This is a genomic window from Lysinibacillus sp. NPDC093688 (genome assembly GCF_050280145.1).
GTDB lineage: Bacteria > Bacillota > Bacilli > Bacillales_A > Planococcaceae > Lysinibacillus > Lysinibacillus xylanilyticus_B.
On record NZ_JBNNUX010000010.1, the window covers coordinates 57672 to 115342 of the forward strand.

A 57671-nucleotide genomic window follows, 5' to 3' on the forward strand; every position below is an offset into this window, starting at 1 on the left:
TCTTCTCCAAGCTGAGCCATTTTTGCTAAATCAGGCTTAAATTTACCTGTCGCTGATTGATCGAACTTAAACTCACCCGTATGAACAATTGCTCCTTCAGATGTATGGAACACTACCCCTAACGAATCGGGAATACTATGTGTTGTATGGAAGAATGTCACATACGTTGAGTTAAAATTCATACGACTACGGTTCGTAACCTCAAAGAATTTTACCTGATGTGGTGCAGGCAATTCCTTTAAATGTTCCTTTGCAAGTGCAATTGTTAATTTTGATCCGTACACTGGCGCTTTCACTTTTTGTAATACATAAGCAATTGAGCCAATTGCATCTTCATGACCATGTGTTAAGAAAATTCCTTTCACACGCTCTTTATTTTCTTCTAAATACGTAATATCTGGAATTACAATATCAATGCCCAGCATTTCGTCTTCTGGGAACATCAACCCGCTATCCACTACAAAAAGCTCTTCGTCAATTTCTACTACGTACATTGCTTTCCCAATTTCGCCCACGCCACCAAGTGGGATGATACGAATTAATTCATTTTTCTTTTTTGTCAATTTACTTCCTCCTAAAAAATATCCCGAACAGCAACCACTTAAGATTTATTATACGGTTTGCAAAGCTTTTGCACAAATTAAAAATGCATCTTTCATGATAGAAACAGAAATTTATTGTTAATTTTATTACTAATAGATGGAAAGTAGGTGTGTTGATTAACCATTTTTATCTACTCTAATTAATTAGAGTGCTCTGATTTCCGCTACGGGCTACTCGCTTTCCTGCGGGCGAGCGTCGAGCCGCTTCCTCCGCTGCGCTCCGTGCAGGGTCTCGTCTGTCTCGCTTTCCCGCGGGAGTCGAGTAGCCCTACGCTACAATCAGTTAAAAATGGGCATATATTAGCAAAATAGCAACAAAACATCCGTTTATCGTTCAATAATAAACCTATTTTTTCCTAATCAACATACCTGAGATGGAAGGTAGAATGAAGATGTGGCATCGCGAAAGGTCTTATTTTTTATCTTTTTTAAAGCGAGGAAAAATTTCGGAAGTGGTAATATATCGCCAATTCATTCTTGTAATGTTTTTCTTGCACTTAAACTGATTCAACTTCCAATATCCGGATAGTGGAGAGTACGGTCTTATATATTTCTTACAAAAGAAAAAAGACCATAAACAAACTATAAAATCTCTAGTTTGTTTACGGTCTGAGGATTTACTATTCATTAGTCTCAATTACAAATTAACTAAAGGTACTTACTTCTCTAAAGCTTCTCGCTTTTTCTTGATACGTATCCCAAATTCGGTCAAAGTTTGCTTTTTCTTCATCTGTCATTTCCATCATTGGCAGACGAACATTAAGTGTATCAAAGCCTAATTTGGTCATCGCGTATTTTACAGGCGATGGGTTTGGCTGTGCAAACAGCGCACGTACAAGTGGTAATAATGCTCGGTGAATTTTGGCTGCTAGCTCGTGATTTCCTTCTTCAAACGCTTTAATCATTAATTGCATATCATTCCCAACAACATGGGCAGCAACTGAAATAATTCCTGCTCCGCCGATTGCTAGTAGTGGAAGTGTTAAACCATCATCCCCACTATACACTAAGAAATCATCATCTGAATCAACATTCTCAATAACATCGCCCATTTGATCTAAATTGCCACTTGCTTCTTTTATCCATGCAATATTAGAAATTTTACTTAAAGCAACAGAAGTTTCATAGGCAACATTGACGCCTGTACGTCCTGGCACGTTATAAAGCATGACAGGTAAACTTGTTTCTTTTGCAATCGTTTCAAAATGCGCAAAAATACCGCGTTGATTTGGCTTATTATAATATGGTGCTACAAGCATGATACCGTCTGCACCATTTTCTTCAGCCTTGTGCGTCATTGCTATAGAGTAAGCAGTTTCGTTATCTCCTGTACCTGCAATAACCGGTACACGACCTGCCACTTTTTCTACTGTAAAGCGTACAACTTCAATTTTTTCTTCTGTGGACATAGTTGGGTTTTCAGAGGTTGTGCCACATGCGACAATACAATCTGTACCATTATTAATCAAATGATTAATAATACGTTCTAGTTCTGGATAATTAATCGTGCCATCTTCTTTGAACGGCGTAATCATCGCCGTCCCAATTCGACCTAAATTCATCCTTACACCCCTCTTATAGTAAGTTATCCTCTAGCATTGCTTCAGCAATTTGAATAGAGTTTAATGCAGCGCCTTTCAAAAGATTGTCAGAAACGATCCATAAGTGGAATCCTTTTTTATTGTCTAAATCTTGACGGATACGCCCTACAAAAGTAGCATTTTCCCCTTCTGCATAGATAGGCATTGGGTAAGTTTGTGTTGCTATATCATCTTGTAATACGACACCAGGCGCATTGCGTAATACTTCAAAAATCTCCTGTACCGTTGCTTCTTTTTCTACTTCAAGATAAACAGATTCAGAGTGTCCCGAAACGACTGGTACGCGAACACAAGTTGCGGCTACTTTTAGCTCTGGTGCATGCATAATTTTCTTCGTTTCATTAATCATTTTCATTTCTTCATATGTAAAGCCATTGTCTGTAAATTTATCAATTTGTGGAATGACATTACGAGCGATTGGATAATGACGTTTGTCGCTACCAGAAGGTAAAATATTTGCTTCTACATCCTTACCTGCATCCCAATTTGCACTTTGTGCCTTTAATTCCTGAATAGCAGAAATACCTGCACCTGAAACCGCTTGATATGTTGATACAATAATTTTTGTTAAACCGAATGCATGACGAATAGGTTCAAGTGCAGCCATCATTTGAATCGTAGAGCAGTTTGGATTTGCAATAATCCCCTTATGCTTAGCAAGATCACCACGATTTACTTCAGGAACAACTAATGGTACCTCTGGATCCATGCGGAAATGGCTCGTGTTATCGATCACTACTGCACCGCGTTTTGCCGCTTCTGGCGCTAGCACCGCTGATACCGAACCACCAGCCGAGAATAAAGCGACATTGACGCCTTCAAAAGCTTCAGGTGTCGCTTCTTCAATTGTATATGTCTTCCCATTAAATTCGATTGGTTTTCCTGCTGAACGTGCCGAAGCTAAAAACTTAATATCTCCAATTGGAAACTCTCGTTTAATTAGTTGTTCCATCATTTTTGTGCCTACTGCCCCTGTTGCTCCAACTACAGCAACTGTTAACTGCTTTGTCATCTGTCATCGACTCTCCTTGAATACAAGTTACATAATGTGTGCTATTGTATCACAAAAATACTGAAAATTGTGTGTAATTTACGAATTATTTTAAATATTGTACCAACAGTGGCTGTAATTGCTTTTTCTCCGTAATCGCTTCATGAACAGTCGCGACCATTTGATCAAAATCAGCAATCAAGGAATTGGGTTTTGAATGTGGTGAGTCCTGCCCGAATGGAATAAAATAAATGTTTTTAGCGTTTAGCAGCCTCATTATATTCATACCATTTAAGCCGAGAGCATCATTTGTTGATATACCTAGAACAACAGGCGAACCGTTACGCAATGTTGCCTTCGCAGCCATCAATACCGCACTATCTGTTGCTGCATTTGCAAATTTACTGATACTATTCCCTGTCATCGGCGCTATAACCATCGCATCCAATGGATTGGATGGTCCAAATGGTTCTGCCTCTTTAATAGAAGAAATAACCTTTTCTCCAGTTATTTCCTCTATTTTCGCAATCCACTCCTCCCCAGTACCAAAACGCGTAGCTGCATGTAAAACGGAGTGTGTAATAATTGGAATAACTGTTGCTCCTGCATCTTTAAAGTTTTGGATTTTAGGTACTACGTCCTCATACGTACAGTGGGAGGCCGTAATACCTAAACCAATTCGTTTCCCCGTTAGCAATCTTCTTCCTCCTCTATTGCCTTGCACAATATTGTCGCTGCATCATGTGCAAAGTATTTCCCAGGTAATGATGGCAATAGCACATACGTTTGTAATTGTTCAGCATCTATATCTAAACAGCCAGGCTCTGAAGCCAAATCATATAGTACAACCGGGACATGTTCTTGGAATGATTCAGTAATCCACTTAGCGGGAATCGTATTGATAAATATCCCATCATTAATTGACCATTGGCGGTCATCTAAATTCGTAGCTTTATAACCATATGCCTTTGCTTCACTCACTTGTACAACTGAACGCGCTACTATATGGATATTAGCGCCCATCTTGACGAGTAAAGATGCGAGCATTTTGGCTGTGCGCCCAAATCCTGCGATAGTAAAGTTTTGTCCGTAAATACATTTTTGCTCGAGTCCGTAAAACGTGGCGATAAATCCCTCCGCTGTTAATCTTGCATTTTGCCAAATAAATGATTCTTGTTGTAAATAGCAATTTGTTTCATTTCTCTCAAGCAATTGCTTCCAATGCATAGTTAAACGCCCTGTATAAAACTTAACTTGAGATATCCCATAAAGCTGTTCCACTTCAATTTTTAGCGGAAGAATAGGAAGAATAATTCTATTTGGTTGGAATTCTAATACAAGCTTATTTAACTCTTCATTCCAAACTGATGTTCTTTTATAAAATACAGTTCTCGATGGGCTTCTTAGCATGGTAGCTAATTCCTTTAACCTTAGATCCTCACCGATAACAAGCCATTTTTCATTTTCCAAAAGCTCACCTCACTGTAAAAATTCTGACTGTACTGTCGTTGTTTTGTTAAATAAAATCCGATCTTCGCCAATTAGTATAATTTCATGCCAAGGTATCATTTCACTAACTTTCACTTTCTTTTTTTGGAATGGCAATTTATCTTTCACAATCTCAAAACCATGAATCTTTCCTGTTTGCACATCTAATAGACATTCCGTATGTGCCAATATGCCAAAGTGTACGCCACCCTCAACTTGAATTAACTCTTTATCCACCATCTCTGATAGTAGCATGCCTCATCTCCCTCCTTGAACCGTTACCCCAATATATGCCGAGTTTTTGCAATTCGTGACCCTTACCCAAAGTATGAATATGTGCATTTACCAGCACATCTGTAAATAGTGTATATATACAGATGTGTGAGGCGAGGGATTTGTGCATATCCCTTTGAGCAATGCCAGTGAAAAAACCATTTACGAGCAAATCAACAGCTTAAGGAACCAACGCTAGCAAATAAATCACTGGCAAGTGACACACGACCATCTATTCGTGCACTTGCTTTTAGCGTTATGACAGCGAAGTTGGCTTATGCTGATTTAAAGCGAGATGGATTTATCAAAAAGGTAGCTTAGACAGGAAGCTTTGTTACAGAAAGAAATCAAGATTTTCTACGCGAGGAATTATTACGTCAAGTTAAAAAAGCAAATGCAGTAAGCAGTTAGAACGGCCAAAACTGCGGGGCTGACAAAAGAGGAAGTATAGGAGTTACTTACATTGAACAACTAAATGAATACTATTGAGATTCATGCTTTACAAAAAAGCTTTGAAGGGTTTTCTCTTCATGATGTATTTCAGTACCTCAAGGCACAATCATGATTTTACTGTGCTGGGAAGTTTACAGATACATACTAAAAAAGAATACTGCGAAATTTTGCTATTCGGCAAGGATGTTGTCGAACATGAATGATCGATAAAAAACGACATCGGTGTGGTTTTTGACGATTTACATGTATCCGAAACACTTAATGCGACGCAACTCGACAAATTCATGAGAAAGGGTGTAAAACGTGGGATTCAGGCTATTATTTTGAGTGATTAGCAAATTTAAAATTCCAGTGAGGAAGAAGGTAAGAGAATTTCCCCATGGAATGAGGTTGTAGCTGTCTATTGCATTAGCCCTGCCATATTATCCAAAGCTGTTAATTATAGTTGAACCCACGAGCGGGCTAGATCCGATAATTCGTGATGAAATTCTCGATTTATTTTTAACGTTTATGCAGGATGAAACACATAGCATTCTATTTTCTTCTCATATTACACGCGATTTAGAAAAGACTGATGACTATATTACATTCATTCATACTGGAGAAATTTTATTTAATGAAAGAAAGGATGTGCTGGTCTAAGTACAGCATATTAAAAGGACATAATGAGGAAGTAAGCGAAATACCAGAGGATAAAAATAGCGTAATGGATCAAAAATAGGTTGCCCATTTAGGGCAACCTATTTTTAAGCTTCCGGACCAATAATTGAAATGGCTGGCTCAGCTTTCAAGATTTTTGCTATTAAGCGATCGAGCGATTCCATTGATACGGCATCAATGGACGCTAATACTTCGTCTACTGAACGATGTCTGCGATGCACTAACTCACTCGTACCGTTACGATTCATACGAGAGCCTGTCCCCTCTAGACCGAGTACAAAACTACCCTTCAGCTGCTCCTTCGCATTCACAAGTTCTTCCTCTGTCACACCACCTGCTACGATATCAAGTAATGTCGCATCAATTGTATGTTGGAGCTGTGATAATTGCTGACGACTTGTACTACCATAAATCGTAAATGCACCAACATCTGCATAACAGGATTGATAAGAAAATATTGAATATGCTAAACCACGTTCTTCGCGTACTTCTTGGAACAAACGAGAGCTCATATTACCACCAATAATATTATTAAGTGCAATAAAGCTATACATATCTGGATCTTTCACACCAATTGCTGGATAAGAAATGGCTAAATGTGCTTGCTCCGTATCGCGAGTTTTTGAAATCTCTCCTGGATAAAAATGAGGATTCGAAAGCACAGGCTCAACCACAAGTGGAGATGGCTGATAATGGCCAAATAAATCTTCAATTGTTTGGATGAGCTTTGCAGAAATATTTCCCGCTATTGAAATAACAACTGATTCTGGACCATAATGTTTAGCCATATAGTTACGTATCATATCTGTTGTAAATGTTTTTAAAGTAGCCGCAGTTCCTAGTATTGGACGACCGAGTGCATCGTTTGGATACATGACTTCCCATAGCTTTTCATGAACATCATCATCAGGTGCGTCTTCACTCATTAGTATTTCCTCTAGTACAACTTGTCTTTCCTTCTCTAACTCTTCCTTTGCAAACGTAGAATTAAAGAACATATCCGCTAATATTGTCACGGCAAGCTCTGCATGATGATCTAAAATCTTTGCATAATAACAAGTGTTTTCCTTGGATGTAAAGGCATTTAACTCGCCACCAATTCGGTCAAATTCTTCAGCAATTTGGCGAGCTGTTCGAGTTTTTGTCCCTTTAAAAAGCATATGTTCGATAAAATGTGTAATACCATTTTCCTCAGGTAGCTCATAACGAGATCCTGCATTAACAAAAATGCCTAGCGCAACGGATCTTACATGATCGATTTGCTCAGACACAATACGCACACCATTCTGACATGTATGTACTTGTACCAAAAAATCTCCCCCAATTTATCTCTAGTTCTACATCAAAGGTATAATGTGGGATCATCACCAAAACGTGTGGTTGATTTCCGTTCCGACTGGGCGCTTTCCTGGGGGCGTCCGATGAGCCGCTTCACTCGCGTTGCTCGCTCCAGGGTCTCATCTGTGACGCTAATCCCCAAGGAGTCGCCCAGTCTCCACTCCAATCAACTTATTTACATAGTATACGTTTTACCAAAAGTCATCCATGACTTTTGGTGATGAACCATAATGTAGAGCTTCCCCCAAAATACCCCTTATAGAACCATTTTCCTTATAGTTGATTTAAAAAAGGCTGCGCATAATACGCAGCCTTTTCTACAATTTATTATTTATCTTGCTCAGCGCGTTCTTTTTCCTCTTGGATAACTACTTTACGAGATAAATTCACACGACCTTGCTTGTCAATTTCAATAACTTTTACAAGTAATTGATCGCCAAGTTTTAAGACATCTTCAACTTGTTTTGTACGTTCCTCTTGAATTTCAGAGATGTGAAGTAAGCCATCTTTACCAGGGAATATTTCACAGAACGCACCGAATTTTTCAATACGTTTAACTGTTGATAAGTAATACTCTCCAACTTTTGCTTCACGTACGATATCTTCGATAATTTGTTTTGCACGAGCGTTCATTTCTTCATCTGCAGAAGAGATGTAAATTGTACCATCTTGCTCCGTATCAATTTTTACGCCAGTTTCTTCAATAATTTTGTTAATTTGTTTACCACCAGGTCCGATGACATCGCGAATTTTATCAGGATTAATCTTCACGATAACAATTTTCGGTGCAAATTTAGATAATTTTTCACGTGGGTCTGCAAGTGTAGCAATCATTGATTCTAAAATGTGCATACGGCCAATTTTAGCTTGTGTTAATGCTTCTTCTAAAATATTACGTGATAAACCATCAATTTTAATGTCCATTTGAAGTGCTGTTACACCTTTAGCTGTACCTGCAACTTTAAAGTCCATATCTCCAAGGTGGTCTTCCATACCTTGAATATCCGTTAAAATAGAGTAGTGTTCTCCTTTTTTAATAAGACCCATTGCAATACCTGCTACAGGTGCCTTTAATGGAACACCAGCATCCATCATCGCTAACGTTGAAGCACAGATAGAAGCTTGAGATGTAGAACCGTTTGATTCAAGTACTTCCGATACACAACGGATTGTATATGGGAATACAGATTCATCTGGAATAACCGCATCAAGAGCACGCTCTCCTAATGCACCATGCCCGATTTCACGACGACCTGGTCCACGAATTGGGCCAGTTTCCCCTACAGAGAATTGAGGGAAGTTATAGTGATGCATAAAGCGTTTTGATTCTTCTACACCTAAACCGTCGATAATTTGTACATCCCCAAGTGCACCTAATGTACAAATAGAAAGGGCTTGTGTTTGTCCACGCGTAAATAATGCTGAACCGTGTGTACGTTGCAATATGCCTGTTTCAGAAGAAAGTGGACGGATTTCGTCTAACTTACGACCATCTGGACGCACTTTATCTTCTGTAATCTGACGACGTACTTCGTCTTTAACCATTTTATCTAGAATTGTATAAACTTGCTTCATTGTTACATCATCAGCTTCTTGCTCTTCATAAGAAGCAATAACACGGTCTTTTACCGCTTTAATAGCCTCATCACGTGCATGTTTTTCAGCAGTTTGAATAGCATCATGCATGTCAGTCTCACAAGCTGCTTTTATATCTGCTTGAATCGCTTCATCAATTTCAAATAATGTTATAGATAATTTTTCTTTTCCTACTTCTGCAACGATTTGCTCTTGGAAAGCAATAATTTTTTGGATTTCTTCATGACCGAACATAATGGCTTCTAGCATTATTTCCTCTGGTACTTCTAGTGCACCTGCTTCAACCATGTTGATAGCATCCTTGTTACCTGCTACAGATAAATGGACTGTTGATTGATTAGATTGTTCCACTGTTGGGTTCACGATAAATTTACCGTCGATATATCCAACTTGTACACCTGCAATCGGTCCGTCGAATGGAATATCTGAAATAGCTAACGCTATTGATGAACCAAGCATTGCAGCCATTTCAGACGTGCAATCCGGATCATTAGACATGACCATCGAAATCACTTGTACTTCATTACGGAAACCGTCTGGGAACATCGGACGAATCGGACGGTCGATTAAACGGCTTGCTAGTATTGCTTTTTCAGATGGACGTCCTTCACGTTTAATAAAGCCACCAGGAATTTTACCTGCTGCGTATAAACGTTCTTCGTAGTTTACTGTTAATGGGAAGAAATCAAGTGGTTTCGGTGATTTTGACATTGTTGCTGTTGAAAGTACAGATGTATCTCCATAGCGTACTAAAACGGCCCCATTTGCTTGTTTTGCTAACTGTCCGACTTCGATTACAAGCGGACGGCCAGCCCATTCATAGGAATAGACTTTCTTTTCGTTCATTCAATGAACCCCTCTCTATTATAAAAACACTTACTTCGTCTGTATGTACTAATAGTAAGTGTACCAAAAATGCTTGTTCTATGCTAAATATTTCATCAAATAATCATACATTTAAATTCAGTTATTGCCAATTTATTTAGGATTTATTTCTGTATTCGATTGAAACAAAGTTTTTTTGCTTGAAATTCGTGTCATATATGCTTTTTTCGCAATAGTAAAGTTAATGTCTTCTTAATGTTTATAAACATAAAGAAAAAGCGGGATTAATCCCGCTTTTAGATCGACAATTAGCGACGTAAGCCTAAACGAGTGATTAGTTCACGGTAACGTTGTACGTCAGTTTCACGAAGATATTTTAATAGGTGACGACGACGACCTACCATTTTAAGAAGACCACGCTCAGAGTGGAAATCTTTTTTGTGTGTACGTAAGTGAGTATTTAGAGCGTTGATTTCCGCTGTTAATACTGCAACTTGTACTTCTGGAGAACCAGTGTCACTTTCGTGAGTACGGTACTCAGCAATAATTTCGTTTTTACGTTCATTTGTAATAGCCATTTGTATGGACCTCCTAAATAATTGTTAATCGCCATTAGCACAGTAAACGTTGGAGTCATCGATATACCGAGCTAAGGTTAAGCATATTATGCACTTATGAATGTTACCATAAATCAAAAGGTCAAGCAAGCGTTAACGTAAGCCTATTCAAATGCTAACGCATATTTAATTTGCATTAACCCGATAAAATATGGTTCATCACCATAAAGTGGGGTTGATTTCCGTTCCAGCTGGGCGCTTTCCTGGGGGCGTCCGATGAGCCGCTTGGGCCAACACGATGTTGGTCACGAAGGTGTTATCACAGGATGTGATGCTCTTAGCCTTCGTTCCCCTATCTGCTCGCTCCAGGGTCTCGGGCCAACATGATGTTGGTCACGAAGGCGTTATCACAGGATGTGATGATTTTAGCCTTCGTTCCTCTATTGCTGATCCCCAAGGAGTCGCCCAGCCTCCACTCCAATCAACTTATATTCATGGTATACGTTTTAACTTTTGGTAATAACCTTAAAATATTCAATTGCTTCTTGTTTATCTTTTTCGATTTGTGCTTTCAAAGCTTCGATACCATCGAATTTTCGTTCACTTCTTATACGTTTATACCAAGCGACATGCACTTCTTCACCGTAAATATTTTTTTCGAAGTTTAATATATGGACTTCGATGGATAATTGCTTGTCATTTGGATCTTTAAATGTTGGTTTATAGCCTACATTACATACACCATCATACCAGTTATTTTGTACAAGTAATCGAACCGCATACACACCGCTTGCTGGGATATAAGTCCCCTCTAACGCTTGGACATTAGCAGTTGGGAAACCGATTGTGCGTCCTCGCTTATCACCATGTACAACGATACCCGTAATTTCAAATGGTCGTCCTAGGAGCGATCTTGCTGCTTCCATATCTCCCTCTTGCAAAAGCTTACGGATACGTGTAGAGCTAATTTTTTCGATATCGTCGATTTTCTTTTCAACAACTGTTACGCCGTAATCTCCATTACTCAATGCACGCATATCTTCCATTTTACCTTTACCGAATGCACCAAAAGAATAATCAAAGCCAGCTGTAACATGTTGAATGTTCAACCCACGAATAAATGTATCAATAAATGCATCAGGTGAAAGCTTTGCAAAATCAGATGTGAAATGTACAACAAATGCTGTATCAACACCCTGTTCTTCAAATAGCTGCAATTTTTGCTGTAATAACGTTATATAAAATACTTTTTCGTTACGACCGCCTAGCACTAAAGAAGGATGTGGATCGAATGTCATAACAGCCGTTGGAATTTGACGCTTGTCTCCTTCTTCCTTCGCTGCCTTAATAACTGCCTGATGCCCTCTATGTACACCATCAAAAAAGCCCAGTGCCAATGAATACGGTTGCACGCTTTCTCTTTGCTGTAGCTGGTGTGGGTATTTTAAATGAATGACCTCCATACAAAAAATCCTCCTACTCTATCGTCGGAAACATCTTATGTGGCTTCATAAACCCTTCCTTTGTAGGATGGGCTTGATAGACCGCAATTGCTTTCCCACTGATTCCAAAAACAATTTTATCATGTATCTTTAATAATGCATCTGCGGGAAGCACTTGTCCATTGAAAATTTCTTTTTCATTAGCAGAAGTTATTTCAATAAATGGATAATCTGTCAATGCATACTCAACTGGTAAAATACATGTATCGATTTGTTCAGCTTCCATCAGCTCAGCTACCTGTGCCAACGTAAAGCAATTTTCTTGTGTAAACGTACCTGAGGCTGTGCGTACGAGCTCTTTCATATGCGCAGGATAGCCAAGCGCCTCTCCGATTTGCACAGCTAGTGTTCGAATATACGTCCCTTTACTACACGCTATCCGTACTGGGAATGTAATTTCTTGTCCTTCATAAATTTCAACATCATCTAGTAGCTCTAATGCATAAATAGTTACTTGACGTGTCGGTCTTTCTACAATTTCGCCTTTTCGAGCATATTCATAGAGACGTTTACCATTTACTTTGACAGCTGAAAACATTGGTGGCGTTTGTTGAATGACACCTGTTAGCGAGGCTAAAACTTCTTGCAATTGAGTACGTGTGAACTTTTTATCCGTAGGATCTTGCTCAACTGTTTCTCCTTCTGCATCCTCAGTTGTCGTTGTACGGCCAATTGAAATAACGGCTTCATAGGTTTTTCCTGTATCCGTTAAATACTCTGCGATACGTGTTGCTTGACCAATACAAATCGGGAGAACTCCCTCAACACCTGGATCAAGTGTGCCTGTATGTCCAACTTTTTTGGTACGTAAAATTTTTCGTAATTTAAAGACGCAATCATGACTTGTCATGCCGCGTTCCTTCCAAAGCGGTAAAATACCGTTCATAAACTTCCTCCTAAAATCAAATCAATTCATTTTTAGCAATTTTGATGTTCGTTACATTTTCATCACTTTTAGGATCATCACCAAAACGTGTGGTTGATTTCCGTTCCGACTGGGCGCTTTCCTGAGGGCGTCGGGGCAACAGGATGTTGGTCACGAAGGCGTTATCACAGGACGTGATGCTTTTAGCCTTCGTTCCCCTCCCGCTTCGCTTCGCTGCAGGGTCTCGGGCCAACAGATGTTTTCTGCGCGAAAGCGTAGTGCTAACGTAGCGGCAGCAGAGGGTTTTGTTTGTGCGAAAGCGCAGCGACAGCAAAAGGTTTTGGACTGTGCGAAAGCGAAGCGGCAGCAACAACAGCACCGATGTTGGTCACGAAGGCGTTATCACATGATGTGATGCTCTTAGCCTTCGTTCCTCTATCGCTAATCCCCAAGGAGTCGCCCAGTCTCCACTCCAATCAACTTATTTGCATAGTATATGTTTTAACAATTGTCATCCACGGCTTTTGGGGATGAACCCACTTTTAAGATAGAAGTGGATGCCTGACACACCTACCGAAAAAACTGGCGTGCAGTCGCCAAAACATATAGGTAAGCTCCGCACGAAAGCTTAATAAAGATGATAGAGCCAAAAAGTGTTACATTCCTTATAAATATAAAAAGCCTGCCTGCATGAACATGCATATGGCAGACTTTTTTAAGTTAAGCTTATTCTTCGTGTAAACCACGTAGCAATGTATCAATACGGTTCCCATATTCAATCGATGAATCGAATTCAAAAATTAGTTCTGGTGTACGACGTAAACGGATTCGAGAACCGATTTCTGAGCGAATAAAGCCAGAAGCCTTTAATAAGGCTTTTAGTGTGTCCTCTTTTTCACGTTCATTGCCTAGAGTTGTAATATAAATTGTCGCTTGCTGTAAATCACCTGTCACCTCAACACCAGTAACAGTAACGAAACCAACACGCGGATCTTTAATTTTACGTCCAATAATCTCGCCAAGCTCTTTTTTCATTTGCTCAGCGACACGGTTTGAGCGTAGAGACATAGTTTGTCACCTCAATTTCGATGTACAGAAAGTTGTGTCCTCACTTACACATCTATTTTCATGCAAGGTTGGTAAATCAAACAACACAACTTCTAATGTTACTTATAGATAGTCTCGCCACACATTAAGCTGTTCCCAAGATGGATTTGACTGTAAGTAGTGGAGCGCGTGATTAATTTCACGCTCGGCTGCTTCTTTTGAAGAAGAAACAGCAACAAGCGCTAATTTCGTGCGTTGCCATACATTTTGATGGTCAATTTCCGCGATGGATACATTAAATTTTTGTTTCGTGCGGGTAATCATACGCTGTAAGACAGCACGTTTTTCCTTCAACGAATGGGCAGTTTGAATAATGAATTCAACCTCTGCGTAAACAATCATTAAGCACGTTTAACTTCTTCCATAATATAGGCTTCGATAATGTCGCCTTCTTTAATATCGTTGAAGTTTGTAATTGTAATACCACATTCGTAACCACGGGCAACTTCTTTTACTTCATCTTTGAAACGTTTAAGTGTATCTAATTCACCTTCAAAAATTACTACGTTATCGCGAATCACACGTACGCCTGAATCACGAGTTACTTTACCTTCTGTTACGTATGAACCAGCAATTGTACCAACTTTTGATACTTTAATTGTTTGTCGAACTTCTGCTTGACCAATAATTTTTTCTACGAATTCTGGATCAAGCATACCTTTCATTGCTTGTTCAATTTCTTCGATTACTTTATAGATAATGCGGTGTAGACGAATATCTACGCCTTCTTCTTCTGCTGCACGTTTTGCATTGACATCTGGACGAACGTTGAAGCCGATAACAATTGCATTAGAAGCCGCAGCAAGAGAAATATCTGATTCTGTAATCGCTCCAGCGCCAGTGTGAATAATTTTCACGTTTACGCCTTCAACATCAATTTTCATTAATGATGCAGCCATAGCTTCTACAGTACCTTGAACGTCAGCTTTAACAATTAAGTTAAGCTCCTTCATTTCGCCTTGACTCATTTGTTCGAATAAGTTATCAAGCGTTACGCGTTGTTTTTCTGAACGTTGTGCTTGAATCGCTGTCATTGCACGAGTTTCTCCAACTTGACGTGCTGTTTTTTCGTCTTCAAAGACAACGAAACGGTCGCCAGCTTGTGGTACATCGTTTAAACCTGTGAGTTCAACTGGCGTTGATGGTCCAGCTTCTTTCACACGACGGCCTTTGTCATTCACCATAGCACGTACACGTCCATAAGTATGGCCGACAACAATTGGGTCCCCTACTTTTAATGTTCCATCTTGTACTAAAAGCGTTGCAACAGAGCCTCGACCTTTATCTAGCTGTGCTTCAATTACTGTACCAAGTGCTAAGCGATTAGGGCTCGCTTTTAATTCTCCAACTTCAGCAACAAGTAAAATCATTTCAAGTAATGTGTCAATGCCTTCACCTTTTAATGCAGAGATTGGTACGAAAATAGTTTCGCCACCCCAAGCTTCAGGAACTAGGCCATGCTCTGTTAACTCTTGCATCACACGGTCTGGGTTAGCTGAAGGTTTATCCATTTTATTGACTGCAACAATAATTGGTACTTCTGCTGCTTTTGCGTGGTTAATTGCTTCTACTGTTTGTGGCATAACGCCATCATCCGCAGCTACTACTAAAATCGTTAAGTCCGTTACTTTTGCACCGCGCGCACGCATAGTTGTAAACGCAGCGTGTCCTGGTGTATCAAGGAACGTAATTTTTTTGTCGCCTTCAGTTACTTGATAAGCACCGATATGCTGAGTAATACCTCCAGCCTCTCCAGCTGTAACTTTAGTATTGCGAATAGAGTCTAACAATGTAGTTTTACCATGGTCAACGTGACCCATAATTGTTACTACAGGAGGACGTTCTGATAAGTCCGCCTCGTTAATTTCTTCTGTTTGTTCGAAGTGTGTTTCTAAATCCGTAATATCTACACGAATTTCTTCTTCAACTTCTACACCATAGTCTGCGCAAAGTAATTCAATTGCATCCTTATCTAATTCTTGGTTAATTGTTGCCATTACACCAAGCATAAATAATTTTTTAATAATTTCTGATGGCTCACGGTGTAATTTTTTTGCTAATTCCGCTACAGAAAGTGATTCAACAAAAGTAATTTTTTCTGGTAATTCCTTTTGTTTCACTGGTAGAGTTGGTTGATGTGTTTTTGGATGGCGACGTTTCCCGCCATGGATTCCTGGTCTTGGACGTTGGTTGTAACCACCGCCACCTCTGCGATTATTATTATTATTATTATTATTATTATTATTATTATTTTGTGTCATATTTTTATTTTGATTACCTTTTATATTCTTAGATTTTTCGTTAGACGAATTTGAGTTTTGACGCGTTTGTTGCTGATTACTTGTTTTAGGCTTAGAAGTAGCAGATTGTTGCTTTTGCCCTTCTTGCTTTTTCACCGGTTGCTGTTGTTTTTGCGATACATTTTGAGTAGGTTGCTTCACATCTTTACTATTTTTAAATGTTTGGTTTAACTTTATCACTGTGTCTTTTTCTAACATTGACATATGATTTGTTACGCTCTCATTTAATTTATTTAGTGCTTCAATAACCTCTTTACTCGTTTTATTCACTTGTTTCGCATATTCATGAACTCTGATTTTGGTCATCTGCTCACCCCCGATTATTTTTCGTTGAGTAGACTAGACAATTTGCTTGCAAAACCTTTATCGGTAATAGCTAAAGCCACTCGGGCCTCCTTACCTGTAGCATGTCCTAGATCATAACGATCACCAATTACATGATACTCAACGTTGTAGTACGTGCATTTATCTTGAATTTTTTTGCTAGAGTTTTTAGAAGCGTCGTTTGCAAGCAGTACTATCTTAGCATTACCATTGCGGACTTCCTTTACTACTAACTCTTCTCCTGAAATCACTTTACGGGCTCTTGCCGCTATTCCAAGCAAATTATGCACTGCTTGATTGATCATAATATAGACTCCCTACGAATCATCAAAATAAGTTCATCGTAGATTTCTTCAGGGATTTTTACATCAAGTTGATGCCCTAAAACATTTTTCTTACGGGCGATTTCAATCGCTTCCTCCGATTTAGAAACATAGGCACCACGTCCGGGTTTTTTCCCGGAAACATCTACACTTACTTCGCCCTCTTTCGAACGAACGACACGAATCATTTCTTTCTTTGTTAGCATTTCTCCAGTAGCTACACATTTTCGAAGAGGTACTTTTTTATTAATAGCCATAAGAATCACCTTTCCTCTCTGAAGCTTGTCGTAAGAGGTGGACTAGCCGTGCACTACATTGGTTATATACTTGCATTTTAAATTAATACCGTACTATTTTCCATTGTAGGCTCTTCCATTATTCAGTCGGCGCAGCCCAACGCCTACTGAATAATGGTAGTTAACTAGTCACACGGGCTTTCTTACTTATTCTTCGTCGTCTTGATATAAATCAACTGTCACATCATCAAAATCACTTTCTTCATCCTCAGCAGGTATGAAAGTGCTTGTAGCAGATGGATAAATACCTAACTCACGAGCATCTGTTTCACTCTTAATATCAATTTTCCAGCCAGTTAACTTGGCAGCTAAACGAGCATTTTGACCACGTTTACCAATTGCTAATGATAATTGATAGTCTGGAACAACAACTGTAGTAGATTTTTCTTCTTCATTTACTTGAACATCTAACACCTTTGATGGGCTAAGAGCATTTGCTACAAACACAACTGGATCTTCTGACCATTCAACGATATCGATTTTTTCACCGTTCAATTCATTTACAATTGTTTGCACACGAGCGCCTTTTGCCCCTACACACGAACCTACTGGATCTACTTCTTCGTTATGTGCATGAACAGAGATCTTAGAACGGTCACCTGCTTCACGAGCAATTGACTTAATTTCTACGATACCTTCGTAGATTTCAGGTACTTCCATTTCAAATAAGCGGCGTAATAAACCAGGATGTGTACGTGAAACAATTACTTGTGGTCCGCGTGTTGTACGTTCAACCTTTGTAATATAGACCTTGATGCGATCGTGTGGATGATATTTTTCACCTTGAATTTGTTCGTTTTGTGGTAATGCAGCTTCTACTTTTCCTAGACCTACGTAAATATTACGTGCATCTAGACGCTCAACTACACCAGTTACGATATCATCTTCACGGTCTACATATTGCTCGTAAATAAGGCCACGTTCTGCTTCGCGCACACGTTGTGTAACAACTTGTTTCGCTGTCTGTGCAGCAATACGACCAAAGTTTCGAGGTGTCACTTCCTGTTCCACGATATCTTCTAATTGATATGCAGGGTTGATTGCCTTAGCATCTTCTTCAGAGATTTGTAAACGATCATCTTCTACTTCTTCAACAACATCTTTGCGTGAAAAGACACGAATAGAGCCCTTATCTAAATTTAAGTCCACACGAACATTTTGTGCTTGATTGAAGTTGCGTTTGTAAGCTGTAACTAATGCCGCTTCTATTGCTTCAATTAACACATCTCTTGAAATTCCTTTTTGTTCTTCTAGCGCATTTAGCGCATCTAACAAATCACTACTCATTTTATTTTCACTCCTAAATATGCATTATGCTTAAAAATCGATGGCTAGTCGTGCCAATGCGATTTTATCTTGTTCAATTGTTACTGTAATTTTACGCGTTTTAATGCGTACTTCCATCACTAATGTATGTTCATCATATGACGTTAAGTAGCCTTGGAATTCCTTCATGTCCTTGATGGGCTCATAGGTTTTAACATAAATAAATTTGCCAATCGCTTTTTCAAAATCAGTGTCTTTTTTTAATGGACGTTCTGCTCCAGGTGAAGAAACTTCTAAATAATAGTTTTGTGTAATTGGATCATTTTCATCCAATAGCAAACTTAGTCGTTCACTAACTTGAGCACATTGTTCAATGTCAATTCCACCTTCAGGTGTATCTACATAAACACGTAAAAACCAGTTACGTCCTTCTTTTACGAACTCGACATCTACAAGCTCAAGATTCAACTCTTCAACAATCGGTTTAGCGAGCTCTTCAATTAAAGATGGTACTTTGCTCATTGTTTCCTCCTGCATCTATCAAATTCTGGCGTAATAAAACAGAAATTCCACCAGTAGCTTTGGTGAAATTTAACGGTCTTACCTGCTGTTAGTCAAAAATTTGTTTTGCTACGGCATAACAACAGAAAAGAGCGGGAAGGTCCCACTCTTTTGCTGGAAAAATATCAACAAATTATTACCATAAGGATAGCATAGTTTACAGCACAATGCAAATTTCCTTTTTCTAGACATCTAATCAATTATGCCTCGGCATAATTGTTGCTGTCGCTTCGCTTTCGCACAGAAAACATTTGTTGCTGTCGCTTTGCTTTCGCTACAGATAAACAATGCGTCTGGAATCGGCTTTGTGCTTAAATTAGGCCCATCTCTACAACGTGGGGTTGATTTCCGTTCCGACTGGGCACTTTCCTGGAGTCGCCTAGCCTTATCTTCAATCAACTTATATACATGGTATACATTTTAACAAATGTCATCCCAAACTTCTAAGCCTTAATTTGAACATAAGGCAGAGAAGTTATGCGTGAGATTGATGAAGATGCCTTCAAATTAACTTTCTAAATTTTAGAAAAGTGATAACTGATTGGCATCAGGCATTCCTTCTAAACAACCCAATTGATCCATGTATTCTATTAATGTTTTGGATACTCGACCTCGTTGCTGTAAATCTTCCTTCGATAAAAATTCTCCGTCCTTACGTGCTGCCACAATTTGGTTAGCAACGTTTGTACCAAGACCAGGAATCGCATCGAATGGTGGAATTAAAGAGTTCCCATCAATGATAAATTCACTAGCCTGTGAACGATATAAGTCCACCTTCTGGAAGTTTATACCACGCTCACACATTTCAAGTGCTAATTCCATCACAGTTAATAGGTTTTTCTCTTTTGTTGAAGCATCTAAACCCTTCAGATTGATTTCATCAATTTTTGTACGAATCATTTGCGGGCCCTGTACCATGGCAATTAAATCAAAATCATCTGCACGTACTGTGAAATACGCTGCGTAATAAAGAATTGGGAAATGTACTTTAAACCATGCAATACGAACTGCCATTAACACGTAAGCGGCAGCATGGGCTTTCGGGAACATGTATTTTATCTTTTTACATGATTCGATATACCAGCCTGGTACTTTATTCGCCAGCATTTCCGCTTCAAATTCTTCAGATAATCCTTTCCCTTTACGCACGGATTCCATAATTTTAAACGCCAGTGACGGTTCTAGATCTTGATAAATTAAATACACCATAATATCGTCACGACAGCCAATTACTTCTTTCAGCACACATGTACCGTTGTGAATTAACTCTTGCGCGTTACCAAGCCATACGTCTGTTCCGTGTGATAGTCCTGAAATTTGCACGAGCTCCGAGAATGTTGATGGCTTTGTATCTTCAAGCATTTGGCGTACAAAACGGGTACCGAACTCAGGAATGCCGAGTGTTCCTGTCTTACAGCCAATTTGTTTTTCTGTTACGCCTAAAGTTTCTGGAGAACTAAAGATTTTCATAACGACTGGATCATCTGTTGGAATGGTTTTTGGATCTATCCCTGATAAATCCTGCAACATCCGAATCACAGTCGGATCATCGTGCCCAAGTATATCAAGCTTTAAAATATTATCGTGAATGGAATGGAAATCAAAGTGCGTTGTACGCCATTCTGAATCCTGTGCATCCGCAGGGAATTGCACTGGTGAGAAATCAAAAATATCCATATAATCTGGTACTACGATAATTCCTCCAGGGTGCTGTCCTGTAGTACGTTTTACGCCTGTACAGCCTTGGACTAACCGATCTACCTCGGCACCGCGGAAATGTAGGTTATTATCATTAGCATAGCCCTTTACGTAGCCATACGCTGTTTTCTCTGCGACTGTACCGATTGTTCCTGCACGATATACATAATCCTCACCGAATAATACCTTCGTATAATTATGGGCTTGTGGTTGATATTCCCCGGAGAAATTCAAATCGATATCGGGTACCTTATCTCCTTTAAAGCCAAGGAACGTTTCGAACGGGATATCTTGCCCATCCTTTTTAAACGGTGTTCCACATTCTGTACAATCTTTATTTGGTAAGTCGAAGCCTGAGCTTACTGAACCATCATTAAAAAACTCAGAATGCTTACAATTTGGACAAACATAATGAGGTGGCAATGGATTTACTTCAGTAATCTCCATAAAGGTCGCCACTAATGAAGATCCAACTGAACCACGGGAACCTACTAAATAGCCATCAGCTAACGATTTTTTCACAAGCTTCGCAGAAATTAAGTAAATTACTCCGAAACCATGGCCTAAAATTGACTTTAATTCCTTTTCAATTCGGGCCTTCACGATTTCTGGTAGCTCTTCTCCGTATATAAGATGAGCCATTTCATAGGTTAAATTTGTAACCTCATCATCTGAGCCTTCGATTTTTGGTGTGTATAAATCATCTTTAATTGGCTTAACATCACCAATCATATCTGCGACTTTTTGAGAGTTGGTAACAACTACTTCCTTCGCAAGATCCGGTCCTAAAAAATCAAATTCTTCAAGCATTTCATCCGTCGTTCTGAAATGAACTTCAGGCAGCTTTGATCTATTTAATATGTTGGCACCACCTTGAGAGCCAATTAGTATTTGTCTAAACATTCCATCTGTCGGATCTAAGTAATGGACATTACCGGTTGCTACAACGGGTTTATCCATTTTCTTCCCTAGCTTTACGAGCTTGCGAATAATATCTTCAAGTGTCCATTCATCACGTACGACATTGCGCTCAATTAACGGTGCATACACGGCCTTTGGTTGAACTTCAATATAATCATAGAATCTCGCAATTTGCTCGGCTTCCTCTGGGGATTTATTCATCATCGTCTCAAATAATTCACCATTATTACAACCTGATCCGATTAATAACCCTTCTCTATATTGCTCTAAGACCGCTCGTGTGACACGAGGAACACGATAGAACGTTTTTGTATGGGAGTGGGTGACTAATTTAAATAAATTTTTTAGTCCAGCATTATCTACCGCTAATATCGTACAATGCATTGGTCGTCCCTTTTTATAGGCATCCCCGCCACCAACATGCTTATTAAAGTCGTCGTGATATTTAATACCTAATTCATCTGCCTCTTTTAACAGCTGTAAAAGTAAGAAGCCGGTTGCTTCTGTATCATAAATAGCTCGGTGATGCTGAGTTAAATCGATATTGAATTTTTTACAAAGTGTATTTAGTCGATGGTTTTTCATCGTTGGATAAAGTAATCGAGCTAGCTCCAATGTATCAATAACTGGATGAATTGTTCCATCTAGTCCATATTTTTTATAGCCTGTGTATAAAAAGCCAATATCAAATGATGCATTATGGGCTACTACTATGCCATCTCCGATAAATGCATGGAACTCCTTAATGACTTGCTCCACTTCTGGTGCATTTCGTACCATATCATCTGTAATGCCTGTCAGTTCAATGGTCGTCGCTGAAAGCGGGTGATGGGGATTGGCAAAGCTTTCGTATTTGTCGATTACCTGCCCATCTTTAATTTTCACCGCGGCAAGCTCAATGATCGTATCGTAAGCAGTAGATAGACCTGTCGTCTCTACGTCAAACACGACATAGGTATCATCATCTAATAATCGGTGCTCAGCTGCATAAGCAATCGGCACACCATCATCTACTAAATTAGCCTCCAAGCCATAAATAACTTTAATACCATGTTTTTTCCCTGCTGCATAAGCCTCGGGGAAGGATTGCACAACAGCATGGTCAGTAATAGCCACGGCTGGATGACCCCACTTTGCAGCCTGCGCAACAAGTCTATCAACTGGTGTCACAGCGTCCATTGTGCTCATTGGTGTATGCAAATGCAATTCAGCTCGTTTTTCTCCCTCTGGCGCCTTATCCTGTCGTGTTTCTTTTCTGATTTCATTGATATCATTTGCCATAACGATTAAATCACGAATGAATGTGTCAGTTTGTACGGAGCCTCGGACTTTTACCCACATACCCTTTTTCAAATGTTGCATAAGTTCCGCATCATCATTATCACGTGAGAACATTTTTACAACGATAGAATCCGTATAGTCGGTAATTTTAATTTGCAATAAAGAACGACCGCTTTTCAGCACTTTAACTTCTGCATCAAATACAAAGCCTTCAATGATCACACGACGTTCTTCCTCAACAATGCGTTTAATTTCCATTGTTTCATCATCTTTAATTAACATACCAAGCTGGAATGGTCGATCACCAAGGTTGGCAAGAGCCGGATTTTCTTTCTTCTCCTTCTCACGTTTTTGGTAATCTTCTATTGCTTGCTGAGCTAAAGCTGCTTCTTCTAAGCGCCTCTGCTCCATGAAAGCCTCCTGTGCCGCAATCATTTCTTCTGTTTGATCTTGAAGCACGAAATCTAGCACAATATGCGGAAAGCCGAACTGACTATAGCTTGCAGAAAGCTTTTCTGCATACTTTGTTTTCAGCATCATAAATTCCATTTCCTGCATGCAGGATAACGTAATTTTTTGCCCATTCCACATAGGGACTTGCGATACTAGGCAATTTTTTAAAGTTGGCGCCATATCATCGATTTGCTCTACTACTGTTAACCAATATTGTTGGACAAGCTCCTCCGTCACATTTTTCTCTACCGTATCAAAAGTTGTGTGGATTTCAGCGATAGCTGAAAATTTCTCAGCTAAACGAGTACGAAAAAGTTGGTATAGTGAAAAAGGAAGTATATCTCGTAATTTAATGGCGAAATTCCATAGCCTGTTCTTTTTGTGTACAGTTAGTCGTGATAATTCACCTTCCTCAAAAAAGGACATATACACATCTTCTGTTAATTCTAGTTGTTGCAAGAGCGTTTGAAACCTTGCTCTTGCTTCTTGTTGCTGTTCCAATCTATTGACACCTACTTTCAGAAAGAGACAGTCTTACATGCCCCATTTTTATTTCCTCACCAACATTTACGATTTGAAGGAACAAATGCGCTAAAGCGCTCGTTTACATCCGACAAGCGCTGGAGAGCCCGAAGCAAAAATAAGCGATCTACCCACTTTTGCCCGAGGGATCGAAGCGACCTCGGGGATGTAGCGCTTTAGCCTAGACGGAAAAAAATTCGCACCCTTTCCACGGGCGACCGTCAAGCTTCACAAATCCTAAACATCTATGAATTCATGCTTGGCTCGCTGTCCCCGAGAAGTGGCGCGAATTTTTTATCTATTTAATACCATTTGGGACAGCCTAAAGGAAAATCAATTATGCCTCGGCATAATTGCGTCCGGAATCGGCTTTGTGCTTAGGCCTGCACGAGGGCCGACACGATGTCGGTCATTTCGGTAATGCCACAGGACGTGGCGTTTTTACCGATGCAGGTCAGTTAGCCGTTATCGCATGGATGCGATGATTTTAGGCTAACATCCCCTAAGAACTTCCTTTCCGATTCCGTGACATCCGCCGGAGGCTTTAGGCCAACACGATGTTGGTCACTCAGTCGTTGCCACAGGACGTGGCGTTCTTAGACTGAGTTCCTCTATTTCAGCGGGTGTTTGGACACCCACTGAAAAGTAGCTTAAACCCGCATTCATCTCACCACTATAGAGGTGGGAGACTTCCGATGAAAGAAGTTAATGTTTGCGGAAAAATTCATTTAAGCGATCAATGACCTCTTCTTTTTTCCATTCGAACGTTTCACCCGTTTGACGGAATTTAACCTCAACCATACCTTCAGTTGCTTTTTTACCTACTGTTACACGGACAGGTAAGCCAATTAAGTCAGCATCTGCGAATTTAACCCCTGCACGCTCTGCACGATCATCTAATAGCACATCATAACGGTATGATTTCAATAAGCCATATAGCTCATCAGCTAAGGCAACCTGTGTTTCATCCTTTGTATTAACCGGTACAACATGGATATCATAAGGAGCTAATTGTGTTGGCCAAACAAAACCATTTTCATCTTGGAAATGCTCTGCAACAGCAGCTAAAATACGTGATACACCAATACCATAGCATCCCATAATAAATGGCTGTGCCTTACCTTGCTCGTCTAAGAAAGTACCATTCATTTTTTCAGAGTAAGTTGTTCCTAATTTGAAAATATGACCAACCTCGATACCTTCTGCAAATTTAACAATACCTTGTCCATCTGGAGATGGATCACCCTCTTGAATAAAACGAATATCTAAGTATTCATTCACTGCAAAATCACGCTCTGGATTAACATTTACTAAATGGAACCCATCCTCATTTGCACCAGCTACACCGTTACGAATCGATTTAATAGCATTGTCAGCTACTACTTTTACGTCTACTGGTAATTTAACAGGACCGATTGAACCAACTCCACAGCCTAATAAATTGCGGATTGCCTCTTCACTAGCAAGTTCAACAGAACCAGCATCAAGTGCATTTTTCAGTTTAATATCATTAATTTCGTGATCTCCACGAGCAAGTACAACAACTAATTCACCGTCTACGTCAAATACTAATGACTTGATGACATTCGAAGGGTCAACACTTAAGAAAGCGGATACTTCTTCGATCGTTTTCTGATCTGGTGTCGCCACTTTTTCAAGGTCCTTTAATGCTGCATCTGATGGTTGATAGTCTACAAGAACTTCTGCCATTTCAATGTTCGCAGCATAGTCAGATGTATCAGAGTATGCAATTGTATCTTCCCCAATTTCAGAAAGCACCATAAATTCATGTGTACCTTTCCCGCCAATTGAGCCTGCATCTGCAATAACTGCACGATAGTTTAAACCAAGACGAGAGAAAATTTTTGAATACGCACGATACATATCATCATATGTTTCATCTAAACTTTCACGCGATGCATGGAAAGAGTATGCATCTTTCATAATAAACTCTCTGCCTCGTAGTAAACCAAAGCGAGGACGCTTTTCATCACGGAATTTAGTTTGAATTTGATAAAGTGTTAGCGGTAATTTTTTATAAGATTTAATTTCATCACGTACTAAAGTTGTAATCACTTCTTCATGTGTTGGCCCTAATGCGAAATCACGATTATGACGGTCCTTTATACGCATTAATTCTGGACCATATTTTTCCCAGCGGCCTGACTCCTGCCATAGTTCTGCAGATTGTAATGAAGGCATTAAAAGCTCAACTGAATTGATTGCTTCCATTTCTTCACGAACAATATTCTCTATTTTTGTTAACACACGTTTTGCAAGCGGTAAATACGAGTATACCCCACTTGTATTTTGACGAATAAACCCTGCACGCAGTAATTGCTTATGTGATTTTACCTCTGCATCAGCAGGTACTTCACGTAGCGTTGGGATAAATGTTTTACTTTGCTTCATTCAGTGTTCCACCTTTTTTAATAAATAAGTTTTATACTCTAATTAGCATAAACAAATTTAGCTTTGAACGCAATGTTTCAAAAAAATTGCGCTCAAAGCTATGTTTTCAATCACTTGTCACCTTGGCGTAATTGCAACAGTCGCCTAGGCTTCTTCTAAATATGTTTTACTTGAAAAACTTAACTTCACTTCATTTATTTAGATCAATTATGCCTCGGCATAATTGCGTCCGGAATCGACTTTGTGCTTAGGCCTGCACGAGGGCCGACACGATGTCGGTCATTTCGGTAATGCCACAGGATGTGGCGTTTTTACCGATGCAGGTCAGTTAGCCGTTATCGCATGAATGCGATGATTTTAGGCTAACATCCCCTAAGCACTCCTTTTCGATTCCGTGACATCCGCCGGAGGCTTTAGGCCAACAAGACGTTGGTCACTCAGTCGTTGCCACAGGACGTGGCGTTCTTAGACTGAGTTCCTATATTTCAGCGGATGTTTGGCATCTGCTGAAATAAGTTAAAAGAAAAATCGTTGTATATCGTTCCATGTAACTACGACCATTAAGATCATTAATAGTACGATACCTACAAAATGAACAAGACCCTCTTTTTGACGATCGATTGGTTTACCTCTCACTGCTTCGAAGCCGAAGAACAATAGACGACCACCGTCAAGTGCTGGAAGCGGTAATAAATTCATAATTCCAAGGTTAATACTTAACATTGCAGCCCAATTCATTAAATTGATGAATCCATATTGTGCTACCTGCTCTGTCGCTTTATAAATGCCCACTGGACCTGATAAAGCATCTATCGAGAATTTACCAGTAATTAACATACCAAGCAATTCAAATATTCGAGCAGTCATAGTATAAGTTTCTTGAGCGCCATAAACAATAGCCTTTAACGGATTAAATTCACGTGGGCTCTCATACTTAACCCCTATTTGACCAAATTTTTCGCCATTTTGTTCTATTTCTTTTACCGTCATATTTAAGTTAACTTGCTGACCATTTCGTTCAACTGTAACAGTAATATCTTCACCTGGATGATCTTGTACAATGGCAGCTAGATCTTGCCACTTTTCAACTGCTTGTCCGCCAATATTAACTACTCTATCACCTGCAAGCATTCCTGCTTGTGCAGCTGGATCATTTTCCACTACTTCTGTTATGATTGGCTCATACGTAGGCACACCATGAATTAATCCAATCAGTAAATAAATAACAAAAGCTAATATAAAGTTAAATAACGGACCTGCAAAGATTGTCATAGCACGTTGTCCGACTGTTTTAGCGTTAAATTGACGATCATATGGTGCGATTAACGTTTCTTTACCGTTTTCTATTAGAATACAATCTCTTGCAACACTATAACGAACTAATTTTTCTTCTTCATCATAGCCTTCTACAAACAATTCCTTTTCTAAATCGGCACGCTCAACTTCTAAAAATAATAAATCTGGTAATTGCTTATTATTTTGATTAAAGATAATTTTCTTTACAACATTATCTTCATCTACAATAAGCCCTACTCGGTAACCCGGCTGTAGTTCGGTGCCATCCATGTCCTCACCAGCCATACGAACATAACCACCAATCGGCAATAAACGGATTGTATAGGTTGTTTCACCGTGTGTTTTTCCATAAATTTTTGGTCCCATACCGATTGCAAATTCTCGAACCATAATTCCTGCTCGTTTCGCAAACAAGAAGTGACCAAATTCATGAAAGAATACAAGTAGGCCAAATATCAAAATAAATGCAATAGCTGTTTGCATAATACCCCACCTTTAAAAGCGAATAGTTAACGATATCTTCTCATTTTATTTTACCATGTCTAACACTGTTTTTCTTGTTTCACTGTCTACATGCAAAATTGTTTGCAAATCTGGCACTACTATATTGTTATGTGCTTGCATTACACGCTCAATCGTTTCGTCAATTTCAAGGAATGTTATTTTCCCTTGTAAAAATGCCGCAACTGCCGCTTCATTCGCTGCATTCATCGCTGTTAAAATGGTACCGCCTGTGCGCCCAGCCTCATACGCTAGACGTAATGCTGGATAACGTTCAAAATCCATTTCTTTAAAATGCAGCTGACCAATTTGTGCTAAATTAAGTCGTTGTCCATTATGCAGTGGCATACGATCTGGATAGCTTAATGCATATTGGATGGGTACACGCATGTCCGGAGTACCTAGCTGTGCAATGACACTAGTATCATGATACTCAACTAGGGAGTGAATAATACTTTCTCTATGCAAAAGTACATCTATTTTATCATAGGGCATATCAAATAAGACATGTGCTTCAATAACTTCTAGTCCTTTGTTCATCATTGTAGCTGAATCTATTGTAATTTTCGCACCCATTGACCAGTTCGGATGGTTTAGTGCATCTGCAACCGTAACATGCTTCAATTCCTCGCGTGTTTTATCACGGAAGCTACCACCAGAAGCTGTAATAATTAATCGTTCAATATTTTTCGGACTCTCACCATTCATCGATTGGAAAATTGCAGAATGCTCACTATCGACCGGTAAAATTGTTGCATTGTATTTCTTAGCCTCTGCCATTACTAAATGTCCAGCAGTTACAAGCGTTTCTTTATTGGCAATGGCAATTGTTTTGCCCATGCGAATTGCTGCTAATGTCGATTCTAGTCCAACACTTCCAAGAACCGCGTTTACAAGCACTGTCGAATCAGGATGTGTAGCAACTTCTACAAGCCCTTTTGCACCAAACGAAAAGTGTACTTGTGGATATTCTTTAGCGAGCATAATTGCATCTTCTTCTAATTGAACAGATACAAGCTCCGGCTTTAAAGTTTCAATCATTTCACGAGTTTTTTCGATATTTTTTCCTGAAGAAAACGCCACTAAATGAAAAGCATCGCGTTGTTCTTTTAAAATATCATAGGTTTGCCAACCGATTGAACCAGTTGCACCAAGTAAACTAATTTTTTTCACAACAAATTGTCCCCTTTTTCTTTCTCAGCAAATGATATAGCACGTTTATTACCCACTCTGTTTAGAGGAAAATGCTATTATTATGGCCCATCATCATAACGTAGAGTTGATTTCGGTTCTGACTGAGCGCTTTTTTAGAGGCGTCCGATGAGCCACTAGTTGTTTTTAGTTACCAAAAAAATGCAAAAAATGTAGTAAAGGCACGACGAATAGTAGACTATCAAAGCGGTCTAAAATACCGCCATGCCCAGGTAAAATTTTGCCTGAATCTTTTACGTCAAAATGACGCTTTATAGCCGATTCCACTAAATCGCCCATTTGACCAATAATTGACGCTAAGATCGTGATGAAAATAAGTGAGACATAACCATTCGCAAATGGATAAATTACCTGCATACCAACAGCAAAGATTACTGCAATAACAATGCCACCTACAAAACCTTCTACGGTTTTCTTCGGTGAAATTTCAGGCCATAGCTTATTTTTACCTAATTTTCGTCCAACAAAATATGCACCTGAGTCAGTTGTCCAAACTATTAGTAAACAATATACGACAAACTCTAGACCATAGCTTCGTGTTTCAATTAAGTAATGGAAGCCTAATCCGACATAAAACGCACCTAATAAAATAAAAGCAACTTCATCGAATGTAATTTTATTTTTTACAAGGACTACGTAAATAAGCAATAGCATCATTAAACCATACACAACCATTAAATCGGAGGAATAGCCAATTGCTTCTACTACCTTACTTGACCAGTCCTTTGGTATAACAAGTAATATTAATGTTAGTAGCCCTAAAAAACCTGGCACTGAAAAAAGTGAAATACCTTTCATTTTTAGTATTTCATAAAAGCCGACAACAGCCATTGCAAGCACAAGAATTGTAAATGGCACTTTTCCATAAATAACAAATGGAATAAATAGCGCTGCTGCAATTATTGCTGTGATAATTCGTTGTTTCAAGTTGTTCCTTCTCCCTTCAACCCACCGTAACGGCGATTACGTTTCTGGTAGTTTTCCACCGCTTCCAGTAAGTTTTCCTCGCTAAAATCTGGCCACAATGTATTTGTAAACCAAAATTCTGTATAAGCGAGCTGCCATAACATAAAGTTGCTTAATCGTACTTCACCGCTTGTACGAATTAATAAATCTGGCTCAGGTAGATGAGCCGTCATTAAATGAGATGTCAAGCATTCTTCTGTTATGTCTTGCATCGTTAATTGACCATCTTGCACCTTTTGAAGCATTGTTTTCATGGCATTAACCATTTCCGAACGACTTCCATAATTCAGAGCAAAATTTAAAATTAATCCTGTATTATGTTTCGTTTCTTCCATCGCCTCAAACAACGCTTTTTGCGTATGTGCAGGTAACAAAGATGGATCTCCTATCATTTCAACACGTACATTGCGTTCCATCATTTCAGGTAAAAAGGAACCTAAAAATTCCACAGGTAAACGCATTAGAAAATCGACCTCAGGTTTTGGTCGCTTCCAATTTTCTGTAGAGAACGCATACACCGTTAAAACTTTAATACCTAGATCTGATGCAAATCTAGTTACCTTTCGTACAGTCTTCATGCCTTCGTGGTGCCCAGCAACACGTGGCATGGCACGTTTCTTCGCCCAACGTCCATTTCCGTCCATAATAATCGCTACATGGGCAGGAATCGGCTCGTTTTTAGCAAGGGCAACACGTTCCTCCAATGATTGTGAATCCATATTTATTTGTTTACCTAATAGCTTTTTGAACATGCTAACTCCCCCACTACAACTATTCGGACGTATACTAACCTATCATAACAAACAAAAGCGCTTTTTGTCTTTTTTCTCCCTCTAAATTGACTATGTACGAACTATCTTATTTTAGAACTACACTCATTTTAGGATGATCACCGTAACGTTGAGTCAATTTTCGTTTGACTAAGTACAGACGAAATGGAAACCACTTATCTCACGACATACATTGTACTAAAAAATACCATCCCAACAAGGGCTATTCAATTTAAGGTTAAAAAAGGATGTTTCCCTTATTTCGTTAATCTTCAATCATGTACTCCGCTTAAAAAACAGTTCTTCTTAATCTTAAAAGAAAGCAAAATTAGATGAAAGGTATTTCCCTAAAACAATTAAAATTGAATGTAGAAGACTTTACTAAACCTTTTACATCATCATTTAAAGTAAAGAGAAAAGACGTCCTGATATTTATAGGACGCCTTCATCTCATCAAAAAGTTCCATCATAGATATGCAAGCGAATTGCTTACACATCTAAAATTTCCTTTTCTTTCTCTTTCGTTACTTGATCTACTTTAACAATGAATTCATCTGTTAATTTTTGAATATCTTCACCGTAGCCACGTAGACCATCTTCTGTGATTTCGCCAGCTTTTTCAAGTTTTTTCAGATCATCATTAGCATCGCGACGAACATTACGTACAGCGATTTTTGCATCCTCTGCTTCTTTTTTCACTTGCTTCACAAGATCTTTACGACGCTCTTCTGTTAAAGCCGGGATCATTAAACGAATGACAGATCCGTCATTTGTTGGTGTAATACCAATATCTGATTTCATAATCGCTTTTTCGATTTCACCTAAGATTGTTTTATCGTAAGGTGTAATAACTAATAAACGCGCTTCTGGTACCGAAACACCTCCAAGCTGATTAATCGGTGTTGGTGCACCATAATAATCAACCGTAATGCGATCTAATAGAGAAGCATTTGCACGACCTGCACGGATTGAAGCTAGTTCACGTGAAAAAGCGGCAATTGTTTTGTTCATTTTGTCTTTAGCTTGTTCTAAAACTTGTTTAGCCATTATACATTCCTCCTAACAACTGTTCCAATTTTCTCGCCTTGTACGGCACGTTTAATATTACCTGGTTCCGTAATTGAGAAGACAATTAACGGAATATCGTTATCCATACATAAAGTAGAAGCTGTTGAATCCATTACTTGTAAGCCCTGTTGAATAACGTCTAAGTATGTGAGTGTATCATATTTAACGGCAGTTGCATCTACTTTCGGATCTGCAGAATAAACACCATCTACATTATTTTTCGCCATTAAAATCGCATCTGCGTCGATTTCAGCCGCTCGTAACGCAGCTGTAGTATCCGTAGAGAAGAATGGGTTACCTGTACCTGCTGCAAAAATTACTACACGTTTTTTCTCTAGATGACGAACTGCTTTACGGCGAATATACGGCTCTGCTACTTGTGTCATTACAATTGAAGATTGTACACGTGTTTCAATTCCTAATTTCTCCAGTGCATCTTGTAACGCTAAAGAGTTCATAACCGTTGCTAGCATACCCATATAGTCGGCTGCTGCTCGATCCATTCCCATTTCGCTACCGATTTTTCCACGCCATATATTACCGCCACCTACAACAACAGCAACTTCTACATCAAGATCTACTACTTCTTTAACTTCTTCTGCAACAGACTTGATTATTTTTGGTGATAAACCGAAGCCCGCTTCTCCAGCTAACGCTTCACCACTTAATTTTATAACTACTCGTTTATATTGCGGTACACTCATTGTAAACCTCCGTCAGACTTTATTTAAAACATCTCTATTCCCTTTTCCATTATAGTATAAATAACAATAATTTATAGTTATGAATAAGGCAAAATAGAAAATTATGTGCTAATTACCATAAAGTTGGTTGATTTTCTTTCCGGCCGGGCGCTTTCCTGGAGGCGTCCAACTTCCACTCCAATCAACTTATAATCAATTTCGCCTTGGCGTAATTGCGTCCGGATTTTGAATTGTGCCTGCACAATTCATTCCTTTGAAAATCCGTGACATCCGCCGGAGGCTTTATCTTTATTCAGTAGGTTTTTGGACACCCATTGAAAAGGAACCATATCCGCATCCATCTCACCACCTCCAGAGGTGGGAGTCTTCTACTGAATGAAGATAAATAGCATACGGTTTAACAAATGTTATCCGCAACTTTTGGTGATGAGACAATTATATCTTTTTTTCGCTAATTTCGGAAAAATAGGGAACACGTTATGTTGTGTTCCCCATTTTTTTCTAGAAAATCTAGATATTATTTGATTAGGATCAAATGCAAGCTAAATTAATTACCTTTAACTTGGCTCATTACTTCTTCAGCAAAGTTATCTTCACGTTTTTCGATACCTTCACCTACAGCATAACGTACGAAGCCATTTACTGTACCGCCAGTTGAAGCAACGAAAGCACGTACTTTTTGATCTGAGTTTTTAACGAATGTTTGGTCAAGTAAGCAAACATCTTCGAAGTATTTGCCAAGACGACCTTCAACCATTTTCGCTACGATGTTTTCTGGTTTACCTTCGTTAAGAGCTTGTTCAGTTAATACTTTACGCTCACGTTCAACTTCTTCAGCAGAAACTTCATCACGAGAAACATAAGTAGGGTTAATAGCTGCGATATGCATAGCAACATCTTTAGCAGCAGAAGCATCTGTAGAACCTTCTAAAGTAACTAATACACCGATGCGGCCGCCCATGTGTAAGTAAGAACCGAATGCATCTGCATCAGTTTTTGTTTTCACTTCGAAACGACGAAGAGTAATTTTTTCACCGATTGTTGCAATTGCTGTTGAAATTTGGTCAACAACTTTTACACCTTCTGCATTTGCAAGCTCTAATGCAGCTTCAATTGATGCAGGTTTAGCAGCAAGTAATTGTTCAGCTAGAGAAGCAACTAATACTTGGAATTTATCGTTTTTAGAAACGAAGTCAGTTTCAGCATTTACTTCAAGGATAATTGCTTCGTTACCTTGTTCTAAGATGTAAGTTGTACCTTCTGCAGCGATGCGGTCAGCTTTTTTAGCAGCTGAAGAAAGACCTTTTTCACGTAGGAAATCGATTGCAGCATCTAAATCGCCATCAGTTTGTACTAATGCTTTTTTACAATCCATCATTCCAGCGCCAGTTTTTTCACGTAATTCTTTTACTAATTGTGCAGTAATGTTTGCCATTTAGTGTTTCCTCCTCAAATTGGTTGTACAAATTTTAGTGATAGGTTCTAAAAAAGGTGATAAGGGTCCTGAGCCACTTATCACCTTTTTGTAAACGTGAATTACTCAGCAGCAGCTTCTACAGCTGGAGCTTCTTCTTCACCTTGTTTTGACTCGATTAAAGCGTCAGCCATTTTAGCAGTTAAAAGTTTAACAGCGCGAATAGCATCATCATTAGCAGGGATTACGTAGTCGATTTCATCTGGATCACAGTTTGTATCAACAATACCTACTAGAGGGATGTTTAATTTAATAGCTTCTGCAACAGCAATGCGTTCTTTACGTGGGTCAACCACGAACATTACGTCTGGAAGAGCGTGCATATCACGGATACCGCCTAAGAATTTGACTAGACGTTCGTGTTCTTTTTTAAGTTGGATTACTTCTTTTTTAGGAAGAACTTCAAAAGTTCCGTCTTCTTCCATTTTTTCGATTGCTTTCATACGTGCAACACGTTTTTGAATAGTACCGAAGTTTGTAAGAGTACCACCTAACCAACGTTGGTTGATGTAGTAGTTGCCTGAACGTTCAGCTTCATCTTTGATCGCTTCTTGTGCTTGTTTTTTCGTACCAACGAAAAGAACTTTACCACCGTCTTGACCAACTTGACGCATGAAGTCATAAGCTTCCTCTAATTTTTTAACAGTTTTTTGTAAGTCGATGATGTAGATCCCGTTACGCTCAACGAAGATATATTTCTTCATTTTTGGGTTCCAACGACGAGTTTGGTGACCGAAATGTACACCAGCTTCAAGTAATTGTTTCATAGAAATTACTGACATGTGTGTTTCCTCCTAGTATGTTTGGTTTTTATCCTCCGCATTTATCATTTGCAACAAGCTACCCTAAGCTTAGAGCACCACTTACTACATCAAAATGCGTGTGTATTAATAACACCATTTGCAACTATATCATAGCTTTACTCCATTCGCAACTGTTTTTAGTTATGAAATTTCAATAAAAGCTCGATTTCTGTTTTTCCCTTTTGAAGTTGTTTTGCAATTTCTTCTGATGTTTTACCTTGTTTCGCTAATTCAATAGCTTGCTGTTCCAATGTTAACGGTTTAGCTTCTTCCTTTTCGGTTGTCTCAGTTGGTTGTCGGGCCGAATGTACCACCTTAGCTTCAGCTTTAACTCCAGTTTGCTGCTGACGTGAATAAGCATTGGCTACGATATTTTTGGGCACATAAATACGCGGTTCATGATCTAGACTAATAGAACCTTCTACTGTGCTTTCTTCTTTTGTCAGAGAAGGCGGTTGCTCCTGCTCCTGTTGTCTCGCAATCTGTTCTTCCTTTTTCACAGCATTCGTTTGAGTTTCAGGCTTTGAAACTCTTTGCAGCTCTTGAATGAGGCGATCATTTTCATCTTTCATCTCAGCTAAATAGACACTGATGGTGTCATCCATTTCACGCATTAAGCGTTCCTGTTTTTTTTCTAAGTCCTTAAATTTTGCTAGTTTCGTATTTAATATAATAAGGAAATAAAATGAAATTAGCTGTAAAATAAATAGAACCGCAATTAGTATGATTGTCATAGTAAACTCCTATCCACTAAAATCCACGAAATTCCCTTTAAACGGATGCTGCGCCTGCGTTTCTCGCTTCTCGTTATCCTTATTTTTCCTTTTTCGAGTACCTTTTATATACTCGCCCTCTGCTTCTTCATCTTCACTAATCCCATCCATACCCTCTGAAGTATTCACAATTTTTTGCTTGCGTTCTACTTCTTTTTTTAACGCTTCATTTGCATGTGCTTGCTGAGCCAAAGTTTGTTGTTGTGCCTGATCAGCCATTTTTCCTGCTTCAAATGTTTTGGGAATAGCTATTTGTAGTTCGACACCCTTTAAACTCATAAGACCCCTCCTTCAACGATATGTATATAAGGATTATTATGCATTAATCATTTCATTTGATAATAATTTCCGTAGCTTTAATAACGCCTTAGAGTGGATTTGTGAAATGCGTGATGTAGATAATTCAAGCATCTCTCCAATTTCTGTTAGTGTTAATTCCTCAGTATAAAATAAACTAAGCACTAGCTGCTCCTTGTCATTAAGCTTTTGGATATTTTCCGCTAAATCCCCAAGCAGTTCGGACTTAATGACAGCCTGCTCAGGTGTCTTAGTCGTATCATCACGAATAACAAATGACTTTCCATCAGTCTCCTCTTGATCTTGCTGCTCATTAATGGAAAGAACATTTGAAAAGAAATGCTCCTGTACAGTTTGGTAAACTTCCTCAACAGGTAAAGCCATATGTTCCGCAAGATCCTCAGGTGTTACATGACGCATATATTTTTGTTCTAACTGCTCAATCTGTGCATCTAACTTTTTCGCCTTTTCACGTGCTGAACGTGGCAACCAATCTTCCTTACGTAAACCATCAATAATGGCTCCTCTTACTCTAAAAGAAGCATATGTATCAAATTTTAAGTCTCTATTAATATCAAATTTATTCAACGCGTCAAACAGACCTAGCATACCTAAGCTCATTAAATCGTCTCGCGATACACTCTTTGGTAAGCTCGCACCAATGCGTTGCACATGATAAGTTACTAGCGAAATATATTTTTTTATAAGCAAATCACCAGCATCTGGATCACGTTCATTTATCCAGCGGTTCCACAGCTTTTGTTCATCGTTCAGAATTGGTTGTGTCATGTAATCCACCTCTCTAAGAAAAACGCATTTACGCGCCTGTTTGCCACTGTCTTATATTACCTTGATGTTTTATCAATACAAAAAGCATTTGTAGCTGTCGTTTCACTTCCGCTACGAAAACACTTGCTTAAATATAAATTCGTTGAGAGCAACAAAGCGTTACTAGCCATGAGCCCCTAACATAAAAATCCATCTAATTCTTTCCTATATTATAACAAGAATCGACTATAATTTCATTTGTTTCTCCTACTCTATCACAGATTCTTTACATTTATGTGTCGGGCATTTTTAAGTTTGGATATAGTCAAGACTCGTTAAGACACTCTAAAATTAAGAATTTGCAAAAGAATCAAGTTAACTATAAAAAAGAGCCGCTACGCGCGACTCCCTTTTTAAGCATTATTTAATTGTTGATCAGCCTCACGATTCATCATCGATCGTACAGCCTGAGCAATTTCTTCCGAGTTTTCATCTTGAAACTCAACGGTTGAGTTAGCCGTCGGTGTTTCTTGATTTTCTTCCTCTGGATTGTCAGATTCGTTTTCTTCATGCTCACCTTCAACGACTTCTCCATCGCCCTCTGGTGTGAATAAAACGTAGGCAATTAAAAATCTTACAATATACATGACGAAGAACATAATTATTCCCGCCACAAATGACCCTATGATAATACGTAGTGGTGTATAGGGTTTTTGAAATGTACTAAAGAAATATATAGAAAAGGCAAATAACGCTCCCCATAGGTTATAAAAAATAGAACCAAACATTATATTTCGCTCACTCCTTGGTTAACCGTTCGAATATGTAATGTCGACGTCGCAGGATTAAATTCAATTGTTCTACCACTATTGCCGCCTGTGTCTTCGGCAACTAAACGAATTCCATGACGCTTCAGCTCATGCTTTACAGCTTCTACATTACGTGGGCCGATGCGCATAGAGTCTTTATCTGAAGTGAATTGAAACATTTGCGCACCACCCGCAATTTTTGCCTTTAGCTTGAATTTTTGCACGCCTTCTAACTTTAATAAGTCAATCATTGCCGCAATGCCTGTGTCAGCAAATTTAGCCACATTTATTGACTCTTGTCTACCTAAACTCGAATCTGGCAACATCACATGTATTAAACCAGCCATTTTTTTTGATTCATCATATAAAATAACACCTACACAAGACCCAAGACCTGATGTTCTTATCGTATTTGGTAACTTTACTACATCCATTTGTGCAATTCCGACTTTTATAACTTGCCCATCATTACTGTTTAGCATCATCTATGAAACTCCTAATGCTTTAAAAATAGCATCAAATGAGTCTGGATCTGGTAATAAGAAGAAATGACCTCTTACTGTTTCTTGATCCTCTACACCGTCTTCAAAAATGGATGTGTTTATGACAATAACATTATCGCTAACGTGTGATAATTCAATCAAGCCAATACTAATGATGGCACCAAACATGTCTACACTTAGTCCTGGCACAGTTGGATAAATTTTCAAACTCGTAAAGTCAGATAATGCCGATAAATAAGAGCCGGATAAAATATTACCCATTTCCTGCATAGCTGATAAGCCTAACTCTGAAACAGGTTGTTTTTTAAAGTCGAATGTTTCATCAAATATGAGACGACGGATAAAACGATTTGCTTGTTCAATTGGTAGGATAAAGAACATACTACCTTCAGCATCACCTTCAATGCGTAGATAGATGCCCACTACGACATTTTCAGATCCTCCTACAAGCTCCATCATGTCATTAAATGACACCATTTCAACCTTTGGTACTCGCATATCAATTTTTTTACTAAGTAAATTGGAAAGTGCTGTCGCAGCATGCGCAGCACCTATATTACCAATTTCCTTTAATACGTCTAAATGTAGTGATGTAATCTTTTGATTATATGTCATTATCGATCCCTACTTTAGTGGATTTAATACTTTCTCTAAATGCAATAAAATTAATAATCGTTTATCTATTTTTGCTACTCCTGAAATAAACTCTTCTTCAAGTGAACCTACTACTTCGGGCTGTGGTTCAATTGAGTCAGCTGGGATATCTAACACATCATTTGCAGAGTCAACGACGAAACCTACTTCCATATCTTCTAATGAAATAATGATTATGCGTGTTGTTTCTTCATGCTCAGAGATCGGTAAGTCAAATCGTTCACGTAAATCAACAATTGGCGTTACGACACCGCGTAGGTTAATAACACCTTTTACGTATTTTTCCGTTTTCGGTACACGTGTAATATGCATTAGTTTTTCAATTCCTTGTACATGTGACACCGGAATCGCATATTCTTTATCTGCTAGTTGAAAAACAATTACTTTAATACTTTCTTGTTCCACTGCGTTTGTCATTGTTTACACCTCTCTTATTCATTCACCTTATTTAATAAGTGCGTTACAATCCACAATTAAGGCTACTTTCCCGTTACCTAAAATTGTTGCACCTGAAATTGCAAAGATATTCGTTAAGTAATTTCCTAATGATTTCAGCACAATTTCTTGTTGGCCAATGAATGAATCCACAACTAAACCAGCAAGCTTCTCACCTTTTCGAACGATGACCACTGAATGGAATTCGTCAGCCTGAGGTTCTTTGCGAGGTACCTCAAAGATTTCTTCTAAGAATACTAGTGGTACTACTTTGCCACGGAAGTCGATTACTTTTTGATTATGCGCATTCATAATTTCTGATGAACGGATAATTGAAGTTTCAATAATTGATGAAAGTGGAATTGCATAAATTTCTTTTTCGATTTCTACTAGCATGACAGAAATAATCGATAATGTCAGTGGTAATTGAATCGAGAATACTGAGCCTACATCTTGTGTAGATTCAATTGAAATATTTCCACCCAATGATTCGATTGTTGTTTTAACAACATCTAATCCAACACCTCGTCCTGATACGTCAGAAATAACATCTGCCGTTGAGAACCCTGAGGCCAAAATAAGCTCATTAATTTGCTTATCTGACATCGAATATGATTGTTCTTGTGTAACGATACCTTTAGAAATGGCTTTCGCTAGTACTTTTTCACGGTTAATACCTGCTCCATCATCTTCAATTTCAATGAAGACATAGTTACCACTATGGTAAGCACGCAATACAACTGTTCCTTCTTCTGGTTTACCTTTTGCAAGGCGAGCTGTAGGATTTTCTATACCGTGGTCAACAGAGTTACGAATTAAATGAACAAGTGGATCCCCAATTTCATCGATTACTGTACGATCTAGTTCTGTTTCAGCACCAATAATTTCAAGGTTAATTTTCTTGTTTAGATCACGAGATAACTGACGAATCATTTTCGGGAAGCGATTGAATACTGTTTCAACCGGAACCATACGCATCGTTAAAATAATCGTTTGTAAGTCACCCATGACGCGGCTCATGCGCTCTACTGTTTCATTTAACTCTCCATGGTTAACTTCTGTTGCAATAGACTGTAGTCGTCCTCGATCGATAACAAGCTCTTCAAATAAGTTCATTAAAATATCAAGTCGCTCGATATTAACTCGAATTGTTTTATTACCAACAGGCGCATGACTTTTATCAGCTTTAGCAGGAGCAGCTGCTTTTGCAGGTGTAGGAGCTGCAGTATTTGTTTTAGGTGCAGTAGCAGGTTGAGCCTCCACTTCTACCGTTGCTGTTGCTGCAACTTCTTGAACTCCTTGTTCTTTTACACTATATTGCTTTTGTTCGGTAGCTGTGACAATCACTTCTTCAACTTCAGAAACTTTCATAATCTTTTTCTGCATATCTTCAGCAGATTCTTTTGTCACGAAAGCTACATAAAATTGTTGATCGAACTGTTCGTCTTCAAGCTTTTCTACAGATGGACTTGATTTAATAACATCCCCATCTTTTTCCAAAATCTCAAACACCATAAATACTCGTGCCGCTTTTAAAAGACAGTCCTCACGTAGTTTTACTGAAATTTCAAATGCATTGAAACCTTGTTCAGCAGATTGTGAAATAACTGTTTGTTCAAAGCCGTCATACTCTAACACACTTGCTGCAGCAGGAGCTGGCGTCTCAATAGTTGTGACAATCACTTCTTCAATTTCTGAAACTTTCATAATCTTTTTCTGCATATCTTCAGCAGATTCTTTTGTCACGAAAGCAACGTAAAATTGTTGATCGAACTGCTCATCATCAAGCTTATCTACAGATGGATTTGATTTAATAACATCCCCATCTTTTTCTAAAATCCCAAACACCAAAAATGCACGTGCCGCTTTTAACAGACAGTCTTCACGTAATCGCACTGAGATTTCAAATGCATTGAAACCTTGTTCAACAGATTGTGTAATAACTGTTTGTTCAAAGCTGTCATACTCTAAAACACTTGTTACAGAAGTAACTGGTGTCTCAGTAGTTGCTACTACTTCAGAAATCGCGTATTCACCTAATTCAATAAGCTTTAACTGCGCTACAGTTGAGGATACATCACGCTTTCCATCTCCGCCATTCGCAATGTCCATCACCATTTCTTCTAGATGGTCTACAGACTCAAAGACAACATCTAAAATTTCAGGAGTTACATGGATTTTTTCGTTACGGATCGCATCCAACACATTTTCCATTTTATGAGTTAAATCCGCTAAATCTTCAAAGCCCATTGTCGCAGACATACCTTTTAATGTATGCGCAGAGCGGAAAATTTCTCCGACAATCGCCAAATCATCTGGATTTTTTTCTAGTTCTAATAAATGTTCACTACACGCTTGTAAATGGTCTTTACTTTCTTCAATAAACATCTCTAAATATTGATTGACTTCCATAAGAGGACACCCCTTTAAGGCAAATATTTCATTATTGTTTGTGCAATATCATCTACATCTGCTACTTCATCGACAAGCTGCGTTTCTACTGCCGCTTTCGGCATACCATACACTATGCAAGTTTCAGCTGACTCAGCAATTGCCATCACATTCCCAGTACTTTTTAGTGCTTTGAGTCCGTTAGAACCGTCATGGCCCATACCCGTCATAATAACTGCCACTTTATCAAAATCTTTAAATTGGCTCACATCTTCAAACATCACATCTACAGAAGGACGATGTCCAGATCTAGGTGGCTCATTATTATCAAGGACTATGCCAAAGGAGGTACCTACTTTTCTAAGCTTTAAATGATACCCACCAGGTGCAATATACGCAACTCCATTTTGGAGAATATCTCCTTGTTCAGCTTCTCTTACGGTAATCTCACTCAATTGATCTAGACGATTCGCAAGAGATTTCGTAAATCCAGCCGGCATATGTTGGACAATTAAAATGGGTGCTTGAATTGATTTTGGGATTTTTGTAATTACTTCTTGTAAAGCTCTAGGCCCGCCTGTGGAGGTACCTATCAGTACAATTTTCCGACCTACTTTACTCCATTCAACATGTGGCTTTGATAGCTCTGCCCTTGTCGGAAAAACATTAACACAAGGAGTCACTCTGGCTTCACTAAGTGAATTTCTTCTAGTGATACTCGCTTGTAATGTCTGTTCTTGTTGTCTTTTACTACCAGAAGGTTTCTTTAATTTTGAAATAGGTACCAATGATGCTTGTTCAACCTTGTGGACAAGTTCAGTTTGGATTTTATGTAAATCTAGAGAAATTGTTCCGCTCGGCTTTGCGACAAAATCTACTGCCCCAAATTCAATTGCTGTTAAGGCATTTTCTGCTCCTCGTAGAGTTGTACTGGAGAGCATAACAACAGGTACTGGACATTCAGCCATTATTTCTTTTAAAGCATCAAGCCCATTCATTTCAGGCATCTCAATATCCATCGTCACAACTGTTGGCTGCAATGTTTGTATCTTTTTTATCGCATCTTTCCCATTTCGTGCTGTTCCAACTACTTCAACCTTCGAGTTGCCAACAAAAAAGTCACTAATTAGCTTTCTCATAAAAGCGGAATCATCAACAACTAGTAGCTTGCTTTTATGTAAAAAGTCCAATTAATCACGTCCTTTCGAAAAAATATTTCTTAATTTAGTTAAGAATTTACCCGTTGACTGACCATGTGCATGAACTTCTTCCACACGATGTTCCATAAAACGCGCCACTATAAGTTGAAGTGTCTTTGTAATAAGTGCGTCTGGATAGGCAAGTGAAAAAGGCACCTGCTCACGCACAGCCTTACGCACAGCAGAATCTTCAGGTAATGAGCCTAATATCGTAACCTCTTTGTCCAAAAAACGTTCCATGGTATGCTTTAGTCGCTCATTAGTTTCCATTCCTTCTTCTTTACTATAGGCTCGGTTACAGAGTACATAAAATTGCTTGTCCGCATCTCGCATATGAATATATTTCATCATTGAATAAGCGTCTGTTATAGATGTTGGCTCTGCCGTTGATAAAACAATGATTTCATCTATAGAAGTTAATAAATCTAATGACCAATTGGTAGCTCCTGCTCCCATATCGAACAAAATGTAATCAAAGCTCTGTTGAAGTTGCTCAAATGCGTAAACGAGTCGTTCAAACATTTCCTCTGACCATTCTAAGACGCCCGACATACCAGACCCACCTGAAATATACCTTAAATTGTAAGGACCTTCAAATATTACTTCATCTAGTAACTTATTCCCTCCCAAGTAATCTTTTAAACTATAAGAAACATTTTTTCCGATTAAAATATTGATATTGCCCATACCAATATCCATATCAACGATGACAACTTTTTTCCCTTTATTGGCCAATGTAATGGCAAAATTCGTCGTGAAGTTACTTTTACCAACCCCACCTTTGCCGCTTACAACCGCAATTGCCCTACCTAATTCACCCTGCTGTTTCAACATTTTCAAGCGTAATGTTTCAGCTTGGTCTCTCATTTTTCCTCACCTTGAAAAAATAAATTTAGTACTGCTTCTAGATCAGCTTCTTCAATATCTTCTGGTACTTCTTGACCATTCGTATAGTAAGCAAGTCCTTTATTATATTTAATCATTAAATTAATCATTGTGCCAATAGAATTTGTTTCATCAATCTTTGTAAAAATGAATTTTTCAATTGGTAATTGTTTAAATTGCTCGATAATGTTTGCCATGTCTTTTTCTTTTGTTGTCATTGCAAGTACTAAGAAGGACTCTGCTTGATCATCGAATTTTATAAGACGCTGTAAATCGTCTACATATTTTACCTCTTTATAATTGCGGCCTGCTGTATCTATAAACACTATATCTAAATGGGCCAATCGGTGGATTGCTTGTTCAAAATCTGTTGCATTATAGGCAATTTCGACAGGAGCCTGTAACAGTCCAGCATATGTTTTTAATTGCTCGATTGCGGCAATACGGTAAGTATCTGTCGTGATAAATCCTACTTTTTTCTTTTTTTCTAAAACTGCTCTCGCAGCCATTTTAGCAATTGTCGTAGTCTTTCCGACACCTGTTGGTCCTAAAACATTAATATATTTTTTTTCATAGGATATACCTCCGACTGGGAGATCCTCTAGCGCTTTGCGCAATAAGCTTTTCGTAATCATCTTACATTGAGAAAAATTGATGTCTGACGCTTCTTTGACATGCGTAAAAAGCTCATCACCAATCGTTGTGATGAGCTCCTCACTTAGCTCCTGCTGTCTTAAGTATTCAATGAAGGATAAGAGTTCATCTGGATATTGATCTTGGATAGTCTTCTTATGCATGGAATGCATTAAAGATTTTAAATCTGCAATTTCCTTCCTCAAATCTTCAGAAATGCTAACTTCCTCATGTAAGGGCGCATCATTCTGCGGCTGTACTTGGTGTATTTTAGCTTGAACAGCGTTCGTAATCTCTTGTAATCTTGCATTTTCATATTTAGGTGTTGTTATAGGTAAAGCAACAGGTGCTGGAGCCACATTACTTGGCTCCATTGAATCAATACCTGCAACAACCTCAAAGCTCTTCTTTTTAATGATTCCAAAAAGCTTTTTTGTAACGACTACTTTTGAGTTCAAAATGACAGCGTCCTCACCTAATTCAGCACGCACAAGCTTCATCGCCTCTGGTATGGAGGATGCATAATATTTTTTCATTTTCATTCAACATTCACCACCCCAACACTTTGAATTTCAACCGAAGCATCAAGTTCGTTGTATGATAGAACTGGAATTTGCGGGAAATAGCGCTCCGTAAGTTGACGTAAATACATACGAACTGCTGGAGAGCATAAGATAATGGCAGATTGTTCCATAAAGGAAACGCGTTCTACTTCTGCCGCAATGGTCTCTAAGATCGTTTGAGAATCTTGTGGATCCATCGCTAAATAATTTCCGTGATCAGTTTGTTGAATACTATCAGCAATCAATTTCTCTACTTTACCCGAGACAGTAATAACTTTTAATGATGTGCTGTCCCCTACGTATTGAGAAGTAATCTGACGTGCCAATGCTTGACGTACATACTCAGTTAATATATCGGTATCACTCGTTAACTTTGCATAGTCTGCTAGAGTCTCAAAAATAATTGGTAAGTTTCGCACTGAAACATTTTCTCGTAGAAGTTTACCTAGTACTTTTTGAATTTCCCCAGTCGATAATGGAGCAGGTGTCAACTCTTCAACTAAAATTGGATGCGTTTCACGTAAATGATCGATTAACTGCTTCGTCTCTTGACGGCCGAGTAATTCATAAGCATTTGCTCGAATCATTTCCGTTAAATGAGTTGACACAACGCTTGGTGGATCAACAACTGTGTAGCCAAACATTTCGGCATCCTCTTTAACTTGCTCAGTAATCCATTTTGCAGGTAGGCCAAATGACGGTTCAACTGTGTCAATTCCTTCGATCGAATCATCATCTCCTGGACTCATTGCTAAATAATGATCCAGCAGGAGTTCACCACGTGCCATTTCATTACCCTTTATTTTAATTCGATATTCATTTGGTTGTAATTGAATATTATCGCGAATACGGACAACCGGAATGACAATCCCTAATTCTAATGCTAACTGTCGACGTATCATAATGACTCGATCTAATAAATCGCCGCCTTGAGCAGCATCTACTAACGGTATTAAACCATAGCCAAATTCAAACTCGATTGGGTCCACATTTAATAAATTCACAACATTTTCAGGGCTCTTCATGCCGTCTGTTGCCACTTCTTCCTCAATTTCAAGTAATTCTTCTTCACCTTCTGGTTTCTTATGATCCATCATATAAGCACCAGCAATTAGCGAACCACCAATTGGAAGTGTTATCCAGAGAGGGATAGGTGTGAAAAATCCAAGTAAAAGTATTGTTCCACCCGCTACATAAAGCAGTTTTGCTTGAGCAAATAACTGTCCCGTAATATCTTCACCAAGACTACCTTTAGAGGATGCACGTGTTACGACAATCCCTGTCGCTGTAGAGATCAGTAGCGCAGGAATTTGTGAGACAATACCATCTCCCACTGTTAACTTAGAAAAATGATTTGCTGCATCTGCAAATGGAAGCCCCATCTGCACAACACCGATGATGATACCAAATAATAAGTTGATAATAACCATGACCATTGAGGCAATGGCATCCCCTTTTACGAATTTTGTGGCACCATCCATCGCTCCGTAGAAGTCCGCTTCACCCGCTACTTTCTCGCGTCGTTCACGTGCTTCCCGCTCAGAAATAACTCCTGCATTTAAGTCAGCATCAATACTCATTTGTTTACCCGGCATCGCATCAAGTGTGAAACGTGCTGCAACTTCTGCTACACGCTCCGCGCCTTTTGTAATAACAATAAACTGAATTAACACAAGAATTAAGAATACAACTAAACCAACTAGTACATTCCCGCCGACTACAAAGTCTCCAAACGTTTCAACAACAGAACCAGCATCACCCTTTGCTAAAATGGCACGTGTTGTAGAAACACTCAGTCCGAGTCGGAACAAAGTTAACAATAAAATAACTGAAGGAAAAATAGAAAAGTCTAATGCTTCCTTCATACTCATTGCTGTTAACAGTACTATTAATCCTAATGTAATATTAATGACGATTAAGAAACTTAACATCCACGGAGGAAGAGGGATGATGAGCATTGCAACGATTAAAATAACCGCACCTAATACCCCTATATCGCGAACTTTCATTTGTGTCCCTCCTACTTAAAAGCTTTAAATTTTCCGCTTAATTCGATAAACATAAGCAAGCACTTCTGCTATCGCTTTGAAAAACTCTTCTGGTACTTGATCGCCAATTTCTACTTGATCGTACATTGCTCGTGCTAATGGTCTATTTTCAACCATAACCACATCATGTTCTTTCGCAATCAGTTTAATTTTTTGAGCGATAAAGTCCGTACCCTTTGCAACAATGCGTGGGGCATCCATACTTTCCTCATCATATTTGATGGCAATCGCATAGTGAGTTGGGTTTGTTATGACAACATCGGCGTTTGGAATCTCTGACATCATTCGACGCATCGCCATTTCGCGTTGGCGTTGTTTAATTTTCGATTTTATCAGCGGATCGCCCTCACTATTTTTATATTCATCTTTAATATCTTGTTTAGACATTTTAAGATTTTTTTCGTAATCATGTTTTTGATACATCCAGTCTAAAAGGGATACACATAGTAAGACGAGCGAAGCAGCAATCCCCATGATACCAACAAGCTTACCCACTGTAATAAGAGTTATCCATGGGCTTTTAAAGGATAACGCCAAAACTTCCGGCAAATTCGTCCAAACGATAATTGTCGTCACGCCACCTATAAAGCCAATCTTTAATACTGACTTTAAAAGCTCTATAATGGCTTTAACAGAAAATATTTTTTTCAACCCTTTGATTGGGTCCATTTTTTTTAAATCAAACTTCATCGGCTCTAATGTAAATAGAAAACCGAACTGCAGGAAGTTACCTGCTAACGCTCCAACAAATGCCATTCCCATTATTGGGACAATAATAAAAGCCATTTGCACTAATGTTTCTGTAAATAAGTGCATCACACTATCAATTGTTAGTGTTTCTACGCGTATGTTATGAATAAAAGTTTGCCTGAAAAAAGCTAAAAGATCGTCTCGCAGTGAACCCGCAAAGAAGAATAAAAAGATAAATACCATGAGCATGACAATTGCACTGGAAATATCCTGACTTTTGACAACCTGACCTTTTTTTCGAGCATCTTGTCGTTTTTTCGGCGTCGCCTTCTCCGTTTTTTCTCCCGCAAAAAACTGTAAATCTAAGTCCAGCAGTAGCAACATTTTACCCACCACCTAAAATAGCCATTACATCACGCATAGCATAAATCATAATGGTAATAAGCTTTTGAATAACTTGAATCATTACAGCCATCATTGTGAATAACACTAAAAAACTAACACCTATTTTAATAGGAAAACCGACAACAAAAATATTTAATTGTGGTACAGTTTTCGCTGTGATTCCTAACGCCAAGTCGACTAAAAATAAAGTTGCTACAACAGGAGCAGCCATTTGAAAGGCAATCGCAAAAACTGCCGTAAATGTTGTGATGATAAACTCTATATAACTGACATTTGCGAAATTAGGAAATCCTTGATCCATCGGTAAGAATTGATAACTATAATAAATTCCATCGAGAATCATATGATGCCCATTTATAGCTAGTAGGAAAAGTAATGCTAGCGTATTAAAAAATTGTCCGATCAATGGACTTTGTGCACCTGTTTGCGGGTCAATAATATTCGCAATGGCAAAACCCATTTGAAAATCTATAAAGCTTCCGGCAATTTGAATTGCCGACATGATGATATAGCCTACTAAACCGAGTAACAGTCCAATGAGTGCTTCTTTCATCACTAAAAGTATGTAATCACCATTAAATACAAATGGTTCGACGTCAATTGTGTAATACATCATCCAAGCTAAAACTAATGCGAGAGTTATTTTAACTTGTGGCGGAATCGTTCTGTACGAGAAAAAAGGCACCGTGACAAAAAATGCCGATACGCGCACAAGTACTAATAAGAAAACCGTAAAATGCGGGATTAATTCATTCATCTACTCACCCTATATAACGCGTTAAATTCTCAAAAATGTCTCTCGCATAGCTAGTCACTTGTGATAACATCCAAGGACCGAAAAATACGATGGCTGCAAATACAGCGACGATTTTTGGAACGAATGCTAACGTTTGCTCTTGAATCGATGTTGTTGCCTGAAAAATACTTACCGCTAAACCAGTGATTAAAGCAACTAATAGTAGCGGACCGCTTGTTAGAAGGATAATCATAATGGCACGCTCTGCAATTGAAATAACCAATTCACCTGTCATACTATATCATCCCCTAAAAACTTTGTAGTAAGGATTTCATCACAAGGTACCAACCATCAACGAGTACAAATAATAAAATCTTAAACGGCAATGAAATCATAACCGGTGGTAACATCATCATCCCCATCGACATTAGCGTACTTGCGACAATCATGTCGATTACTAGGAATGGAATAAAAATCATAAAGCCAATTTGAAATGCTGTTTTAATTTCACTTAATGCGAAAGCAGGTACTAGCATCGTCAGAGGAATTTCTTCTACAGATGCTGGCTTATCTGCCTTATTATACGTTAAAAATAAATCAAGATCTTTTTGCCTTGTATGCTTACTCATAAACTCTTTAAACGGCTCACTGGCCCGATCATACGCCTCTTCAATGCCAATTTTCTCTGAAAATAATGGCTGTAATGCCTCTTTATTGACCTCTTGAAATGTTGGGGCCATGATAAAGAAAGTTAAAAACAAGGAAAGACCTACAATGACCTGGTTCGGTGGCATTTGCTGTGTCGCCAATGCAGTACGAACAAACGATAACACAATAACAATTCGCGTAAACGATGTCATCAAAATTAAAATACTAGGTGCCAGTGAAAGAACTGTTAACATTAAGAGAAGCTTTACAGAACTGGAGACATTGGTCGGATCGCTGTTGGAAAAAACACTGATTACATCATTCATTTACCATCATTCTCCTTTTGCTTCCATTTCTCCAGTTCTTCATTGCGCTCTTGTTTAATTTCAGAAATCTTTTTTTCGAACAGCTCACCAAAAGAGTTTTGTGTTTGCTGTACGGATAAACTCTCATTATTTTTTCTCTTAAACTTAGATAATACTTCTGCAATATACGGTGATGTTGATGCAAGTTCTTGTCGTTCATTATATAGCGCTAAAAGTGTTGCAACTTCATCGGGATCAGTAATTTCACGTAATAGCTGGACATCCTCACCGACCCCAACTAAATAGAGTGTTTTACCTACTTGTAATAGTTGTACCGACTTTTGGGCACCTAACGATAAACCGCCTAAATTTTGTACTAATTGATTACGTTGAAAGTTTAAATTTCTTTTATTTAAAAACTTCATTAATCCATAAAATAAAGCTACAACAAAAATAAGCGCCAAAACCATTTTTATGTATTCCCACGCAGATATGTCTCCAGCCGCTTGTGAATCTGAATCTTTCTTAGCAGCTGGAGTACTATCTTCTTTACAATCTCCTTTAATGCAGTCGCTTACAAAATTCGTGTTAGATTCTGCATATACAGAAGTCGTTGTAGGGTACAAAAACAGGAAGGTTACAAGAAATGCGAAAATCATCGTTAGACGAAATGATTTTAACATTTGCATTCAATCATCCTAGAGCTTTTTGAATCGCTTCAATTACACGATCAGCTTGGAAAGGTTTTACAATAAAGTCTTTCGCACCAGCTTGAATTGCATCGATTACCATTGCTTGTTGTCCCATTGCTGAACACATAATGACAGTTGCATTTGGATCTGAACCTTTAATTGCTTTAAGAGCTGCAATACCGTCCATTTCTGGCATTGTAATATCCATTGTTACTAAATCTGGCTTTAATTCGTTGTACTTTTCAACAGCTTGTAAACCATCAGCTGCTTCCCCAACAACTTCAAACCCATTTTTCGATAAAATATCCTTGATCATCATGCGCATGAATGCTGCATCGTCTACAATCAAAATTCTTTTAGACATGGTTAACTCCTCCAATTGAAACTATCTTAAATTATTTAAACGCTCTGCTTGACTTAAAACATCTGTAATACGGACACCGAAGTTTTCATCAATAACAACGACTTCACCTTTAGCGATTAAACGGCTATTTACTAAAATATCAACTGGTTCACCAGCTAATTTATCTAGTTCAATAATCGAACCACTAGATAGTTCTAATATCTCTTTTACAGAACGCTTTGTACGTCCTAACTCTACAGTAACTTGCAATGGAATATCAAGTAGCATATTTAAATTTCTAGCTTCAGATTGCGAGATAACATTTGGATCAAAACTAGCAAACTGTGCTTGTTGAACATTGACCGGTTGAACAGGTCTTGTTGCTTGTGGAGTCTGTTGTTGCCCTTGATACATTGGTTGTTGCTCTTGATACATTGGTTGTTGCACAGGCGCTGGCTGCTGTTGATATACTGGCTGCGCAGGCGGTGGTGTTACAGGTGCTTGTGGTTGCATAGACGCTTGTTGTTGGACAGGCGGCGGTGCCACTGGCGCTTCAGGTGCTAATGTTGCAGCCACAGGTTCCTCGATTGCTTCTGTTTCTCCTAATAGAGATTTTACAATGTTTTGACTAAATTTCAGCGGTAGTAATTGCATTATATTTGAATCAATTAAATTACCAATTCTCAATCTGAACGATACTTTTACGAGTAAATCATCTTCAGGAATATTTTCTCGTCCTTCATTTTGAGAAATATTCATTAAATCAATAGTAGGAGGCGAAATATCCACTTTTTTATTAAATACTGTCGACATTGAAGTAGCCGCAGAACCCATCATTTGATTCATAGCTTCTTGCACGGCACTTAGCTGAATTTCACCTAAGTCTGGTTTCGGATTTAAGCCATCTCCACCTAACATTAAATCAGCAATAATCGCTGCATCGGATTGCTTAATAACGAGTAAATTCATACCTGTTAAACCGATTGTATATTCAACCTGTACGGCTACATAAGGATGAGGAAATTCTTCTTCTAATTTATTACGGTTAATCATTGAAATACTTGGGGTAGTAATATCTACTTTTTGCCCTAATAACGCTGAAAGCGCTGTGGCAGAGCTACCAAACGATATATTTCCTACCTCACCTAACGCATCTTGGGCAAACGAATCGAGGTAATCCTCTACTCTTAATTCATTAATATCCTCATTTGTAGAAGCTTCAGTGCCGCTGTTTTTATCTTCCAACGTTTCGCCCCTTAATAACGCTTCAATTTCTTCTTGGGAGAGCATTTCATCACTCATCTTCGTCTCCTCCTTTCAAAGGGTCGATAATCTGGATTGCTAATTTTTTACCTTGTTTTCCTGGTTGAACTGTGAATTTCGGTAATGTTCCTACTTTTAATAGTAGTGGATCTTCAATTTTTTGTTCTAATTGAATGACATCCCCAACCTGCATTGTGAGGAAATCCTCAATGTTAATGTCGGTAATACCTAGTTCAACAGAAACCGGTAGTTGTGCTTGTTTCACACTTGTTTCAAGCATTTTTGTTTGCTCTGGAGACATCTCTTTTGTATTTGCCTGCATCCAGTAGCGAACAGAAAGATTCGGAACAATAGGCTCCAATACAACATGCGGAATACAAATATTGATCATACCGCTTGTCTCACCGATTATCGTATTTAAGGAAATAACGACAACCGTTTCATTTGGCGAAATCATTTGTAAAAATTGAGGGTTGACCTCAAGCTCTACTAAAATCGGATCAATTTCCGCAACATTTTCCCATGCCTCGCGTAAATTGTCGAATGAACGTTCAAAAAGGTTTGTCATAATTTTAGTTTCAATTTCCGTTAAGTTATCCACATTACTATGACTCGCCCCACTACCGCCCATTAAACGATCTAACATAGAGTAGGCAATGTTTGGGTTTATTTCCATCAGTATATTACCATCTAATGGCGGCACTTCAAACACATTAATGAGTGTCATATTCGGAATCGAACGTACAAACTCTTCAAATGGTATTTGGTCCACTGATGCAACAGTAATCTGCACATAGCTTCTCAGTTGTGCAGAAAAGAAGGTTGTCAGTAATCGTGCAAAATTTTCATGTATTCGGGTCAAACTTCGGATTTGATCTTTTGAGAAACGTAGTGCACGTTTAAAGTCATACACTTTAACCTTACGCACCTCGTCATCTTTTTTCATATCATCAGCTGACATTTCCCCCGTTGATATTGCGGAAAGCAGCGCATCTATCTCCGATTGAGATAATACCTCTCCTGCCATTTGCCCACCTCCATTTCAAGCAGTTTCTTTATTATTGTGTGATGAAGGAGGTAAAATAAACTTCCTGAACTTCTCCATCTTGCATCAATTCATTTAATCGTGTTTTTAATGATTTTTGGAAAATTTGTTTACCTTGCTTACCTTCTAAATCCTTTTGCTCCATTTCAGAAAGCTCTTGAATAACAATGTTTTTCACTTGGAAATCACGCTTCGTTAACTCAGCAGCAGCATCTTTATTCGTTGTTTGAATTTTTAACGACATGCGTGCAATTTTGTTATCAGCTAGATTTGTCGTAATTTCCGGAACTTCTACGGAAGCTTCTACGATTTCATCAATGGTCGGCTCAAGAGTTCCTGCTGGCTTATTAAATTGGGTATATAACACAAACCCAATACCCCCGATAAGTATGATTGCTACTAGTACGATGATAATCATCGTTAACGCTTTGTTATTCTTCATCTTCTTCACCTCGTAGATGCGGGTTTGATAGTATTTGTATATTTTTATAAAAGGCTGTTACCTTTTGTCGCACCTCATCTTCACTCTGTAAAACAATGATTTTGGTTCCAGTCGTTAATGTAATGGTCGTATCTGGAAAAGATTCGACCGTTTCTATGTATAAAGCATTCATTGTAAATGCTTTGCCATTTAAACGTGTTAGTTCAATCATTGAAATAGGGCCGGGTCTAGCGCGAGAGCCGGCCCGACCCTCCCTCATATGAAATTATGTTTTTTAGTTTTGAGCACTTTGTAATCTTAACCGGTATTTTTTTACCTACATATTGAGTATAAATCTCATACTAAAATCTAAATCTACTTAGCGTTTTAAATTCACAAGCTCTTGAAGAATTTCATCAGAAGTTGTGATAATACGTGTATTTGCTTGGAAACCACGTTGCGCCACAATCATTTCTGTAAACTCCTCTGAAAGGTCTACATTGGACATTTCAACGTAGCCAGATTCAATACCACCAATCCCGCCTACTGTTCCAACTTGAGCGTATGGATCTCCAGAGTTAGCTGTTGGTTGGAAGTAATTCGCTCCAACTTTTTGAAGACCGCCCGCATTTGGGAACTTCGCGAGTATAAGCTGACCTGCATATTGATTGGCACCATTATGGTCTACATAGGTAACTGTACCATCTTGACTAATAGACATTGATTGCGCTGTTGTAGGAATACGAATTGGTGAAACATCAGCTGAGAAATCTATATCTTCTGCTATATTACCTTCTATATCAGCTAGTCCATTGTCTGCTTTTTGTTGGTCAGCTTCAGAACCATCAATTGGATCTTCAGGAGTTGATAACTGATCACTTGGCTTACCAACTAAATATTTACCATCAGCATTTACTAAATACCCATTTCTATCCATATAAAAATTACCAGCACGTGTATAAAGAATATTGCTGTAACCTTCTTCACTAAGTACCCCCTCTTCATCAGGTGCTCCATTTGCGTCACCCACCATGAAAAAGCCATCACCAGCTATAGCTAAATCTAAATCGCGGAAAGTTGATTGTAGTGAACCTGAACCGTGAATTGTATCGATTGCAGCAAGTTGTGAGCCTAAACCGATTTGTTTAGCGTTAACACCACCACGAGTTTGAGACGGTGAAGATGCCCCTGCTTGCGTTTGAGAAATTAAATCTTTAAATACTACACGTCCTTTTTTAAAGCCGTAAGTATTAACGTTAGCGATATTATTCCCAATTACATCTAACTTCGTTTGGAAGTTTTTTAAACCTGAAATACCAGAATACATAGAACGTAACATAATGTCGTTTTCCCTTCGTCTATAAATTGTGTGCCTCTATCAATCAGCACACCTAGGCCTCCTATGACAGGTCCAGCCCTTACAGCACGATTGTGCCATCAATATTTGTAAATATTTGCTGCTTTGCTTCCGTGCGGTCCATCGCGGTAATGACAGTTGCGTTTTTAGCACTGACAATTAAAGCTGCTTGATCCATCAAGACTAATGGTTGTTTGACACCTTTTGAGTGCGCTTCAAATACCTTGTCCGATACAGCCTGCCATTCTTGATCAGAAATCGCTATATTACGCTGGATAATACGTTCATGCGCATGCTTGCTCACTTTTAATTCTTGTTGATTGGTAGCTTCCTGTAAATGAGCTTTAAACGATTGCTGTGATTTTATTGGCGTAGGTTGTGTCTGGCGAATGGATGGATGCAATGGTACACGATGTATTGAAAACTGATCCATCATTCTTCTCCACCTTTAGTCGCTTATTTCGGTAAATTCTTTTTGTGTTAATTTTTTGTCATTGTCTAATACGTAATAAATAACGCCATCTTTACTGGAAACAGAAACGATACGTCCTTGTAGTTCTTGCTCGCCGTCTTTATAGGTAACTTTTTTACCAATTAGCTTGCTTGCTTGTACAAGAGGAGATTCTTTTTCAGTATTGTTATCTCCTAAAATAGCTGAGATATTGCCAGGTTTAATTTCCTTACCATCAGCTAATACGAAAACTACATCTCCGTCTACAAATTTCAACGATGCAATAATGCCTGTTCCTTCATTGATAATTGGCTTTTTATTTTCATCCAACTCATCTGTTATCTCATGCCATTTAACTTCCTTACCAACAAATGTTGTATAATTCATAAGCTGTGTTTGTTGTTGCGAGGCAAGTAATGATTCCATCGTTTTTGTCATATTTTGCATTTGCTCTAAAGAAGAGAATTGTGCCATTTGAGAAATGAATTCACGGTCGTCCATAGGGTTCGTTGGATCTTGATGTTGTAATTGCGTAATTAGTAATTGTAGAAAAGCATCCTTACCTAGTTCACTATTACCCGTTTCCCTAACTGGCTTCTTATAATTCTTATAGTAAAAGTCATCGGTTATTTTTCCAGTCATTTTATCAGTCTTTGTATCTGCCACTCCTACACCTCCTCACTTATTAGATAATCACTAAACGATTTACCTTCATCATCATCGTCGCTTTTTTGCTCCTCCTCATCTTGCTGTTGTTGCTTAAAGAAATTATTAAAGAAGCTTTGATCGCGTTGTTGGCGATCTGCGTCTTGCAATGATTGAGCAATATCGAGACGATCAACTTGAATGTTTTGCTGTACGAAGGCTTGCTTTAATTGATGTGCCTGACTATCAAGTAATTCACGTCCATGAGCTGTTGAAGCGAGTAGACGGGCTGTGAGGACACCGTCATTTTGCACAAGCTCGATACGAATTGTTCCTAGATTTTCTGGATACAATTTCAATGTTAAGCGTGTAATACCTTGTGCATTTGAGATTTGGGCTCTATTGATAATTGCTTGCATCTCTTTTAATAACGCCTCTGACTGCGCTGGTTTTGCAGCAGGCAGTGTCACTTGGAACGTATCTGCTTTTGTTTGGACTGTATTGGAAGTCACCATTTCATTAGCACTTGTGTCTGTCTGTTTTGTAACTTGAACTTGTTGAACTACTTTCTGAAAGCCTGGCAACGGAAGTGTTACTGTTGTTTTAGTTGTTACTTGTTGTTCCGATTGAAGTGTTTGCATCGTCGTCAAAAGACTCTTGATGTTAGTTAGCAAATTTTCTTGTGAAGCTGTTAAGTCTGTTTTTTGTCCAACTAGCTGTGCTAACTTTAACACTTGAAGCAACGGTGCTACTTCTTTCGTTGTCACTTGTCCTTCACCTTGTAAAGCTGCTACGATTTGTGTTTGAAGCATCGGTGCTTGAGCGTCTACTAGTGCTAAAAGCTCCCATATATCTCTTGCTTCTTGATCCTCTCCTAGCAACTGTTGTACTAAACTTTGGAGTTGCTCAGCATCAATTCCTAATGCATCCATTAAGTGATCAAGATTTAACATTTCATCTATTGCAACAGCTTTGCCTTCTTCACCAATTTGAAGCATTAACAAGCCATCGTCATGTGGGATTCCTAGTACATCTAATACATCTTCTATAGATTCAGCATTTAAAACTTCTTCTAAATCAGAGGTATCTTTTTTATTTGTTGACTGTGTTTGCTGCTCCATTTTATTTGAAGAAGAAATAGCCTTTCCAAAAACTGATCCAAACGTTGCTAACTTTTCTTTGTTCGACGGTCCATCTGCTTTCACATTGGAATCGCCTGATGTCGAAGATTTTGTAGCCGCGTTTTTAGTTGGTATAGCCTTAGACATCATTTGCATCTTTGCTACATCCATCCTTTCACCTCCTTTCAGATGTTCTTATTGTTTAGCCATCATTTCTGTATACTTCGCTGCGTCTTGTGGATCCATTTTTTCTAGAATCGCTGCTAATTTATCTGGCTTTAAATTTGTTAAAATACGAAGTGCTTCCGTATCACTCATTTTAATTAGAACTGGCGCTGCTGCTTTAGGGGACATCTTATCGAATGTTTTTAAAATATCAGTAAAGTCACGCTTTACGTCACTTTGCTCCCTATTTAATTTTTCAACTTCAAATTTTAGCTGTTCATTTTCTGTCGTTAACTTTTCTTTTTCAGTTGTTGCTGTATCCATCTTTTTTTGTAGCTGTACGATTTCTGCTTCTTTTTCTTGTATTTGAGCCTGTAAATTTACAACCTTCGAATCATTATTTACTACGGCATCTTT

At 38.6% G+C, this 57671-nt stretch carries 55 protein-coding genes (2 of these 55 cut by a window edge); all 55 read right to left on the reverse strand.

Annotated features, from left to right (window positions below):
* A protein-coding gene (locus ACQKN2_RS10375) for a ribonuclease J (protein ID WP_427414913.1) crosses the window boundary here: on the reverse strand, positions 1 to 563 show its 5' portion. It extends 1105 nt beyond the left edge of the window; the window shows 563 of its 1668 coding nt (coding positions 1–563); its start codon is at positions 561 to 563; its stop codon lies off the left edge, out of view.
* A 683-nt stretch (positions 564 to 1246) separates the two neighbouring features.
* Positions 1247 to 2164, reverse strand: a complete 918-nt coding sequence (gene dapA, locus ACQKN2_RS10380) for a 4-hydroxy-tetrahydrodipicolinate synthase (RefSeq protein ID WP_427414914.1) — start codon at positions 2162 to 2164, stop codon at positions 1247 to 1249.
* A gap of 13 nt (positions 2165 to 2177) precedes the next feature.
* Positions 2178 to 3215: an aspartate-semialdehyde dehydrogenase gene (locus ACQKN2_RS10385; RefSeq protein ID WP_427414915.1), complete on the reverse strand. Its 1038-nt coding sequence runs from the start codon at positions 3213 to 3215 to the stop codon at positions 2178 to 2180.
* A gap of 85 nt (positions 3216 to 3300) precedes the next feature.
* Complete coding sequence (locus ACQKN2_RS10390) at positions 3301 to 3891, reverse strand: dipicolinate synthase subunit B (protein WP_323645088.1); 591 nt, start codon at positions 3889 to 3891, stop codon at positions 3301 to 3303.
* A complete protein-coding gene (locus ACQKN2_RS10395) occupies positions 3885 to 4664 on the reverse strand; it encodes an NAD(P)-dependent oxidoreductase (RefSeq protein WP_427414916.1) in 780 nt (259 codons plus the stop codon). Before ACQKN2_RS10395 ends, ACQKN2_RS10390 begins: the two co-directional genes overlap by 7 nt.
* Positions 4665 to 4673: 9 nt before the next feature.
* A complete protein-coding gene (locus ACQKN2_RS10400; protein ID WP_053594254.1) occupies positions 4674 to 4937 on the reverse strand; it encodes a sporulation protein, YlmC/YmxH family in 264 nt (87 codons plus the stop codon).
* 1217 nt (positions 4938 to 6154) lie between these two features.
* On the reverse strand, positions 6155 to 7378 hold the full coding sequence (locus ACQKN2_RS10405; protein ID WP_427414917.1) for a M16 family metallopeptidase: 1224 nt from the start codon (positions 7376 to 7378) through the stop codon (positions 6155 to 6157).
* Positions 7379 to 7733: 355 nt separating this feature from the next.
* Positions 7734 to 9848 carry a polyribonucleotide nucleotidyltransferase gene (gene pnp, locus ACQKN2_RS10410; protein WP_400934376.1) on the reverse strand — a complete coding sequence of 705 codons (2115 nt, stop codon included), beginning with the start codon at positions 9846 to 9848 and terminating at the stop codon, positions 7734 to 7736.
* Between the two features lie 287 nt (positions 9849 to 10135).
* Entirely contained in the window at positions 10136 to 10405 is a 270-nt protein-coding gene (gene rpsO / locus ACQKN2_RS10415) for a 30S ribosomal protein S15 (RefSeq protein WP_142507433.1), read from the reverse strand.
* A gap of 485 nt (positions 10406 to 10890) precedes the next feature.
* The gene (gene ribF, locus ACQKN2_RS10420; protein ID WP_427414918.1) at positions 10891 to 11847 is read right to left on the reverse strand and encodes a riboflavin biosynthesis protein RibF; all 957 of its coding nucleotides are present in this window, start codon (positions 11845 to 11847) and stop codon (positions 10891 to 10893) included.
* Between the two features lie 13 nt (positions 11848 to 11860).
* Entirely contained in the window at positions 11861 to 12772 is a 912-nt protein-coding gene (gene truB / locus ACQKN2_RS10425) for a tRNA pseudouridine(55) synthase TruB (RefSeq protein WP_427414919.1), read from the reverse strand.
* A 705-nt stretch (positions 12773 to 13477) separates the two neighbouring features.
* On the reverse strand, positions 13478 to 13819 hold the full coding sequence (gene rbfA, locus ACQKN2_RS10430) for a 30S ribosome-binding factor RbfA (protein ID WP_400934372.1): 342 nt from the start codon (positions 13817 to 13819) through the stop codon (positions 13478 to 13480).
* A 102-nt stretch (positions 13820 to 13921) separates the two neighbouring features.
* Positions 13922 to 14200, reverse strand: a complete 279-nt coding sequence (locus ACQKN2_RS10435) for a DUF503 domain-containing protein (protein ID WP_004225006.1) — start codon at positions 14198 to 14200, stop codon at positions 13922 to 13924.
* A complete protein-coding gene (gene infB / locus ACQKN2_RS10440; protein ID WP_427414920.1) occupies positions 14200 to 16464 on the reverse strand; it encodes a translation initiation factor IF-2 in 2265 nt (754 codons plus the stop codon). Before infB ends, ACQKN2_RS10435 begins: the two co-directional genes overlap by 1 nt.
* Positions 16465 to 16478: 14 nt before the next feature.
* Positions 16479 to 16787 (reverse strand): YlxQ family RNA-binding protein, encoded by a 309-nt coding sequence (locus tag ACQKN2_RS10445; protein ID WP_323645110.1) that lies wholly within the window; start codon positions 16785 to 16787, stop codon positions 16479 to 16481.
* Entirely contained in the window at positions 16784 to 17062 is a 279-nt protein-coding gene (rnpM, locus tag ACQKN2_RS10450; protein WP_323645112.1) for an RNase P modulator RnpM, read from the reverse strand. The genes ACQKN2_RS10445 and rnpM overlap by 4 nt, the downstream gene beginning before the upstream one ends.
* 186 nt (positions 17063 to 17248) lie before the next feature.
* Positions 17249 to 18388 (reverse strand): transcription termination factor NusA, encoded by a 1140-nt coding sequence (gene nusA, locus ACQKN2_RS10455; RefSeq protein ID WP_427414921.1) that lies wholly within the window; start codon positions 18386 to 18388, stop codon positions 17249 to 17251.
* A 30-nt stretch (positions 18389 to 18418) separates the two neighbouring features.
* The gene (gene rimP, locus ACQKN2_RS10460) at positions 18419 to 18889 is read right to left on the reverse strand and encodes a ribosome maturation factor RimP (RefSeq protein ID WP_323645115.1); all 471 of its coding nucleotides are present in this window, start codon (positions 18887 to 18889) and stop codon (positions 18419 to 18421) included.
* Positions 18890 to 19450: 561 nt separating this feature from the next.
* Positions 19451 to 23782 carry a PolC-type DNA polymerase III gene (locus ACQKN2_RS10465; protein ID WP_427414922.1) on the reverse strand — a complete coding sequence of 1444 codons (4332 nt, stop codon included), beginning with the start codon at positions 23780 to 23782 and terminating at the stop codon, positions 19451 to 19453.
* A 726-nt stretch (positions 23783 to 24508) separates the two neighbouring features.
* Complete coding sequence (locus ACQKN2_RS10470; RefSeq protein ID WP_427414923.1) at positions 24509 to 26215, reverse strand: proline--tRNA ligase; 1707 nt, start codon at positions 26213 to 26215, stop codon at positions 24509 to 24511.
* Positions 26216 to 26731: 516 nt separating this feature from the next.
* Positions 26732 to 27994: an RIP metalloprotease RseP gene (rseP, locus tag ACQKN2_RS10475; RefSeq protein WP_427414924.1), complete on the reverse strand. Its 1263-nt coding sequence runs from the start codon at positions 27992 to 27994 to the stop codon at positions 26732 to 26734.
* A gap of 45 nt (positions 27995 to 28039) precedes the next feature.
* A complete protein-coding gene (gene dxr / locus ACQKN2_RS10480; protein WP_427414925.1) occupies positions 28040 to 29185 on the reverse strand; it encodes a 1-deoxy-D-xylulose-5-phosphate reductoisomerase in 1146 nt (381 codons plus the stop codon).
* A gap of 165 nt (positions 29186 to 29350) precedes the next feature.
* The gene (locus ACQKN2_RS10485; protein WP_427414926.1) at positions 29351 to 30151 is read right to left on the reverse strand and encodes a phosphatidate cytidylyltransferase; all 801 of its coding nucleotides are present in this window, start codon (positions 30149 to 30151) and stop codon (positions 29351 to 29353) included.
* Positions 30148 to 30942, reverse strand: coding sequence for an isoprenyl transferase (locus ACQKN2_RS10490; RefSeq protein ID WP_427414927.1), 795 nt, complete (start codon positions 30940 to 30942; stop codon positions 30148 to 30150). Before ACQKN2_RS10490 ends, ACQKN2_RS10485 begins: the two co-directional genes overlap by 4 nt.
* A gap of 507 nt (positions 30943 to 31449) precedes the next feature.
* Positions 31450 to 32007, reverse strand: a complete 558-nt coding sequence (gene frr, locus ACQKN2_RS10495; protein ID WP_323645123.1) for a ribosome recycling factor — start codon at positions 32005 to 32007, stop codon at positions 31450 to 31452.
* Positions 32007 to 32732: a UMP kinase gene (pyrH, locus tag ACQKN2_RS10500; protein ID WP_053594235.1), complete on the reverse strand. Its 726-nt coding sequence runs from the start codon at positions 32730 to 32732 to the stop codon at positions 32007 to 32009. Before pyrH ends, frr begins: the two co-directional genes overlap by 1 nt.
* 547 nt (positions 32733 to 33279) lie before the next feature.
* Entirely contained in the window at positions 33280 to 34167 is an 888-nt protein-coding gene (gene tsf, locus ACQKN2_RS10505; RefSeq protein ID WP_427414928.1) for a translation elongation factor Ts, read from the reverse strand.
* Positions 34168 to 34268: 101 nt separating this feature from the next.
* A complete protein-coding gene (gene rpsB, locus ACQKN2_RS10510) occupies positions 34269 to 34988 on the reverse strand; it encodes a 30S ribosomal protein S2 (protein ID WP_323645130.1) in 720 nt (239 codons plus the stop codon).
* A 158-nt stretch (positions 34989 to 35146) separates the two neighbouring features.
* Positions 35147 to 35743, reverse strand: a complete 597-nt coding sequence (locus tag ACQKN2_RS10515) for a hypothetical protein (RefSeq protein ID WP_427414929.1) — start codon at positions 35741 to 35743, stop codon at positions 35147 to 35149.
* Between the two features lie 9 nt (positions 35744 to 35752).
* On the reverse strand, positions 35753 to 36061 hold the full coding sequence (locus ACQKN2_RS10520; protein ID WP_427414930.1) for an RNA polymerase subunit sigma: 309 nt from the start codon (positions 36059 to 36061) through the stop codon (positions 35753 to 35755).
* A gap of 36 nt (positions 36062 to 36097) precedes the next feature.
* Positions 36098 to 36868, reverse strand: coding sequence for a FliA/WhiG family RNA polymerase sigma factor (locus ACQKN2_RS10525; protein ID WP_427414931.1), 771 nt, complete (start codon positions 36866 to 36868; stop codon positions 36098 to 36100).
* Positions 36869 to 37260: 392 nt separating this feature from the next.
* Positions 37261 to 37635 (reverse strand): hypothetical protein, encoded by a 375-nt coding sequence (locus ACQKN2_RS10530; RefSeq protein ID WP_427414932.1) that lies wholly within the window; start codon positions 37633 to 37635, stop codon positions 37261 to 37263.
* Positions 37635 to 38141, reverse strand: coding sequence for a chemotaxis protein CheD (locus ACQKN2_RS10535; RefSeq protein ID WP_427414933.1), 507 nt, complete (start codon positions 38139 to 38141; stop codon positions 37635 to 37637). The genes ACQKN2_RS10530 and ACQKN2_RS10535 overlap by 1 nt, the downstream gene beginning before the upstream one ends.
* Positions 38142 to 38774: a chemotaxis protein CheC gene (locus tag ACQKN2_RS10540; protein ID WP_427414934.1), complete on the reverse strand. Its 633-nt coding sequence runs from the start codon at positions 38772 to 38774 to the stop codon at positions 38142 to 38144.
* Positions 38775 to 38783: 9 nt separating this feature from the next.
* The gene (locus ACQKN2_RS10545; RefSeq protein ID WP_323645137.1) at positions 38784 to 39230 is read right to left on the reverse strand and encodes a chemotaxis protein CheW; all 447 of its coding nucleotides are present in this window, start codon (positions 39228 to 39230) and stop codon (positions 38784 to 38786) included.
* 27 nt (positions 39231 to 39257) lie between these two features.
* Positions 39258 to 41660, reverse strand: coding sequence for a chemotaxis protein CheW (locus ACQKN2_RS10550; protein WP_427414935.1), 2403 nt, complete (start codon positions 41658 to 41660; stop codon positions 39258 to 39260).
* Positions 41661 to 41674: 14 nt separating this feature from the next.
* Positions 41675 to 42829: a protein-glutamate methylesterase/protein-glutamine glutaminase gene (locus ACQKN2_RS10555; protein ID WP_427414936.1), complete on the reverse strand. Its 1155-nt coding sequence runs from the start codon at positions 42827 to 42829 to the stop codon at positions 41675 to 41677.
* Positions 42830 to 43705 carry a MinD/ParA family protein gene (locus tag ACQKN2_RS10560; protein ID WP_427414937.1) on the reverse strand — a complete coding sequence of 292 codons (876 nt, stop codon included), beginning with the start codon at positions 43703 to 43705 and terminating at the stop codon, positions 42830 to 42832.
* On the reverse strand, positions 43702 to 44898 hold the full coding sequence (gene flhF, locus ACQKN2_RS10565; RefSeq protein ID WP_427414938.1) for a flagellar biosynthesis protein FlhF: 1197 nt from the start codon (positions 44896 to 44898) through the stop codon (positions 43702 to 43704). The genes ACQKN2_RS10560 and flhF overlap by 4 nt, the downstream gene beginning before the upstream one ends.
* Positions 44895 to 46928, reverse strand: a complete 2034-nt coding sequence (flhA, locus tag ACQKN2_RS10570) for a flagellar biosynthesis protein FlhA (protein ID WP_427414939.1) — start codon at positions 46926 to 46928, stop codon at positions 44895 to 44897. The genes flhF and flhA overlap by 4 nt, the downstream gene beginning before the upstream one ends.
* A gap of 24 nt (positions 46929 to 46952) precedes the next feature.
* Positions 46953 to 48041, reverse strand: a complete 1089-nt coding sequence (flhB, locus tag ACQKN2_RS10575; protein ID WP_427414940.1) for a flagellar biosynthesis protein FlhB — start codon at positions 48039 to 48041, stop codon at positions 46953 to 46955.
* A gap of 1 nt (position 48042) precedes the next feature.
* On the reverse strand, positions 48043 to 48819 hold the full coding sequence (gene fliR, locus ACQKN2_RS10580) for a flagellar biosynthetic protein FliR (protein ID WP_323645145.1): 777 nt from the start codon (positions 48817 to 48819) through the stop codon (positions 48043 to 48045).
* Positions 48820 to 48823: 4 nt separating this feature from the next.
* Positions 48824 to 49093 (reverse strand): flagellar biosynthesis protein FliQ, encoded by a 270-nt coding sequence (gene fliQ, locus ACQKN2_RS10585; RefSeq protein ID WP_049668453.1) that lies wholly within the window; start codon positions 49091 to 49093, stop codon positions 48824 to 48826.
* Between the two features lie 13 nt (positions 49094 to 49106).
* A complete protein-coding gene (fliP, locus tag ACQKN2_RS10590) occupies positions 49107 to 49772 on the reverse strand; it encodes a flagellar type III secretion system pore protein FliP (protein ID WP_427414941.1) in 666 nt (221 codons plus the stop codon).
* Positions 49769 to 50434 (reverse strand): flagellar biosynthetic protein FliO, encoded by a 666-nt coding sequence (locus ACQKN2_RS10595; protein ID WP_427414942.1) that lies wholly within the window; start codon positions 50432 to 50434, stop codon positions 49769 to 49771. Before ACQKN2_RS10595 ends, fliP begins: the two co-directional genes overlap by 4 nt.
* Positions 50435 to 50444: 10 nt before the next feature.
* Positions 50445 to 50807, reverse strand: coding sequence for a response regulator (locus tag ACQKN2_RS10600; protein WP_049668450.1), 363 nt, complete (start codon positions 50805 to 50807; stop codon positions 50445 to 50447).
* 21 nt (positions 50808 to 50828) lie between these two features.
* Positions 50829 to 52088, reverse strand: coding sequence for a flagellar motor switch phosphatase FliY (fliY, locus tag ACQKN2_RS10605; RefSeq protein ID WP_427414943.1), 1260 nt, complete (start codon positions 52086 to 52088; stop codon positions 50829 to 50831).
* On the reverse strand, positions 52081 to 53076 hold the full coding sequence (fliM, locus tag ACQKN2_RS10610; protein ID WP_323645154.1) for a flagellar motor switch protein FliM: 996 nt from the start codon (positions 53074 to 53076) through the stop codon (positions 52081 to 52083). Before fliM ends, fliY begins: the two co-directional genes overlap by 8 nt.
* A gap of 31 nt (positions 53077 to 53107) precedes the next feature.
* On the reverse strand, positions 53108 to 53536 hold the full coding sequence (gene fliL, locus ACQKN2_RS10615) for a flagellar basal body-associated protein FliL (protein ID WP_427414944.1): 429 nt from the start codon (positions 53534 to 53536) through the stop codon (positions 53108 to 53110).
* Complete coding sequence (locus ACQKN2_RS10620) at positions 53526 to 53747, reverse strand: flagellar FlbD family protein (RefSeq protein ID WP_427414945.1); 222 nt, start codon at positions 53745 to 53747, stop codon at positions 53526 to 53528. Before ACQKN2_RS10620 ends, fliL begins: the two co-directional genes overlap by 11 nt.
* 147 nt (positions 53748 to 53894) lie before the next feature.
* Entirely contained in the window at positions 53895 to 54854 is a 960-nt protein-coding gene (locus ACQKN2_RS10625) for a flagellar hook-basal body complex protein (protein ID WP_427414946.1), read from the reverse strand.
* 79 nt (positions 54855 to 54933) lie between these two features.
* Entirely contained in the window at positions 54934 to 55305 is a 372-nt protein-coding gene (locus ACQKN2_RS10630; RefSeq protein ID WP_323645585.1) for a TIGR02530 family flagellar biosynthesis protein, read from the reverse strand.
* 15 nt (positions 55306 to 55320) lie between these two features.
* Entirely contained in the window at positions 55321 to 55989 is a 669-nt protein-coding gene (gene flgD / locus ACQKN2_RS10635) for a flagellar hook assembly protein FlgD (RefSeq protein ID WP_427414947.1), read from the reverse strand.
* A 2-nt stretch (positions 55990 to 55991) separates the two neighbouring features.
* Complete coding sequence (locus tag ACQKN2_RS10640; protein WP_427414948.1) at positions 55992 to 57260, reverse strand: flagellar hook-length control protein FliK; 1269 nt, start codon at positions 57258 to 57260, stop codon at positions 55992 to 55994.
* Between the two features lie 24 nt (positions 57261 to 57284).
* Positions 57285 to 57671, reverse strand: the 3' portion of a protein-coding gene (locus ACQKN2_RS10645; protein WP_427414949.1) for a MotE family protein. It continues 222 nt past the right edge of the window; 387 of the gene's 609 nt are visible here — the last part of the coding sequence; the start codon falls outside the window, past its right edge; its stop codon occupies positions 57285 to 57287.

Bases quoted from the DNA above. Each gene is read 5' to 3' on its own strand.
- flhA (WP_427414939.1), bottom strand. From the start codon at position 46,928: ATGAAAGTTCGCGATATAGGGGTATTAGGTGCGGTTATTTTAATCGTT.
- tsf (WP_427414928.1), bottom strand. From the start codon at position 34,167: ATGGCAAACATTACTGCACAATTAGTAAAAGAATTACGTGAAAAAACT.
- rimP (WP_323645115.1), bottom strand. From the start codon at position 18,889: ATGAGCAAAGTACCATCTTTAATTGAAGAGCTCGCTAAACCGATTGTT.
- fliY (WP_427414943.1), bottom strand. From the start codon at position 52,088: ATGAGTGATGAAATGCTCTCCCAAGAAGAAATTGAAGCGTTATTAAGG.
- flhF (WP_427414938.1), bottom strand. From the start codon at position 44,898: ATGAAAATGAAAAAATATTATGCATCCTCCATACCAGAGGCGATGAAG.
- ACQKN2_RS10470 (WP_427414923.1), bottom strand. From the start codon at position 26,215: ATGAAGCAAAGTAAAACATTTATCCCAACGCTACGTGAAGTACCTGCT.
- ACQKN2_RS10640 (WP_427414948.1), bottom strand. From the start codon at position 57,260: ATGGATGTAGCAAAGATGCAAATGATGTCTAAGGCTATACCAACTAAA.
- fliR (WP_323645145.1), bottom strand. From the start codon at position 48,819: ATGAATGAATTAATCCCGCATTTTACGGTTTTCTTATTAGTACTTGTG.
- ACQKN2_RS10620 (WP_427414945.1), bottom strand. From the start codon at position 53,747: ATGATTGAACTAACACGTTTAAATGGCAAAGCATTTACAATGAATGCT.
- ACQKN2_RS10445 (WP_323645110.1), bottom strand. From the start codon at position 16,787: ATGATCAATCAAGCAGTGCATAATTTGCTTGGAATAGCGGCAAGAGCC.
- rpsO (WP_142507433.1), bottom strand. From the start codon at position 10,405: ATGGCTATTACAAATGAACGTAAAAACGAAATTATTGCTGAGTACCGT.
- ACQKN2_RS10525 (WP_427414931.1), bottom strand. From the start codon at position 36,868: ATGACACAACCAATTCTGAACGATGAACAAAAGCTGTGGAACCGCTGG.
- ACQKN2_RS10530 (WP_427414932.1), bottom strand. From the start codon at position 37,635: ATGTTTGGTTCTATTTTTTATAACCTATGGGGAGCGTTATTTGCCTTT.
- nusA (WP_427414921.1), bottom strand. From the start codon at position 18,388: ATGAGTAGTGATTTGTTAGATGCGCTAAATGCGCTAGAAGAACAAAAA.
- rbfA (WP_400934372.1), bottom strand. From the start codon at position 13,819: ATGTCTCTACGCTCAAACCGTGTCGCTGAGCAAATGAAAAAAGAGCTT.
- ACQKN2_RS10540 (WP_427414934.1), bottom strand. From the start codon at position 38,774: ATGACATATAATCAAAAGATTACATCACTACATTTAGACGTATTAAAG.
- fliP (WP_427414941.1), bottom strand. From the start codon at position 49,772: ATGAATGATGTAATCAGTGTTTTTTCCAACAGCGATCCGACCAATGTC.
- ribF (WP_427414918.1), bottom strand. From the start codon at position 11,847: ATGGAGGTCATTCATTTAAAATACCCACACCAGCTACAGCAAAGAGAA.
- ACQKN2_RS10515 (WP_427414929.1), bottom strand. From the start codon at position 35,743: ATGACAATCATACTAATTGCGGTTCTATTTATTTTACAGCTAATTTCA.
- flhB (WP_427414940.1), bottom strand. From the start codon at position 48,041: ATGTTGCTACTGCTGGACTTAGATTTACAGTTTTTTGCGGGAGAAAAA.
- infB (WP_427414920.1), bottom strand. From the start codon at position 16,464: ATGACCAAAATCAGAGTTCATGAATATGCGAAACAAGTGAATAAAACG.
- dapA (WP_427414914.1), bottom strand. From the start codon at position 2,164: ATGAATTTAGGTCGAATTGGGACGGCGATGATTACGCCGTTCAAAGAA.
- ACQKN2_RS10550 (WP_427414935.1), bottom strand. From the start codon at position 41,660: ATGGAAGTCAATCAATATTTAGAGATGTTTATTGAAGAAAGTAAAGAC.
- fliM (WP_323645154.1), bottom strand. From the start codon at position 53,076: ATGGCAGGAGAGGTATTATCTCAATCGGAGATAGATGCGCTGCTTTCC.
- ACQKN2_RS10625 (WP_427414946.1), bottom strand. From the start codon at position 54,854: ATGTTACGTTCTATGTATTCTGGTATTTCAGGTTTAAAAAACTTCCAA.
- ACQKN2_RS10385 (WP_427414915.1), bottom strand. From the start codon at position 3,215: ATGACAAAGCAGTTAACAGTTGCTGTAGTTGGAGCAACAGGGGCAGTA.
- ACQKN2_RS10520 (WP_427414930.1), bottom strand. From the start codon at position 36,061: ATGAGTTTAAAGGGTGTCGAACTACAAATAGCTATTCCCAAAACATTT.
- ACQKN2_RS10600 (WP_049668450.1), bottom strand. From the start codon at position 50,807: ATGTCTAAAAGAATTTTGATTGTAGACGATGCAGCATTCATGCGCATG.
- pnp (WP_400934376.1), bottom strand. From the start codon at position 9,848: ATGAACGAAAAGAAAGTCTATTCCTATGAATGGGCTGGCCGTCCGCTT.
- truB (WP_427414919.1), bottom strand. From the start codon at position 12,772: ATGAACGGTATTTTACCGCTTTGGAAGGAACGCGGCATGACAAGTCAT.
- fliL (WP_427414944.1), bottom strand. From the start codon at position 53,536: ATGAAGAATAACAAAGCGTTAACGATGATTATCATCGTACTAGTAGCA.
- ACQKN2_RS10490 (WP_427414927.1), bottom strand. From the start codon at position 30,942: ATGTTCAAAAAGCTATTAGGTAAACAAATAAATATGGATTCACAATCA.
- ACQKN2_RS10595 (WP_427414942.1), bottom strand. From the start codon at position 50,434: ATGTTAAAATCATTTCGTCTAACGATGATTTTCGCATTTCTTGTAACC.
- ACQKN2_RS10400 (WP_053594254.1), bottom strand. From the start codon at position 4,937: ATGCTACTATCAGAGATGGTGGATAAAGAGTTAATTCAAGTTGAGGGT.
- ACQKN2_RS10560 (WP_427414937.1), bottom strand. From the start codon at position 43,705: ATGAGAGACCAAGCTGAAACATTACGCTTGAAAATGTTGAAACAGCAG.
- rseP (WP_427414924.1), bottom strand. From the start codon at position 27,994: ATGCAAACAGCTATTGCATTTATTTTGATATTTGGCCTACTTGTATTC.
- rnpM (WP_323645112.1), bottom strand. From the start codon at position 17,062: ATGGCTATTAATAAAAAAGTACCTCTTCGAAAATGTGTAGCTACTGGA.
- fliQ (WP_049668453.1), bottom strand. From the start codon at position 49,093: ATGACAGGTGAATTGGTTATTTCAATTGCAGAGCGTGCCATTATGATT.
- rpsB (WP_323645130.1), bottom strand. From the start codon at position 34,988: ATGTCAGTAATTTCTATGAAACAATTACTTGAAGCTGGTGTACATTTC.
- ACQKN2_RS10545 (WP_323645137.1), bottom strand. From the start codon at position 39,230: ATGACAAACGCAGTGGAACAAGAAAGTATTAAAGTAATTGTTTTTCAA.
- frr (WP_323645123.1), bottom strand. From the start codon at position 32,007: ATGGCTAAACAAGTTTTAGAACAAGCTAAAGACAAAATGAACAAAACA.
- ACQKN2_RS10435 (WP_004225006.1), bottom strand. From the start codon at position 14,200: ATGATTGTTTACGCAGAGGTTGAATTCATTATTCAAACTGCCCATTCG.
- ACQKN2_RS10630 (WP_323645585.1), bottom strand. From the start codon at position 55,305: ATGGATCAGTTTTCAATACATCGTGTACCATTGCATCCATCCATTCGC.
- ACQKN2_RS10535 (WP_427414933.1), bottom strand. From the start codon at position 38,141: ATGATGCTAAACAGTAATGATGGGCAAGTTATAAAAGTCGGAATTGCA.
- pyrH (WP_053594235.1), bottom strand. From the start codon at position 32,732: ATGAGTGTACCGCAATATAAACGAGTAGTTATAAAATTAAGTGGTGAA.